At 63.5% G+C, this 54,941-nt stretch carries 60 protein-coding genes and 1 pseudogene (2 of these 61 only partly in view); 29 read left to right on the top strand and 32 right to left on the bottom strand.

Annotation, left to right across the window (positions count from 1 at the left end; translation table 11 throughout):
- The 7 genes from ACFORG_RS17325 to rpiA form a co-directional block, all read right to left on the bottom strand.
- Positions 1–104 carry the beginning of a sulfotransferase-like domain-containing protein gene (locus ACFORG_RS17325; protein ID WP_386736790.1) on the bottom strand. The gene continues 661 nt to the left of window position 1, outside the view, so the window shows 104 of its 765 coding nt (coding positions 1–104); it begins with the start codon at positions 102–104; the stop codon falls past the left edge of the window.
- Between the two features lie 13 nt (positions 105–117).
- Positions 118–312, bottom strand: a complete 195-nt coding sequence (locus ACFORG_RS17320; RefSeq protein ID WP_386736789.1) for a DUF2065 domain-containing protein — start codon at positions 310–312, stop codon at positions 118–120.
- The gene (gene hflC / locus ACFORG_RS17315; protein WP_386736788.1) at positions 312–1,193 is read right to left on the bottom strand and encodes a protease modulator HflC; all 882 of its coding nucleotides are present in this window, start codon (positions 1,191–1,193) and stop codon (positions 312–314) included. Before hflC ends, ACFORG_RS17320 begins: the two co-directional genes overlap by 1 nt.
- On the bottom strand, positions 1,193–2,356 hold the full coding sequence (hflK, locus tag ACFORG_RS17310) for an FtsH protease activity modulator HflK (RefSeq protein ID WP_386737043.1): 1,164 nt from the start codon (positions 2,354–2,356) through the stop codon (positions 1,193–1,195). Before hflK ends, hflC begins: the two co-directional genes overlap by 1 nt.
- A gap of 88 nt (positions 2,357–2,444) precedes the next feature.
- On the bottom strand, positions 2,445–3,806 hold the full coding sequence (gor, locus tag ACFORG_RS17305) for a glutathione-disulfide reductase (protein WP_386736787.1): 1,362 nt from the start codon (positions 3,804–3,806) through the stop codon (positions 2,445–2,447).
- A 36-nt stretch (positions 3,807–3,842) separates the two neighbouring features.
- Positions 3,843–4,370 carry a hypothetical protein gene (locus tag ACFORG_RS17300; RefSeq protein ID WP_386736786.1) on the bottom strand — a complete coding sequence of 176 codons (528 nt, stop codon included), beginning with the start codon at positions 4,368–4,370 and terminating at the stop codon, positions 3,843–3,845.
- Between the two features lie 8 nt (positions 4,371–4,378).
- Positions 4,379–5,167 (bottom strand): ribose-5-phosphate isomerase RpiA, encoded by a 789-nt coding sequence (gene rpiA / locus ACFORG_RS17295; RefSeq protein WP_386736785.1) that lies wholly within the window; start codon positions 5,165–5,167, stop codon positions 4,379–4,381.
- A gap of 131 nt (positions 5,168–5,298) precedes the next feature.
- On the opposite strand from rpiA, the gene ACFORG_RS17290 reads away from it, so the two are divergent.
- The 4 genes from ACFORG_RS17290 to ACFORG_RS17275 all read left to right on the top strand — a co-directional run bounded on the left by ACFORG_RS17290 (position 5,299) and on the right by ACFORG_RS17275 (position 9,228).
- On the top strand, positions 5,299–6,075 hold the full coding sequence (locus ACFORG_RS17290; protein ID WP_386736784.1) for a methyltransferase domain-containing protein: 777 nt from the start codon (positions 5,299–5,301) through the stop codon (positions 6,073–6,075).
- Between the two features lie 98 nt (positions 6,076–6,173).
- Positions 6,174–6,887 carry a glutathione S-transferase family protein gene (locus ACFORG_RS17285; RefSeq protein WP_386736783.1) on the top strand — a complete coding sequence of 238 codons (714 nt, stop codon included), beginning with the start codon at positions 6,174–6,176 and terminating at the stop codon, positions 6,885–6,887.
- A complete protein-coding gene (locus ACFORG_RS17280; RefSeq protein ID WP_386736782.1) occupies positions 6,887–8,260 on the top strand; it encodes an L-serine ammonia-lyase in 1,374 nt (457 codons plus the stop codon). Before ACFORG_RS17285 ends, ACFORG_RS17280 begins: the two co-directional genes overlap by 1 nt.
- A gap of 41 nt (positions 8,261–8,301) precedes the next feature.
- Entirely contained in the window at positions 8,302–9,228 is a 927-nt protein-coding gene (locus tag ACFORG_RS17275) for a DMT family transporter (RefSeq protein ID WP_386736781.1), read from the top strand.
- On the opposite strand, the gene ACFORG_RS17270 is transcribed toward ACFORG_RS17275, so the two are convergent.
- Entirely contained in the window at positions 9,173–9,865 is a 693-nt protein-coding gene (locus tag ACFORG_RS17270) for a thiamine diphosphokinase (RefSeq protein WP_386736780.1), read from the bottom strand. The two genes, ACFORG_RS17275 and ACFORG_RS17270, sit on opposite strands and share 56 nt — an antisense overlap.
- A 139-nt stretch (positions 9,866–10,004) precedes the next feature.
- Between ACFORG_RS17270 and ACFORG_RS17265 the strand changes: the two genes are divergently transcribed.
- Entirely contained in the window at positions 10,005–12,341 is a 2,337-nt protein-coding gene (locus tag ACFORG_RS17265; protein ID WP_386736779.1) for a chemotaxis protein CheA, read from the top strand.
- Positions 12,342–12,452: 111 nt separating this feature from the next.
- On the opposite strand, the gene ACFORG_RS17260 is transcribed toward ACFORG_RS17265, so the two are convergent.
- From ACFORG_RS17260 to ACFORG_RS17250, 3 genes are read right to left on the bottom strand one after another with little or no spacing between them, the layout of a single operon-like run.
- Complete coding sequence (locus ACFORG_RS17260; RefSeq protein WP_386736778.1) at positions 12,453–13,151, bottom strand: SDR family NAD(P)-dependent oxidoreductase; 699 nt, start codon at positions 13,149–13,151, stop codon at positions 12,453–12,455.
- 55 nt (positions 13,152–13,206) lie between these two features.
- Positions 13,207–13,452 (bottom strand): DUF2842 domain-containing protein, encoded by a 246-nt coding sequence (locus ACFORG_RS17255; RefSeq protein WP_386736777.1) that lies wholly within the window; start codon positions 13,450–13,452, stop codon positions 13,207–13,209.
- 1 nt (position 13,453) lies between these two features.
- On the bottom strand, positions 13,454–14,749 hold the full coding sequence (locus ACFORG_RS17250; protein ID WP_386736776.1) for an adenylosuccinate synthase: 1,296 nt from the start codon (positions 14,747–14,749) through the stop codon (positions 13,454–13,456).
- Positions 14,750–14,925: 176 nt separating this feature from the next.
- Between ACFORG_RS17250 and ACFORG_RS17245 the strand changes: the two genes are divergently transcribed.
- Positions 14,926–15,336, top strand: a complete 411-nt coding sequence (locus ACFORG_RS17245) for a DUF6524 family protein (RefSeq protein ID WP_386736775.1) — start codon at positions 14,926–14,928, stop codon at positions 15,334–15,336.
- A gap of 12 nt (positions 15,337–15,348) precedes the next feature.
- Here the strand turns inward: ACFORG_RS17245 and ACFORG_RS17240 are convergent, their stop codons facing one another.
- The 4 genes from ACFORG_RS17240 to ACFORG_RS17225 all read right to left on the bottom strand — a co-directional run bounded on the left by ACFORG_RS17240 (position 15,349) and on the right by ACFORG_RS17225 (position 17,560).
- Positions 15,349–15,672 (bottom strand): nitrile hydratase accessory protein, encoded by a 324-nt coding sequence (locus tag ACFORG_RS17240; RefSeq protein ID WP_386736774.1) that lies wholly within the window; start codon positions 15,670–15,672, stop codon positions 15,349–15,351.
- Positions 15,669–16,346: a nitrile hydratase subunit beta gene (nthB, locus tag ACFORG_RS17235; protein WP_386736773.1), complete on the bottom strand. Its 678-nt coding sequence runs from the start codon at positions 16,344–16,346 to the stop codon at positions 15,669–15,671. Before nthB ends, ACFORG_RS17240 begins: the two co-directional genes overlap by 4 nt.
- Entirely contained in the window at positions 16,343–16,957 is a 615-nt protein-coding gene (gene nthA, locus ACFORG_RS17230) for a nitrile hydratase subunit alpha (RefSeq protein ID WP_386737042.1), read from the bottom strand. Before nthA ends, nthB begins: the two co-directional genes overlap by 4 nt.
- A 168-nt stretch (positions 16,958–17,125) precedes the next feature.
- Positions 17,126–17,560, bottom strand: a complete 435-nt coding sequence (locus ACFORG_RS17225; RefSeq protein WP_386736772.1) for a DsrE family protein — start codon at positions 17,558–17,560, stop codon at positions 17,126–17,128.
- Between the two features lie 208 nt (positions 17,561–17,768).
- On the opposite strand from ACFORG_RS17225, the gene secG reads away from it, so the two are divergent.
- From secG to ACFORG_RS17210, 3 genes and pseudogenes are all read left to right on the top strand, one after another.
- Entirely contained in the window at positions 17,769–18,137 is a 369-nt protein-coding gene (gene secG / locus ACFORG_RS17220; protein WP_386736771.1) for a preprotein translocase subunit SecG, read from the top strand.
- A 171-nt stretch (positions 18,138–18,308) separates the two neighbouring features.
- Entirely contained in the window at positions 18,309–19,952 is a 1,644-nt protein-coding gene (locus ACFORG_RS17215; protein WP_386736770.1) for a CTP synthase, read from the top strand.
- 95 nt (positions 19,953–20,047) lie between these two features.
- Positions 20,048–20,654 (top strand): annotated as a pseudogene (locus ACFORG_RS17210) (transposase).
- 21 nt (positions 20,655–20,675) lie between these two features.
- On the opposite strand, the gene ACFORG_RS17205 reads toward ACFORG_RS17210, so the two are convergent.
- The 7 genes from ACFORG_RS17205 to ACFORG_RS17175 all read right to left on the bottom strand — a co-directional run bounded on the left by ACFORG_RS17205 (position 20,676) and on the right by ACFORG_RS17175 (position 26,219).
- Complete coding sequence (locus ACFORG_RS17205) at positions 20,676–21,785, bottom strand: HlyD family secretion protein (protein WP_386736768.1); 1,110 nt, start codon at positions 21,783–21,785, stop codon at positions 20,676–20,678.
- A 48-nt stretch (positions 21,786–21,833) separates the two neighbouring features.
- Positions 21,834–22,688: a bile acid:sodium symporter family protein gene (locus ACFORG_RS17200; protein WP_386736767.1), complete on the bottom strand. Its 855-nt coding sequence runs from the start codon at positions 22,686–22,688 to the stop codon at positions 21,834–21,836.
- A complete protein-coding gene (locus ACFORG_RS17195) occupies positions 22,688–23,119 on the bottom strand; it encodes a YidH family protein (protein ID WP_386736766.1) in 432 nt (143 codons plus the stop codon). The genes ACFORG_RS17200 and ACFORG_RS17195 overlap by 1 nt, the downstream gene beginning before the upstream one ends.
- Before the next feature lie 30 nt (positions 23,120–23,149).
- A complete protein-coding gene (locus ACFORG_RS17190; RefSeq protein WP_386736765.1) occupies positions 23,150–23,482 on the bottom strand; it encodes a DUF1622 domain-containing protein in 333 nt (110 codons plus the stop codon).
- 4 nt (positions 23,483–23,486) lie between these two features.
- Complete coding sequence (locus ACFORG_RS17185; protein ID WP_386736764.1) at positions 23,487–24,581, bottom strand: CobW family GTP-binding protein; 1,095 nt, start codon at positions 24,579–24,581, stop codon at positions 23,487–23,489.
- A gap of 4 nt (positions 24,582–24,585) precedes the next feature.
- Positions 24,586–25,878 carry a guanitoxin biosynthesis MBL fold metallo-hydrolase GntH gene (gntH, locus tag ACFORG_RS17180; protein ID WP_386736763.1) on the bottom strand — a complete coding sequence of 431 codons (1,293 nt, stop codon included), beginning with the start codon at positions 25,876–25,878 and terminating at the stop codon, positions 24,586–24,588.
- Between the two features lie 74 nt (positions 25,879–25,952).
- Positions 25,953–26,219 carry a hypothetical protein gene (locus tag ACFORG_RS17175; protein ID WP_386736762.1) on the bottom strand — a complete coding sequence of 89 codons (267 nt, stop codon included), beginning with the start codon at positions 26,217–26,219 and terminating at the stop codon, positions 25,953–25,955.
- A 152-nt stretch (positions 26,220–26,371) separates the two neighbouring features.
- Here ACFORG_RS17175 and ACFORG_RS17170 point away from each other — a divergent pair, with 152 nt between their 5' ends.
- Positions 26,372–27,661: a hypothetical protein gene (locus tag ACFORG_RS17170; protein ID WP_386736761.1), complete on the top strand. Its 1,290-nt coding sequence runs from the start codon at positions 26,372–26,374 to the stop codon at positions 27,659–27,661.
- Positions 27,662–28,426: 765 nt separating this feature from the next.
- Here the strand turns inward: ACFORG_RS17170 and ACFORG_RS17165 are convergent.
- Positions 28,427–28,570 carry a hypothetical protein gene (locus tag ACFORG_RS17165; protein ID WP_386736760.1) on the bottom strand — a complete coding sequence of 48 codons (144 nt, stop codon included), beginning with the start codon at positions 28,568–28,570 and terminating at the stop codon, positions 28,427–28,429.
- Positions 28,571–28,749: 179 nt separating this feature from the next.
- Positions 28,750–29,790 (bottom strand): dipeptidase, encoded by a 1,041-nt coding sequence (locus tag ACFORG_RS17160; RefSeq protein ID WP_386736759.1) that lies wholly within the window; start codon positions 29,788–29,790, stop codon positions 28,750–28,752.
- A 97-nt stretch (positions 29,791–29,887) separates the two neighbouring features.
- Here ACFORG_RS17160 and ACFORG_RS17155 point away from each other — a divergent pair, with 97 nt between their 5' ends.
- The 13 genes from ACFORG_RS17155 to ACFORG_RS17095 all read left to right on the top strand — a co-directional run bounded on the left by ACFORG_RS17155 (position 29,888) and on the right by ACFORG_RS17095 (position 41,665).
- Positions 29,888–30,181, top strand: a complete 294-nt coding sequence (locus ACFORG_RS17155) for a DUF1330 domain-containing protein (protein ID WP_386736758.1) — start codon at positions 29,888–29,890, stop codon at positions 30,179–30,181.
- A 42-nt stretch (positions 30,182–30,223) separates the two neighbouring features.
- Complete coding sequence (locus ACFORG_RS17150; protein WP_386736756.1) at positions 30,224–30,664, top strand: tellurite resistance TerB family protein; 441 nt, start codon at positions 30,224–30,226, stop codon at positions 30,662–30,664.
- A 43-nt stretch (positions 30,665–30,707) separates the two neighbouring features.
- Complete coding sequence (locus tag ACFORG_RS17145) at positions 30,708–31,145, top strand: tellurite resistance TerB family protein (RefSeq protein ID WP_386736755.1); 438 nt, start codon at positions 30,708–30,710, stop codon at positions 31,143–31,145.
- Positions 31,142–31,897, top strand: coding sequence for a phosphate/phosphite/phosphonate ABC transporter substrate-binding protein (locus tag ACFORG_RS17140; RefSeq protein WP_386736754.1), 756 nt, complete (start codon positions 31,142–31,144; stop codon positions 31,895–31,897). The genes ACFORG_RS17145 and ACFORG_RS17140 overlap by 4 nt, the downstream gene beginning before the upstream one ends.
- Before the next feature lie 105 nt (positions 31,898–32,002).
- Entirely contained in the window at positions 32,003–32,785 is a 783-nt protein-coding gene (locus tag ACFORG_RS17135) for an ABC transporter ATP-binding protein (protein ID WP_386736753.1), read from the top strand.
- A 32-nt stretch (positions 32,786–32,817) separates the two neighbouring features.
- The gene (locus ACFORG_RS17130) at positions 32,818–33,552 is read left to right on the top strand and encodes a transporter substrate-binding domain-containing protein (protein WP_386736752.1); all 735 of its coding nucleotides are present in this window, start codon (positions 32,818–32,820) and stop codon (positions 33,550–33,552) included.
- A 128-nt stretch (positions 33,553–33,680) separates the two neighbouring features.
- Positions 33,681–34,568, top strand: coding sequence for an ABC transporter permease (locus ACFORG_RS17125; protein ID WP_386736751.1), 888 nt, complete (start codon positions 33,681–33,683; stop codon positions 34,566–34,568).
- Positions 34,565–35,371 carry an ABC transporter permease gene (locus ACFORG_RS17120; RefSeq protein WP_386736750.1) on the top strand — a complete coding sequence of 269 codons (807 nt, stop codon included), beginning with the start codon at positions 34,565–34,567 and terminating at the stop codon, positions 35,369–35,371. The genes ACFORG_RS17125 and ACFORG_RS17120 overlap by 4 nt, the downstream gene beginning before the upstream one ends.
- A gap of 249 nt (positions 35,372–35,620) precedes the next feature.
- Positions 35,621–36,940 (top strand): glutamine synthetase family protein, encoded by a 1,320-nt coding sequence (locus tag ACFORG_RS17115; protein ID WP_386736749.1) that lies wholly within the window; start codon positions 35,621–35,623, stop codon positions 36,938–36,940.
- 61 nt (positions 36,941–37,001) lie between these two features.
- Positions 37,002–37,682 carry a type 1 glutamine amidotransferase gene (locus tag ACFORG_RS17110; RefSeq protein WP_386736748.1) on the top strand — a complete coding sequence of 227 codons (681 nt, stop codon included), beginning with the start codon at positions 37,002–37,004 and terminating at the stop codon, positions 37,680–37,682.
- Positions 37,682–39,040: a glutamine synthetase family protein gene (locus tag ACFORG_RS17105; protein ID WP_386736747.1), complete on the top strand. Its 1,359-nt coding sequence runs from the start codon at positions 37,682–37,684 to the stop codon at positions 39,038–39,040. Before ACFORG_RS17110 ends, ACFORG_RS17105 begins: the two co-directional genes overlap by 1 nt.
- A gap of 8 nt (positions 39,041–39,048) precedes the next feature.
- Positions 39,049–40,353, top strand: a complete 1,305-nt coding sequence (locus ACFORG_RS17100; RefSeq protein WP_386736746.1) for an NAD(P)/FAD-dependent oxidoreductase — start codon at positions 39,049–39,051, stop codon at positions 40,351–40,353.
- Positions 40,354–40,465: 112 nt separating this feature from the next.
- Positions 40,466–41,665: a DegT/DnrJ/EryC1/StrS family aminotransferase gene (locus ACFORG_RS17095; RefSeq protein WP_386736745.1), complete on the top strand. Its 1,200-nt coding sequence runs from the start codon at positions 40,466–40,468 to the stop codon at positions 41,663–41,665.
- A 3-nt stretch (positions 41,666–41,668) separates the two neighbouring features.
- Here the strand turns inward: ACFORG_RS17095 and ACFORG_RS17090 are convergent, their stop codons facing one another.
- Entirely contained in the window at positions 41,669–42,430 is a 762-nt protein-coding gene (locus ACFORG_RS17090; RefSeq protein ID WP_386736744.1) for a trypsin-like serine peptidase, read from the bottom strand.
- Positions 42,430–42,990: a polyhydroxyalkanoate synthesis repressor PhaR gene (phaR, locus tag ACFORG_RS17085; RefSeq protein WP_386736743.1), complete on the bottom strand. Its 561-nt coding sequence runs from the start codon at positions 42,988–42,990 to the stop codon at positions 42,430–42,432. Before phaR ends, ACFORG_RS17090 begins: the two co-directional genes overlap by 1 nt.
- 163 nt (positions 42,991–43,153) lie before the next feature.
- Here phaR and ACFORG_RS17080 point away from each other — a divergent pair, with 163 nt between their 5' ends.
- From ACFORG_RS17080 to ACFORG_RS17070, 3 genes are read left to right on the top strand one after another with little or no spacing between them, the layout of a single operon-like run.
- The gene (locus tag ACFORG_RS17080) at positions 43,154–43,642 is read left to right on the top strand and encodes a hypothetical protein (protein WP_386736742.1); all 489 of its coding nucleotides are present in this window, start codon (positions 43,154–43,156) and stop codon (positions 43,640–43,642) included.
- A 19-nt stretch (positions 43,643–43,661) separates the two neighbouring features.
- The gene (locus ACFORG_RS17075; RefSeq protein WP_386736741.1) at positions 43,662–44,114 is read left to right on the top strand and encodes a hypothetical protein; all 453 of its coding nucleotides are present in this window, start codon (positions 43,662–43,664) and stop codon (positions 44,112–44,114) included.
- Positions 44,102–45,739 carry a GMC oxidoreductase gene (locus ACFORG_RS17070; RefSeq protein ID WP_386736740.1) on the top strand — a complete coding sequence of 546 codons (1,638 nt, stop codon included), beginning with the start codon at positions 44,102–44,104 and terminating at the stop codon, positions 45,737–45,739. Before ACFORG_RS17075 ends, ACFORG_RS17070 begins: the two co-directional genes overlap by 13 nt.
- Before the next feature lie 81 nt (positions 45,740–45,820).
- Here the strand turns inward: ACFORG_RS17070 and ACFORG_RS17065 are convergent, their stop codons facing one another.
- Entirely contained in the window at positions 45,821–46,276 is a 456-nt protein-coding gene (locus ACFORG_RS17065) for a phasin family protein (protein WP_386736739.1), read from the bottom strand.
- Between the two features lie 141 nt (positions 46,277–46,417).
- Complete coding sequence (locus tag ACFORG_RS17060; RefSeq protein WP_386736738.1) at positions 46,418–48,223, bottom strand: PHA/PHB synthase family protein; 1,806 nt, start codon at positions 48,221–48,223, stop codon at positions 46,418–46,420.
- A gap of 109 nt (positions 48,224–48,332) precedes the next feature.
- Here ACFORG_RS17060 and phaZ point away from each other — a divergent pair, with 109 nt between their 5' ends.
- Together phaZ and ACFORG_RS17050 are read left to right on the top strand one after the other, a co-directional pair.
- On the top strand, positions 48,333–49,607 hold the full coding sequence (gene phaZ, locus ACFORG_RS17055; protein WP_386736737.1) for a polyhydroxyalkanoate depolymerase: 1,275 nt from the start codon (positions 48,333–48,335) through the stop codon (positions 49,605–49,607).
- Positions 49,608–49,609: 2 nt separating this feature from the next.
- Positions 49,610–50,188 carry a DUF6151 family protein gene (locus ACFORG_RS17050; protein WP_386736736.1) on the top strand — a complete coding sequence of 193 codons (579 nt, stop codon included), beginning with the start codon at positions 49,610–49,612 and terminating at the stop codon, positions 50,186–50,188.
- Here the strand turns inward: ACFORG_RS17050 and ACFORG_RS17045 are convergent.
- The 4 genes from ACFORG_RS17045 to ACFORG_RS17030 all read right to left on the bottom strand — a co-directional run bounded on the left by ACFORG_RS17045 (position 50,179) and on the right by ACFORG_RS17030 (position 53,218).
- Positions 50,179–50,886: an alpha/beta fold hydrolase gene (locus tag ACFORG_RS17045; protein ID WP_386736735.1), complete on the bottom strand. Its 708-nt coding sequence runs from the start codon at positions 50,884–50,886 to the stop codon at positions 50,179–50,181. The genes ACFORG_RS17050 and ACFORG_RS17045 overlap by 10 nt on opposite strands.
- Before the next feature lie 84 nt (positions 50,887–50,970).
- Complete coding sequence (locus tag ACFORG_RS17040; protein ID WP_386737041.1) at positions 50,971–51,585, bottom strand: hypothetical protein; 615 nt, start codon at positions 51,583–51,585, stop codon at positions 50,971–50,973.
- Between the two features lie 21 nt (positions 51,586–51,606).
- Positions 51,607–52,350, bottom strand: coding sequence for an alpha/beta hydrolase (locus ACFORG_RS17035; protein ID WP_386736734.1), 744 nt, complete (start codon positions 52,348–52,350; stop codon positions 51,607–51,609).
- Positions 52,351–52,477: 127 nt separating this feature from the next.
- Entirely contained in the window at positions 52,478–53,218 is a 741-nt protein-coding gene (locus ACFORG_RS17030) for a YebC/PmpR family DNA-binding transcriptional regulator (RefSeq protein ID WP_386736733.1), read from the bottom strand.
- 156 nt (positions 53,219–53,374) lie between these two features.
- Between ACFORG_RS17030 and ACFORG_RS17025 the strand changes: the two genes are divergently transcribed.
- Positions 53,375–54,941, top strand: the 5' portion of a protein-coding gene (locus tag ACFORG_RS17025; RefSeq protein WP_386736732.1) for an SLC13 family permease. 206 nt of this gene lie beyond the right edge of the window; the window shows 1,567 of its 1,773 coding nt (coding positions 1–1,567); the start codon lies at positions 53,375–53,377; the stop codon falls past the right edge of the window.

Raw genomic sequence — 54,941 nt, 5'->3', positions numbered from 1 at the left:
AACGGTTCGTGCAGACAGTCGAGATCGCCACGCTCACGCATGATCCGCTCGGTCGCGGTCGACATCGACCGGGGATGCGCCCAGAGGGCATAGATCGGGTGCATTGCGGCCTCCGCCTCAGACTCCCAGGTGATACGCAAGCCAGACAAGGATCAGACCGCTCACCGCAGATAGCAGCCCGACCTGCCTCCGGGCCGCTTCCGGCAGGGCGCGCAACATCTCGAGCATCCGCTCGATAAGCGAAGGGGCCAGCGCATAGGCCAGCCCCTCGACGATCAGCACCAGCCCGAAGGCCAGAAGGATGATACCCATTACTGCGACCGGCCAGTCGGCGACTTCAGGTAGTCAAAGAACTCCGAATCCGGCGTCAGAACCATCGAGCTGTTGCCGCCTCTGAGCGCCCGGTCATAGGCCGAGAGCGAGCGGTAGAACTCGAAGAACTCCGAATCACGGCCATAGGCCTCGGCAAAGATCGCGTTGCGCTCGGCATCGGCCTCACCTCGGATGATCTCTGCCTCGCGGTTGGCCTCGGACACCAGTTCGACCACTGTCCTGTCGGCCTGCGCGCGCACGCGCTGCGCGGCCTCGTTGCCTCGGGCGCGTTCGTCCGTCGCCTCGCGTTCCCGCTCGGCGCGCATCCGCTCGAAGGTCGCGGCAAGGTTCTGATCCGGCAGCGCGGTCTGTTTGAGGCGCACGTCGATGATCTCAAGGCCCAGCGGCTCTGCCCGTTGCTGCGTCTCCTGCGTGATACGCTCCATCAGCAGCGAACGGTCCGGCGACAGGATCGTGTTCGATGTCACGCCATCGGCACCCAGCACTGCGCGAACCTGCGAGTTGAGGATGCCCTCAAGGCGGTCTTCGGCCTGCCGCACGCCACCAACGCCCACGGCCTGACGGAACTGGACCACGTCGGCAATTCGATAGCGGGCAAAGGCGTCGACGACAAGGCGCCGGTCATCCGACGGCGTCACCTCGGTCGGCTGTGTGTCCAGAGACAGGATCCGGTCGTCATAGCGCACGACATCCTGAATCAGCGGGATCTTGAAGCCCAGGCCCGGGTCTTCCTTGACCCGCACGATCTGACCGAACTGAAGCACCAGCGCCTTTTCGCGCTCGTCCACGATAAATATCGACGACAGCCCCGCCACGATTGCGACGACCAGAACGGGGAGGAGAAAGGTTGTTTTCCGCATCAGTTCGACTCCTCGTTGGTGCCGCGGCGCAGTTCGTTGAGCGGCAGGTAGGGCACGACACCCGACCCGTTGCCACCACCGGCCACGTTGTTGTCCAGGATCACCTTGTCCAGATCGCCCAGCACCTGCTCCATCGTCTCAAGGTACAGACGCTTGCGTGTCACGTCCGGCGCCTTGGCATACTCTTCCAGAACCGCGCTGAAACGGCTTGCCTCACCGGTTGCCTCGTTGACCACGCGGGCGCGATAGCCCTCGGCCTCTTCTAGAAGCTGCGCCGCCTCACCGCGGGCCTCGGCCAGTACCCGGTTGGCATAAGCATCGGCCTGCCGTTCCAGCCGGTCACGTTCCTGCTCGGCCGCCTGAACGTCACGGAACGCGTCGATCACCTCGCCCGGCGGGTCCGCCTTGTCGAGGTTGACGCGCACGATGTTCACGCCGCTGTCATAGTTGTCGAGTGTCGTCTGGATCAGTTCCTGCACCGTGTCCGCGATCAACGCACGGTCACGGTTCAGGATCGGCGCCAGCTGGCTTTGCGCGATGACTTCGCGCATCGCCGATTCCGACACCGCCCGGATCGTGTCCTGAGGCTCCGCCAGGTTGAACAGGAATTGGGCCGGGTCGCTGATGTTCCAGACGACCTGGAAATCGATATCGACGATGTTCTCGTCAGTGGTCAGCATCAGGCCTGCATCGCTGCCGCGCCCGCCGGTGCCGATATCCTCGGTCCGTTCGCCGGTCACCTGCACCACCTCGGCCGTGACGACCGGCCAGGGCGCAAAGTTCAGACCCGGATTCCCGATCGACGAGAAATCGCCCAGGAACAGTTCGACGGATTGTTCTTCCGGTTTCACGGTGTAAAAGCTCGCCGCGCCCCAAAGGCCCAGCGCCACGAGGATGCCCAACGTAACAGTACCCTTGGTAAAGATCGGGCCGCCGCCGCCACCGCTACCACCGCTGCGCTTGGGGTCGCGCGGATCGCCGCGACCGCCCATCAGCACACGCAGCTGCTCTTGGCCGCGCTTCACCAGATCGTCGATTTCGGGAATTTGCGAGCCGCCATTGTTCTCGGGAGGGCGCTGCGGCCCCTGTCCATTGCCCCGGTTTCCTCCGCCGCCGCCGGAGGAGCCACCGCCCCCCCAGGGGCCACCGCTGTTGCCCGCCATGTTCAGTATCTTCCTCATGATTTCCTGCGTGATCACACGTCCCCTCATAACCTGTATGCGCGGCGGTGCAAATCAAGCCTCTCGCACGTTACAGGCTGCGGACCGGTTGCCGCATGGTGACCAGTTCCTCGGACATCGTCGGATGCACCGCGACGGTCCGGTCGAAATCTTCTTTCGTGGCCCCCATCTTTACCGCGATACCGGCCAGCTGGATCATTTCGCCAGCGCCCGGCGCCACGATGTGACAGCCCAGCACCTTGCGCGTCGCCTTGGACACGATGAGCTTCATCAGCACCCGCTGCGACCGGCCGGCAAAGGCCTGCTGCATCGGCTTGAACGAGGTTGCATAGACCTCGATCTCTTCCTGCTCGGCGGCCTCTTCTTCGCTCAGACCGACGGTACCCATCTCGGGCTGGGTAAAGATCGCCGTCGGGATCAGCGCATGATCGACCGGTGTCGGGTTGCCCCGGAAGACCGTTTCGACAAAGGCCATCCCCTCGCGGATCGCCACTGGCGTCAGGTTCACACGGTCGGTCACATCCCCGATGGCATAGATCGACGGCACTGCTGTCTGGCTGTACTCGTCCACCTTGACCTCGCCGTTGCGGCCCAGTTCGATGCCGAGCGTTTCCAGCCCCAGCCCATCGGTGTTCGGGCGGCGGCCCGTGGCGAACATCACCTTGTCGTAGACGCCCTCGTCGCCATTGGTGGCCTTGACCCAGATGCGTCCGTCATCCTCCTTGCGCATCTCCAGCACGTTGGTGCCCAGGTGCAGATCGACGCCGTTCTGGCACATTTCCTCGCTGACCAGTCCGCGCGCCTCTTCATCGAAGCCGCGCAGGATCTGCGCACCGCGATAGAACTGCGCCACCTCGACGCCAAGCCCGTTCATGATGCAAGCGAACTCGCAGGCGATATAGCCGCCGCCAACGATCAGCATCTTGCGCGGCAGCTCTTCAAGGTGAAACACCTCGTTCGAGCTGATCGCAAGCTCCGAGCCCGGGAACTGCGCCTGCGCCGGACGCCCGCCCGTGGCCACGAGGATATGCTTGGCCGTCTTGCGTGTGCCGTCGGCCAGCTCCACGGTATGCGGATCGACCACCACAGCGCGGCTGTCAAAGGTCTCGACCCCGTTATTCTTGAGAATGCCGCGATAGATGTTCTCGAGCCGGTCCAATTCCGCGTGCAGGCGGTCGCGGAAGGCATGCCAGTCGAACTTGCCCGGCTGAATATCCCAGCCATAGCTTTGCGCGTCCTCGACCATGCTGGAATACTCGCTGGCAAACACCATCAGCTTTTTCGGAACGCAACCGCGGATCACACAGGTCCCGCCATAGCGGTCCTCTTCGGCCAGTGCGACTTTCGCGCCCGCCTCGCCCGCCGCGACCCGCGCCGCGCGCACCCCGCCCGAGCCGCCGCCGATGACAAAAAGGTCGTAATCGAAATCCATGTCCCGCCTCGCTTGCTGTTCTGCCGCGGGTGTACCTTACACGTCGCTGCTGTCCAGACCGTTCCTGCGCGCAAGCTGCACCTGCCACGGTTCGTCCAGATCCGGCCAGTGCCGCCGCAGCGCCTCGATGAGCGCCTGACCTACGCCCGGATCGAAAGAATTCAATGGCAGGCCGTAACTAATGCGCCCGCGCCGCGGGTGATCGACGTTCACGAAAGCGCCATCGGGCGGATGTCCCGGATGCCACGGCAATTCGAAACTACGGACCCGGTCCCAGGAAAAAACCTGCAAGCTTTCATCCGGCAAGCGCAGCCCCAACCCCGCGTCCCCGACAGTGACCAGCAGGCGGCCCGGGTGGCGCAGGCGTCGGAGCTCGAGATACACCGGAGTGCAGACTAGAGCCATGATCACGGTGTTCAAAACCGTAATCACCAAAGACTCCCCGAGTGCCTCTGTCACCTTAGAGTACAGGAAATACAGTGTAACCGGCACGACAAACATCATGACAAGAAGCCTGCGCCGATGCTGCTGCTTCCCCTCGCGAAACTCCTGCCGATCTGCCATTCCCCGCGTCAGTCGGCCAGATCCGTGAACAGGTTGTCGCTTTCGACGAAATCCAGACGGTCCTGCTCGATCGTGCCCTCGTTGATGTCGCGCAGCTCGACCCGGCCGTCGCCGTAACCGATCACTACCGTGTCGCAGATGTCGATGAACAGCCCGTTCTCGACCACGCCCGGCATCTGGTTCAGCACCAGCGCCAGCTGGCGCGGGTTGCCGATCCGTTGCAGATGCAGGTCAAGGATGTGGTTCCCCTCATCCGTCATGAACGGCGCATCCCCGTTCATCCGCAGCGTCGCGTTGCGGCCCAGCACATCCATCGAGATCAGCGTCTCTTCGATCAGCGCCTGAGTGGTCTGCCAGCCAAACGGGATCACCTCCACCGGAAGCGGGAACGCTCCCAGCGTCTCGACCTCCTTGCCCACGTCGGCAATCACGACCATCTGGTCCGAGGCTGTCGCCACGATCTTTTCCTGCAACAGCGCACCGCCGCCGCCCTTGATCAGGTTCAGGTCGCCGTCGAACTCGTCGGCGCCATCGATGGTGATGTCCAGCCATTTCGCCTCGTCGAGCGAAATCACCTCGATCCCCACCTCGCGGGCCAGCTCCGCGGTGCGGGTCGAGGTCGGCACCCCGCGGAACTTCAGCCCCTCCTCGCGCACCATCTCGCCCAGGCACCGCACCAGCCAGGCGGCGGTGGATCCCGTGCCCAGCCCCACGCGCATCCCGTCCTCGACGAAATCGGCCGCGCGTTTGGCGGCGACGAACTTGGCCTTGTCGATCGGCGACAATTCTCCGGTCATGGCAGCACTCCAATGCAGATCCCGCGCCCTTATAGGGGGAATGTCGCCCCCGCGCGAGGGGGCCGGTGCAGATTCCCGGAATCCGCCCCGATATGCTATCGTGGTCGGACCAAACCCCAACGAGAGGCATCATGCTGCAATTCGACGAGGCAACGACCCGCATCCTCGAAGACGCCTATCACGGGGCGGACGTGACCGCGCGGCGGCGCGCCAGTTTCGACGCGCTCGCCCCCAAAAATGGCGATCACATCCTCGACCTTGGCTGCGGCAACGGCCTGATGACACTGGAGTTGTCGCGCGCGGTCGGGCCGGCCGGCCATGTCACCGGGCTCGACCCCAGCGCGGACATGTGCAGCGCGGCGCGGTCGCGGTGCCAGGACCGCGAAAACGTCACCCTGACCGAGGGCCATGCCGACGCCATCCCTGCCAGCGACCAAAGCTTTGACAAGGCGGTGTCGGTGCAGGTCTTCGAGTATATCGCGCCGCGCGAACCCTCGCTGGCCGAGTTGCACCGGACCCTGCGGTCGGGCGGGCGTCTTGTCATCGCCGACATGCATTTCGACACCTTCGCGTGGCATAGCGACAGCCCGACCCGCATGCGCCGCATGATGGACATATGGGAGGGGCACGTCGCCGAACCGCGCATTCCCGCGCTGCTGCCTGCCGAACTGGCCGATGCCGGTTTCGTGGTCGAGGATCTTGTCCCCCATTGCATGACCGCCCACCACCTTGCCCCTGACGGTATGCCGATGATGCTGATCCGCCTGATGCACGCCTATGCCGTGTCGAACGACGAAATGGCGAGGGACGAGGCCGACGGCTGGGCCGATGAACAAACCCGGCTCGACCGCGACGGGCGTTTCTTTTTCAGCCTGACCCACTACGTCTGCGTTGCGCGCAGACCCTGAAGACCCGGCCGGACGCGGGCGACAAACAGGCGGGTTTCCGGTAGGAAAAGTCGTATTCCGCCCAACCCCTTCGCCGGATTCGCACTAAGCCTCTGCGCATGACCGATATGCTTCGCCTCCACTACGCGCCCGACAACGCCTCGCTCATCATCCGCCTCGCGCTGGAGGAGATGGGCGTGCCCTACAAGGCGGTGCTGGTCGACCGTGCCGCCCGCGCACAGGATACACCTGCCTATCGCGCGCTGAACCCCGCCGGGCTGATCCCGGTTCTAGAAACCCCACATGGCCCGGTTTTCGAAACCGGTGCCATCCTGCTGTGGCTGGCCGACCGCCGCGCCGCGGCCCGCATACCGATGGCCCCCGCCCCGGATGCAACTGACCGCGGCGATTTCCTCAAGTGGCTGTTCTTTACCGCCAACACTGTCCATACCGAGATGCGCCTCCTCTTCTATCCCGAGAAATACGCCCCCGGCCTCGATGCCGAGGCATTGCGCGACGGCATCCGCACGCGGCTGCGCGGCCATCTCGGCCTGCTCGACATGGCGGCCAAGGCGAACCCCGCGTGGCTTTCGCCCGACCGCCCCTCGGTGTTGACCTGCTACCTGGCCTGCCTGTTGCGCTGGATGGCACTCTATCCGCGCGGCACCGACCTCAGCTGGTTCTCGCTCTCCGACACGCCATGGCTGCATCGCGTGGCCTCCGCGATGGAAACGCGGCCCTCGGCCCGTGCCGCCATCGCTGCCGAAGGGCTCGGCGCCACGCCATTCACCGCACCGACCTACGCAACCCCGCCCGAAGGCTCCGCCACCTGATGTTCCTCTCCGTTTTCGACATGTTCAAAGTGGGCATCGGCCCCTCCTCCTCCCACACGATGGGGCCGATGGTGGCCGCGGGCCGCTTCCTCGACCTCATGCGCACCTCACCTTTCGATTTTGCCGGGTTGCGCGCCTCGCTGCATGGCTCGCTTGCCTTCACGGGCGTTGGTCACGCAACCGACCGCGCCACCATTCTCGGCCTCGCGGGCTTCGCCCCGCAGGATTACGATGCGGAAAAGGCCGAGACGACCCTCGCGCAGATCGCGAACACGCATACTGTCCACCCTGATGGCCTGCCTCCCCTGCAATTCGACCCCAATGGCGATCTGGTTTTCGACTACGACCGCCCTCTTCCGGGCCATGCCAACGGCATGACCCTGATGGCCACCGATGCGCAGGGCGATGTCATCCTGCGTCAGGTTTACTATTCGGTCGGCGGCGGCTTTGTCCTGACCGAGGAGGAGTTGGCGCAGGGCAAGGACACGGACGAAGGCGATCCCGTCCCCTTCCCGTTCAAGTCCGCCGCCGAGATGCTCGAGATGGCGGCCCGCAGCGGCAAGACCATCGCCGAGATGAAACGCGCCAACGAGATTTCGCGCGGATGCCCCGAAAGCCTGGCCAAGGGAACGGCCCGGCTCTGGCAGGTGATGAACGACTGCATCGAGCGTGGCCTAGCCACTGACGGCATCCTGCCCGGCGGGCTCAAGGTGCGGCGGCGCGCCAAGAAGATCCACGATGCCCTTCAGGCCGAACGCGGGATGAACCTGCAGGCCCCGCACACGATCAACGACTGGATGAGCGTCTACGCCATGGCGGTGAACGAGGAGAACGCCGCCGGCGGCCAGGTCGTCACCGCCCCCACCAACGGTGCCGCCGGCGTGCTTCCCGCCGTGCTGCGCTATTACCTCGACCACGTTCCGGGCGCTTCCGAGAAACGGATCGAGGAGTTCCTGCTGACTGCCGCCGCCATCGGCGGGCTGGTGAAATTCAACGCCTCCATCTCTGGGGCCGAGGCCGGTTGCCAGGCCGAGGTCGGCAGCGCCAGCGCAATGGCGGCCGCCGGCCTCTGCGCTGTGATGGGCGGCACGCCCGAGCAGATCGAGAACGCCGCCGAGATCGCGCTGGAGCATCACCTCGGCATGACCTGCGACCCGGTCAAGGGGCTGGTGCAGGTGCCCTGCATCGAACGCAATGGGCTGGGTGCGATCAAGGCGGTCAGCGCGGCCTCGCTCGCGCTGCGTGGGGACGGCCAGCATTTCGTGCCGCTGGATGCCGCGATCGAGACGATGCGACAAACCGGGGCCGACATGCACGAGAAATACAAAGAGACCTCACTGGGTGGTCTGGCGGTCAACGTGCCAAACTGCTGATCGCGCTTTCCTTTCCACTGCACCGCCCCTAACGTCGCGCCATGCGCGCTAACACCACCCAGGACAAACCCGTTCTCGGCATCCTTCTGATGCTGGGCTTCTGCATGCTTGCCCCCATGGGCGACGCCATCGCCAAGCTGCTGGGAGAGGTCATGCCGACCGGCCAGCTGCTGCTCGTGCGATTTGCCGTGCAGGCCGCTGTGCTGGTGCCCCTGGTGATCGCGACGCGCAGGCCGTGGCAAATCCGCGGCCGCCTGTTGCGCCTGACGGCGATCCGCACGGGGCTGCACATCATCGGTATCGGCGCGATGTTCACCGCGCTTCGCTACCTGCCCTTGGCCGATGCCATCGCGATTGCCTTCGTCATGCCCTTCATCATGCTGCTGCTCGGCAAATACGTCCTCGGCGAAGAGGTCGGCTATCGCCGCCTCGCAGCCTGCGTCGTCGGCTTCATCGGCACCTTGCTGGTGATTCAGCCCAGCTTTGCCGAGGTCGGACTGCCCGCGCTCTGGCCGCTGGTCGTCGCGGTCGTCTTTGCCCTCTTCATGCTGGTCACGCGACAACTGGCCAAGGATACCGACCCGGTTGCGCTTCAGGCCGTGTCGGGCGTGATGGCCACGGTGTTCCTGCTGCCACTCCTGCTGATCGGCGATGCGGTCGGCATCCCCGACCTGGCTTTTGCCCTGCCCGACCCCGCGCTGATCTGGCTGCTTCTGGCCATCGGCCTGCTGGGAACCCTTGCCCACCTGCTGATGACATGGTCGCTGCGCTACGCACCTTCGGCCACGCTTGCCCCCATGCAATACCTCGAGATTCCCTTTGCCACGGTCATCGGCTGGCTCGTGTTCCGCGACCTGCCCAACGGGATGGCGGCCCTCGGCATCTGCATCACCGTGACCTCGGGCCTCTACATCATCCTGCGCGAGCGGGCCACCGCGCGTGCCCTGGCACGAGGAACGCCCGCGTGACCGACGCCAGCGCCCGGCGCGGCACCATTACCAGCAACCCCGGCGCATCCACCTCCAGCCGTAGCGGCCCACGCGCCCGGTTCGAGGTGCCGATCCGGCCATGCGGCTCCATCACGAGCCCCTCGATCGGCCATTCCAGCCCCTCGGACCGCCCCGTGACCCGCGCCAACGGAAACAGCGACACGACATCCTCCGGTCCGAGGTCCAGCGCGATCTCGGGCGGCGCATGGAACACGACCTCATGCGCCCCGATCAGAACGCAGGGCCGTTCGGCCCGGCGCACCAGCGTGTTCATCACCGCCAGCTGGTGATCCAGCCGCGCGCCAAGAAACCCCACCCCCAGGCAAAGCGGTGCCGCCACATGGCGCAACACCTTGTCAAAATCCGTGCTGTCCTGTTCCGAAATCTCGTGCAGCCGTGCTTGCGGGATCTGCGCGCGCGCATCGGCCGACAGGCTGTCAAAATCCCCGATCACCGCATGCGGCACATGCCCCGCCGCCAGCGCGGCCTGTGCGCCGCTGTCTGCGGCAACAAGCGTTGCGGCGTGGCTCAAGGCCAGTGCAAGGTCGTCATGGGCCAGTTCGCCCCCTCCGACCAAGGTGACTGGCGACGAACTGTGAACAATCGGGGGCTTCATGCGCCGATTACACCCTGTCCGGGAAACGGAACACATTGTCGCCATGAAATGATACGCTGTTAATCATAGATTCGGGCCGAAATTGACGCTCGGGGGATGGTATAGCTCAAGGCACAAGTATGTAGAGGACGAGCATCCCATGGTACAGAACAACAAGGTCCTGACGGTCTCCTACGGCACGTTTTCCTGCACGCTCGAAGGGTTCGACGACTCTTTCGACACGATGAAGGCAATCGCCGAGTATTTCCGCGACCTCGCTGCCGATGACCGCTATTTCGGCGCGGAACCCCCGCAGCCGGACGCCGAGATGCTCGCCCGCATCGCCGAACGCGAGATCGCGCGCCAGGTCGAGGCCCGCCGCGACGGCGCAGGCATCGTGCTGCGCGCCGCCGAACCGCTCGCCGCCCCGGTCACCACGGGCGCGAGCACCCCGGCCCCCGAACCGCCCGTGCAAGAGGCCGCCCCGGAAAAACAGCCCGAGGAACAGCAGGCCGAAGCGCAGCCCGCGACGCCCGAGCAGGAAGACCTTGCCGCCCTGGCCGAGGAAACGCCCGAGGAAGAGGTCCCCGCCCAGGATGTGACAGCCGAAGTTGACGAGATCGCCGAAGGTCTTGAAGCAGAGGCCGAGGCCGACGCCCCTGACATGGGACATGTCACCGCCGAGGAGACGACGCTGGAGGCCGCGATCATCGAGGTCGAGACTGCCGAGGCCGAAGAAGACGTCACGGTCGAGGAAGAGACCGTCGCCGAAGCGGCCGAGTTGGACGCGGCGATTGACGAGACCGAGGAAGACACCACCGATCCCGCTGAAACCATCGCAGCCGCCGAAGACCCGCAGGACGAGGAAGAGGCGCTGTTCGAAACCGCGATCGAGGCGCATGACGAGGCCGAGCTGACCGACGCTCTGGCCGAAGTCGAACTCGACGAAGCGCCCGAGATGTCCGAAACCGACGTAACTGCCGCCGAGGATGACGCCGAAGAGCCCGTGGCCGAGCTCTCCGAGGCCGAAGAGTCCAATGCCGAGCTGTCCAAGGAAGAAGAGGCCGAAGCGGAAGAACCCGAAGCCGCACTGGCCACGCTCGACGTAGAAGATGCCGACGACGCCCTGTTCGGTCTGCGTGACGCGGCCGAGGAAGAGGCCGCGCTTGACGCCATCAGCGCGCGCCTTGCCGATGCGGAAACCTCGGAAGACGATGAGCCTCTCGTCGCCGAACTGCATGACGCTACCGAAGAAGACGAAGAGGAAGAGATCGTTCCGGCCGCCGACAGCATCGCGGCAAAGCTGCAGCGCATCCGCGCCGTGGTCTCGCGCCAGGAACGGCTCGCCGAAGACGACTTTGCCGAGGACGAGCACGCGCAGGACATTCTCGCCGGTGCCGCCGCTATCGAAACGCCTGCGGAACCCGAAATCGAAGACGCGATCTTCACCGATCTCGACGACAGCGACGAGACCGAGGACGACAGTGACGACGACCTCAAGAACATCCTCGAGGATACGCTCGACCCCGCCCCGGAGGAAAAGCGCGTCGCACGCGTGATCAAGGTAAAGCAACGCGACATCGCCGCCGCCATCGCCGCCGGCGACATGGAAGAGGTCGAGGAAGAGACCGCTCCCGCCCCGGCCGGCTCGCTCTCGCCAGAGGACGAAGAAGACCTGATGCGCGAACTGGCCGAAGTCGAGGCCGAACTGCGCGGACATGGCGAAGTCGCAGAAGCCGAGGAAAAGGTGCAGGCGGAACAGGCCGAAGAGGATGAGCAGGACGACACAGCCACTCTGCCCCCCCTGCCCGCCGAGGAAAACAACGGCGACGACCTGGCCCGGTTGATGCAGGCCGCCGACCTCAAGCTCGACGATCCTTCGACCTCGTCGAACCGCGAAACCTATTCGCAACTGCGCGGCGCCGTCGCGGCCGCCCAGGCGGAACGCCAGGCCGGGGGAACCGTCGGCATCCACACCGATGATGACCCCTACCGCGAGGACCTTGCCGAGGCCGTGCGCCCGCGCCGTCCCGTTGCCTCGGGCCGCAGCGAACGCGCGCGCCCCGGCGACCGGCCCGCCCCGCTCAAGCTGGTGGCAGAACAGCGCGTCGACACCCCCGCCGCGGCACCGGAGCCCGCCGGCTCGCGCGGTCCGATCCGCCCCCGTCGCGTGGCCGCGGTAGCCGAGCCGCAGCCTGAAACGGGCAAGGAAGGCGGTTTTGCCGCCTATGCCGAGGAACATGGCGCGACGTCGCTGGCCGACCTGCTCGAGGCCGCCGCCGCCTACCTCGCCTTCGTCGAGGGTCAGGAGCAGTTCTCCCGCCCGCAGCTGATGAACAAGGTGCGCGGCGCAAGCGACACCGAGTTCAATCGCGAAGACGGGCTGCGGTCCTTCGGACAGCTTCTGCGCGAGGGAAAGATCGAAAAGACCGGTGGCGGCCGCTTCGCTGCTTCCGGCCGGATCGGCTTCCGCCCAGACGAACGTGCAGCAGGCTGAACCCCTGCACTATTGCAGGCAAAAGCGCCCCTCGAAACGGGGGCGCTTTTCATTTTCTCAGTGGCGGACACGCGTATGTCTCGCGGCGCGCTTTGCGCAGATAGAGCTACGCTACAGGCGATAGCCGCCGGAAACAGTCAGCACCTCGCCCGTTATGAAAGCCGCATCCTCTCCCGCAAGGAAACGCACCGCCCGCGCGATGTCCTGCGGCCTGCCGATCCGGCCCAGCGCAGTCTCCCTGACGAACAACTCGGTCAGATCTTCTGATCGCGGCGCTTCGGGCGTATTGACGGCACCGGGCGCAACGGCATTCACCCGGATGCCCCGTGGACCCAGCTCCTTGGCCATCGCTCGCGTCCACAGGTTCAGCGCCGCCTTGCTCGCCCCGTAAAACGATGCCCCGCGCGGCGGCAGCACGGCATTCACCGACGAGATGTTCACGATCGCGGCACCAGCCTCGAGATGCGGCAAAGCCGCTGCCAGAAGGGCTTGCGGCGCGACGAGATTGACGCTCAGGATGTCATGCAGCCGGTCTGGATCAAACGCCTCGACTGCGGAGGGCGCCACCAAACCTGCGTTGTTGACGATCACATCCAGCCGGCCAAACTGCGCGATCACGCCGCCAATCACCGCCTCGGCCGCACCGGCCTCGGTCAGATCCGCATGCAGGGGGAGCACCTCCGCGTCCAACCCTTCCGGCTCTGTGCTGCGCCAGGTGATCGCAACGCGATGATCGCGGGACAGCTCGCCTGCAATTGCCCGACCGATCCCGCGCGCCCCACCGGTGACAAGCGCGACGCGCGACCTCATGGCCACGCTCGCACGGCATCACGCACGCATTTCTGCAAAACAAACCGTCCCGCGGTCACTCCTGGCGTCCGGTGTCCGGATCGGCCTGGCCCACGCCGCGAAACACGAACTTGAAGGGCAGCGCCCAGACGATGCCAAGCAACACGTAGACAAGGAACTCGACCCAGATCGGTGGCCGATCCAGAACGTTCACAACGGTCACGACGGCAACGATGTAAAGCGGCATACCGACAAGCAGAATGACCAGCGACCACCGCCGCCGTGCCTTGTAACTCAATCCTTGTTTGCTCTGTTCGCTCATCTCAATCCGCAAAAGGGTCGGTGACGAGGATCGTGTCCTCACGCTCGGGTGAGGTGGACAGTAGCGCGACAGGGCAGTCGATCAACTCCTCGACCCGGCGCACGTACTTGATCGCGTTCGCCGGCAGGTCCGCCCAGCTGCGCGCGCCCTCGGTGGACTCGCTCCAGCCCGGCATCTCCTCGTAGATCGGCGTGCAGCGCGCCTGCTGGTCGGCGGCGGTCGGCAAATAGTCGTAGCGCTCTCCGTCCATCTCGTAACCGACGCAGATCTTGAGCGTTTCAAACCCGTCCAGAACGTCCAGCTTGGTCAGCGCGATGCCCTTGACACCCGATGTCGCGCAGGTCTGGCGCACAAGGCAAGCGTCGAACCAGCCACAGCGCCGCTTGCGCCCGGTCGTGGTTCCGAACTCGTGCCCGCGTTCACCCAACCGCTGACCGTCACCATCGTGCAGCTCGGTCGGGAACGGCCCCTCGCCCACGCGGGTGGTATAGGCCTTGACGATCCCCAGCACATAGTCGATCGCACCGGGGCCCACGCCCACGCCGGTCGCGGCCTGCCCCGCGATCACGTTGGACGAGGTGACGAACGGGTAAGTGCCGAAATCGATGTCCAGCAGCGCGCCCTGTGCACCCTCAAACAGGATGCGCTTGCCCGCCTTACGCTTCTCGTTCAGCACCTTCCAGACCGGCGCAGCATAGGGCAGGATCTGCGGCGCGATCTCCTTCAGCTGCGCGACAAGAGCGTCGCGGTCAATCGGCTCGACACCCAAACCTTTGCGCAGCGGGTCGTGGTGCTGTAGCGCGCGATCCACCCGCGCCTCCAGCGTTGCCTCGTCCGCCAGGTCCGCAACCCGGATCGCCCTGCGACCGACCTTGTCCTCGTAGGCCGGGCCGATGCCGCGTCCGGTGGTGCCGATCTTGGTCCCCTTGCTCGCCGCTTCCTCGCGCGCACGGTCCAACTCGCCGTGATACGGCAGGATCAGCGGCGTGTTCTCGGCGATCATCAGCGTCTCGGGCGTGATCTCGACGCCCTGCTCGCGCACCGTCTCGATCTCCTTGACCAGGTGCCAGGGGTCCAGCACGACACCGTTGCCGATGACGCTCAGCTTACCGCCGCGCACCACACCCGAGGGCAACGCGTGCAGCTTGTAGACCTTGCCGTCGATGACCAGCGTGTGGCCGGCATTGTGCCCGCCCTGGAACCGCGCGATCACGTCGGCGCGCTCGCTCAGCCAATCGACGATCTTGCCCTTACCCTCGTCACCCCATTGGGCGCCGACGACGACTACGTTGGCCATATCCGGTCCTTTTCTCGAATGACTCGCAAAACCCGGCCCGGTATAGCGATGCCGCTTGTGCAGGGAAACCGCAATTTCGCCACAGCCGCCGCACCGCTTTACCCCGAGGCTGGACACAAGGCGGGCTTTGCGCGAGTCTCACGCGCAAAAAAGGCATTTCGAGTGGGGTGGGGAAAATGGGCGTCTTCCTGCGATGGCTGTTCGCATTCTTGTTGTTGGGCCTGACCTACAATCCGACCAGTTGGAACTACGTGCGCTGGACCTTCTACAATCACCAGTCGCAACTGTCCCTGGCCGTGTTCCTGGGCCTTCTGCTGCTGATCGGCTACATCATCCTGTTCCGCGCGACACTGCGCTCGATCGGCGGGTTCGGAATGCTCACGATCCTGACACTCGTGGCCTCGCTCCTCTGGGTGCTTCATGATTTCGGGCTTCTGCATCTCGACAACACGACCGCCGATGTCTGGCTGGGCCTGCTCGCGCTTTCGGCGCTTCTGACCATCGGGTTGAGCTGGGGCCACGTACGAGAACGGCTGACCGGACCGGTGGAAGTCGACGATGCCGAAACCAATCAATATGAGGCCTGAGCGACCAGCCTGTTATCTATGGCTTTTCAGGTGCACCGGCTGGCCATGTGGTGTCGACAGGTAGGCCTCTCGCCAATCGGCCTCGACCTCCCTGACCTCCTCGGCATCCGTCGCGCCCGCTTCGGCCAGCCATGTCTCCAGCGTCTCAAGCCACGCGGCAAAGTAATCCTCGCCGCCATTGAGTTCTTTTGACAGACCGTGCCGCTTCAAGGTCGCGCCAAAGCGCGCGGCCCAGTCCGACCAGTCCAGACGTCCGGCCTCGTTCAGATGCACGGTCAAAGCAAAGACCTGCGCATGCCAGGGCTGCTCGAATACGGGGTCTGGTCGGGTTGTCATGCAGGCTCCAGGTAACTTTGCCACAGGTCCAGCACGACCTCGTCGCCCGGATGTTCAGGATGGGTCCACAGCTCGGCCGCCGGGAACACCACCGCGTATAGCGGCTCGGGGGCCTCGCCCATCCCGTGCGCATTGCTGTCGGGCAGCACGTGATTGCCGTGCCGCCGCAGGATGCGGCCCAGCGCCCCCGCGGCATAGCCGGGCAGCCGGGTGTGCCCGCCATCGACCAGCCGGTTGCCCGCCGGGCGCAGCGTGCGTACCGCGTCGCCCACGGCAAAGATCGCCTCCGGCCCCGCCTCCCTGTCCGCCGGACCGCCGCGCGCCAGGACATCCGGCACGACCGCCGCTTTCAGCGCCCGCTCGGCCAGTTCGTGCCGTTCGTCATCGGATACGCCCCGCAGGTCATCCGCGGTCAGCACGCCCCGTTCGACCAGCAGGTCCGCCAGCGCCGAAATCCACTTCTCATAATAGGAAAAGCGCGTGTAATCCTTGGGCGACAACCGCTCGCGCGCGTGGCGCGACATATCGAGGTTCCACTGCCCCAGCCCGCCAGCGGCCAGCGTCACGGCCAGTGCCCGCGCATGCCAGTCTTCGGCAAAAACCGGCGCATCGGCTGCGTCGGGGATCACCGGCCCATGCCCGAACCGTCCCCCCATGTCATGAACCCGGCTCATCCCGGCACCCGCGCCAGCCCGGTGCCGATCATCGAATCGCGCGTCACCAGTTCGACCAGTGCCTCTTCGTCCATCCCCTCGCTGCCTTCGGGCCGCATCGGCAGAACGAGGTATCGCATCTCGGCGGTCGAATCCCAGACGCGCACCGCAGTTTCGGCAGGCAGCGCCACGCCGAAATCGGCCAGCACGCGCCGCGGCTCGCGCACCGCGCGGGAGCGATAGGCATCCGATTTGTACCAGCCCGGCGGAATACCCAGCAAGGGCCACGGATAACAACTGCACAAGGTGCAAACGACCATGTTGTGCTGCACCGGAGAGTTTTCGACCACGGTGATGTGTTCTCCCTGCCGGCCGTAAAACCCCATCTCGGACACGGCCGCCGTCGCGTCGGCCAGCAGCTGCGCCTTGAACTCCGGGTCGGTCCAAGCCCGAGCCACGACGCGCGCACCGTTCTGCGGCCCGATCTTCGTCTCGTAAGTGTCTATGATCTCGTCCAGCGCGGCAGGGTCGATCAGCCCCTTGCGCGTCAGGATCGTCTCCAGCGCCTTGACCCGCAGCGCGGGTTCCGGCGGCAACAGCGAATGCGGGTGGTCGTGATGATCATGCGGCATGACCATACACTGCCGCCCCGCACCCGCCCTGTCCAGCCCCGGCCGCGCGGCCAAACCCCGGACCGAAGGCCGGATTTCCGGGACATAGCCGTTCGTGGCTGAACGGCCCATGCATGACCACTCCGCACTCGCCACCTCAGGTCATACCAGCCGTACCCGGGTAAGGCCTCAGGGTCGCACGTAGGCGTATCCCTGTTCCTGCAATTCGATCAGCCGCACAACGCCCGAAGGGACGATGGCCGCCTCCTCCATCAACGCGATCTCTTCGCCCGCCTTTTCGGACATCTTGCGATGCGTATTCCCGCAAGCGGCAAAGGACAGGTTTTCCAGTTCGAGACTCATCGCCGATATGCGGTCACCAACAGGCGATTTTCCCGGGATCAGCATGTTCAGCCCCGGTCCATAGGCAACGACTTCGATCACGACATCATCACCTTGCGACCCGTAGTATTTGTCGACATTGGCCGCATTGTTGAGCGCCATGTTCATGACCTTGGGATCGTTCTCGTTCACGTGTATGGCGACATAATGCGTCTTGCCCTCCGCCAAAGCTCCGGTTGCAAGCGTCAATCCGACCGCCGCGCAAAAAACGATGTTTCTCATGGTGTTCCTCCCTGAACCGTTCCTTAACCTAACGAAAATCCGGCGAGTGGAATAGCAATTTTTGAATGTGTGAGCGCTTAGGCGCGCGGATCGGCAATCGAAGCCCGGCGATGAGCGAAGCGTAGCGCGCGCCGAACTCGCGGCTTGCCCCTCGGGGCAAACTTGCATAGATAGCGCCCGGTACAGGTCACGCCCCCTAAGGACACCCATGGAAAACGTCGTTCTCATCATCCACCTTCTTCTGGCCCTGGGCCTGATCGCCGTCGTTCTGATGCAGCGGTCCGAGGGCGGCGCACTCGGCATGGGTGGCGGCGGTGGCGGCGTGATGAGCGGTCGTGGCGCGGCAACCGCGCTGTCCAAGGTGACATGGGTGCTGGCTGTGGCCTTCATCATAACGTCGATCACGCTCACGATCATCGCCGCGCAAAAGGCAGCCGGAACCTCGGTTCTCGACCGGCTCGGCGTGCCCGAGGCCAGCGAAACCGAAGGCGAGGCGACCACGCCGACCATTCCGGGCAGCGACCTGCTGCCCCCGGCACAGGGCGACGACGCGCCACTGGTACCGCGCGCCGACTGATCCACAACACCTAGAAACCTGTAGGGAAACCGCAACAGCATCTTGCGGTTCCCTTGCGCTTTTGGCGCGAATCCCTTATACGTGAAGTCCCGTGGTGCTGCGGTTTTCGGACGATGTCCCAAACCGCCGGGCAGCTTAATTTTGAGGTCTCACGGGAGCAGCCGAACAACAATGGCGCGTTTTATATTCATCACCGGCGGTGTCGTATCCTCTCTGGGCAAAGGGCTGGCGTCCGCCGCTCTAGGGGCGCTTCTGCAGGCCCGCGGCTACTCGGTCCGCCTGCGCAAGCTCGACCCCTATCTCAACGTGGATCCCGGCACCATGTCGCCTTTCGAACATGGCGAGGTGTTCGTCACCGATGACGGGGCCGAGACCGATCTCGACCTCGGCCATTACGAACGGTTCACCGGCGTGGCCGCCCGCAAGACCGACTCGATCTCGTCGGGCCGCATCTACTCCAACGTTCTCGAAAAGGAACGCCGCGGCGACTATCTCGGCAAGACGATCCAGGTGATCCCGCATGTCACCGACGAGATCAAGGATTTCATCGCCATCGGCGAGGACGAGGTCGATTTCATGCTCTGCGAGATCGGCGGCACCGTCGGCGATATCGAGGGGCTCCCCTTCTTCGAGGCGATCCGCCAGTTCAGCCAGGACAAGCCCCGCGGCCAGTGCATCTTCATGCACCTGACGCTGTTGCCCTGGATCAAGGCCAGCGGCGAGCTCAAGACCAAACCGACGCAGCACTCGGTCAAGGAACTGCGCTCCATCGGCCTCGCCCCCGACATCCTCGTCTGCCGTTCCGAGGGACCGATCCCCCAGAAAGAACGTGAGAAGCTGGCGCTGTTCTGCAACGTCCGACCCGACGCGGTGATCGCGGCGCAGGATCTCAAGTCGATCTACGAGGCGCCGCTCGCCTACCATGCCGAAGGGCTGGATCAGGCCGTGCTCGACGCCTTCCAGATCACCCCCGCTCCGCGCCCCGCGCTGGACATGTGGGAGGATGTGGCCGACCGCATCTACAACCCCGAGGGCCAGGTCAAGGTCGCCATCGTCGGCAAGTACACGCAGCTCGAAGACGCCTATAAGTCGATCGCCGAGGCGCTGACCCACGGCGGCATCGCCAACCGGGTCAAGGTCAATATCGAATGGGTCGATGCCGAGATCTTCGACCGCGAGGATCCCGCCCCCCATCTCGAAGGCTTCCACGCCATCCTCGTCCCCGGCGGCTTCGGCGAGCGAGGAACCGAAGGAAAGATCAAAGCCGCGCAATATGCCCGCGAACACGAGGTGCCCTATCTTGGTATCTGTCTCGGCATGCAGATGGCGGTGATCGAGGCCGCCCGCAACGTGGCCGGTATCGCGCGCGCGGGCTCCGAGGAATTCGACCACGAGGCCGGCGAGAAACGCTTCGAGCCGGTGGTTTATCACCTCAAGGAATGGGTGCAGGGCAGTCACCGTGTCGAACGCAAACTCGACGACGACAAGGGCGGCACCATGCGGCTGGGCGCCTATGACGCCACCCTCACGGAAGGGTCCCGCGTGGCCGGGATCTACGGCAGCACGCAGATCGAGGAACGCCACCGCCACCGCTACGAGGTCGACGTGAAGTATCGCGAAAAACTCGAAGAGGCGGGCCTGTGCTTCTCGGGCATGTCCCCCGACGGCCGCCTCCCGGAAATCGTGGAATGGTCGGATCACCCCTGGTTCATCGGGGTCCAGTTCCACCCCGAGCTGAAATCGAAACCATTCGAACCGCATCCACTCTTCGCCGATTTCGTGCGCGCGGCCAAGGAAACCTCGCGCCTGGTCTGAGCCGGCCCAGAGGGCTTTGCCCTCTGGGCCAAGGTCGGAACGCATTGATTTTCAATGTGCTACGTGTTTCACGGCTCCAGAAACGGAGCGGTTTCATGAGCACCCTTTCCTGGCTGACCGACGAGCAGATGGCCAAGCTTTCCCCCTTTCTTGCCGCAGTCGCACGGCAAGCAGCGGGTCGATGACGGACAGGTTCTGAGTGGGATGATCTTCATCAATCGCAGTGGGTTGCGCTGGTGAGATGCCCCGGAAGCCTACGGACCGCGCAAGACGCCGTACAGCCGGTAGAGGCGTTGGAGCAATAAAGGTGTTTTCGCCCGGATGATGGTCGGCCTCGCCGCCGAACACGGGGAGGAAAAGACCGCGATGCTCGACGCGACCTACCCGAAGGCATACCGCACCGCGACCAGCATGGCCGCGAAAAAGGGGGGCCCGGCCGCCTGATCGGTCGAACCAAGGGTTAGGCGCCTGTATCCCTGACCGAAAACAGCGCACGACGACGATGAAACACGACAAAGGCCGATACAAACCGCGCAACCGTCCCTCTCGTGGCATTGCTGCGCAATGCACTGCCGGGCTGTAATCGAGATCATGTTTGGGAGGCTCATAGATTGGCGGCGCGTGGCAACACGCTATGACCGCTGTCCCAAAAGCGTCCTCCCAGCCATCGCCCTCGCCGCAACGGTCATCTACTGGTTATGAATCCTGCCGCTGGAGTCCCGACTAGATGTAATTCAGCATCTTGTTGACCCAGAACAGCACTTCTGCAAGCGCAGCGATCGCGCCGGCCTGCTCGGTAATGATCAGCGCTGTGCCTGACGCGCCAAGACGGGCAGCATCGGCGGCGGGGCCATCAGGAATATCTATCGTGACGACATAGGCCGATGCCCCGGTAATATCCCGCAGCGACGGCAATCCCGAACGTGTGTCCAACGCGCCTTCCCGCGTGGCTGAGGGGATCGCACGGATACGGGTTTCGAACGCTTGGCCGGGCATAGTCCCAAGGGCCACACGAATGGGATCGCCAACCGAGACGTTGGAATAGCTGCTCTGCGGCAATCGGGCGACCAGCAGGCGATCATCGGGCACGATGAAATTCACAGCACCTTGCACCGGCGAAACGCGGTTTCCGGGGCGCAGAGACAGCCCCGTCACCATGCCATCGGCGGGCGCGCGTACAACCGTCTGATCGAGCCGCCAACGCGCCTGGGCCAAAGCCTGCTCCACCTCGACCATGGCCACGTCCACACCGTCCACCTGCGCCGCGATCCTGCGTTCCAGCCCAGCCTTGCGCGCCTGCGCCGCGCGCAGTCCGGCCTCCAGCTGCTCGATAGTCGAAACCGCCTCCTGCAACTGGAACTCTGCGGTCGCGCCACGTTCGGCAAGCCGGACGATGTCGTCCCTGCGCTGTTTGCCAAAGGCAAGCTGTGCTTTCAAAGAATCGATATCGGCTTCTGCTGCTTTCAAATCCGTCTTGAGCTGATCGGCAGCGGCGTGCGCCGAGGACAGCGATGCTTCGAGCCGCCTCACCTCGGCCCGATAGGTCGTGTCATCGATCCGGAAAAGAATGTCGCCTTGTTTGACAGGCTGGTTGGCTTCGACCGCAACCTCTGTAACCGGGCCGCCGACATTCGGCGCGATATTGATGACAGCCCCCTGAACCGAAACCGGTCCGGAGGGTGCCGTATGGTTCAACGCGCCGATCACCGCCAGGGCGATCACCAAGGCGCCGCCATAGACCACGCCCTTGGACAATCCGTTCCATGGCAGCAATCTGAGCTTGGAAAAGACCAGCCAGGCCACGCCGAAATACAGGCCGAGAACAATGAGCATCCCTGTCTCCTTCCGTGTTGGACACGGCGCGTGCATGCGCAGCTTTTTTCAACGCCTGCTCAGCTTAGCGCAAATAGCCGTGAAAAGAAGGTTGGCCGGCACCATGAGGGCGATAAACGCAAGAACCACAACGCTGTGTCCACCTCCTTCGCAGCAGCCATCGACAAGCACATAGACCAGGCCGACATTTCGAAGGTTCGTCGCGGCCGCCAAGACTTGGCGCTGCTTCGGGTTCGGCCCACCCAAAACCCATCCGGCGGCCATCAGCGCCAAGATGAACACAGTCATGGCGACAAGTGTCGCCGGTTCGATGGTGGCCAATGCGTCCTGCCGGACACTCAGGCTCAATAGCACGGCCGCCACGAACGACAACGTTGAGACCAGCATCGCTGGCTTGTAGAGCGTTTCGGCAAGGTTCGACGCGCGCAGCCGGATGGCCGCCCCGATCGCGAGGGGAACAGCAACAAGACCGATGGCCCGCAACATGAGTTCGCCCCCCGGAACGCCAGCACGAGCCTCTGACGCGAGAATGACCTGAGCCGCCACCGGGGCGGTGATCAGGCCAAGCAGGGACAGCAGGAACAGCAACTCGCCAGCAAGCGCCATCTGACCCGGCGCCTTTGTCGAGAACTGCAGCGCGTTGATGCCGCCGGGGGCAAAGGCCAGCAAGAACAGAACCGCGGCAGAGGTTTCGTTCATCGGCAGCAAGGATATCAGAAGAAACGCGACTATCGGGGGTATAACGATGTTTGCAACAAGCGTGCGTGCCGTTCTGCCATGATCGAGCAACAAGACACCGAAATCCCGCAGGGACGCGTTCATCCCGATGCACAACATCGCGAGTGACACGAAGGCATAGATCAGCAACTCGGCCGTCGTGTCAAAGGGAACAGAGGTCTCCATCACGCCGGTCCGATCTGCATCAGAACGTTAACCGTCACAAACAGACCAAGCGCCAGAACGGCCATGCAAGCGAAAAGCGCCACGGACATGGGAAAGGACGTTCCTGCCGTCCTGGCCAGCCGTCGCAGGAACACAACCTGTTGCAAGACGGCGGCGCTCAGCATGAAAACAGCCAGAACAAGCATGAACAGCCCGAGAAAGCGCGCCCGCTCGATCGGAGCGTTTTCAAGTCCCGGCACCTCCGTCAGGACTCTGAACAACGCCGGGATCGAAAACCCGAACCCGATGAGCGAGATCGCGGTGCGCATGTAACCCATTGTCGTTCGGTCGGAGGCCAGCCGCGACCGTTCGAACGCAAGACTCGTGCGCCCCTCCGCCAGTTCATTGTTGGATAGCCGTGGCGGATCAATGTCTTCGTCGTCGAGTTCCATGACTTGGTTCCGGGTGTTCAAGGAAAACGGTTAGATTCGGGCCTCTTCCTGGCGCAGTTCCTGGACGAGGAAATAATTCAGAAAAGTTCGAATTACGGCGATGGCTGCCAGCTTACCGATCTCCTGAAGCGTCGGATCGGTTGCCGTTGATATGATGTCGGCGGCCAATTGGAGCTCAAGAGCGATGATCAGGTATCGCCCGAAAACGCGCCGAGCGACGGCTGTTCGTTCGGCTCCAGCTTGCTTGAACAGCATCGCAAGAAACGCCGCGCCGCCGAATGCAACCACCAAAACGCTTGCCGCCTCGAACACAAGCTGAAGGGCATCGGCCAAAGAGACCACCGCTGTTTCGAGCCCGTTCATCGGTCTATTGCTCAACCGCCAGCGGCTTTTTGGACAGGGTCGTCTCATCTCCCCCCGTGGCGAGGCAACCCGCAAAGAGTTGCTCCAGATGGCCTTGGTCAAGGGTGGTCTTGTGCGCAATCGCCACGATCCGGGTTCGGGCGGCTTCGACGCCCCAGCGACGATCCCGGGTCAATTCGATACGCCGTCCCACGACCTGCAAAACATACCGATGTACAGGATCATCGGCGAGGTGCACGAATCCCTTGCAACGATAGATATTGGCGGGCAGTTCCCGCTTGATCATGCGTTCCAGCGCAGGTCGAGAAAACGGCCGGCTTTCGACAAGGCTCCAGGTGCTGAACATGGACCCGTGGGAATGTTCACGCTCGTGGTCTTGTTCGTGGTCGTGACCAACGGTCGGCATTGCCCTTTCAACATCAAAGCGTCCGACCGAAAGCACGATGCTCATCGGCACCTTGCACTTAATGGCCGGCACCAGGCGAACACGGCTGAAATGGCTTTCGATCCAGCGCTTTACCCTGGCCGCGCCGTCAGGCCCGGCAAGATCGACCTTGTTCAGGATGACAAGGTCGGCAAAGCCGATCTGCTGAAGTTTCAGCTTGGCGAGATCGGGATCATCGTATGTAAAGACCTGATCGGCATCCACCACACATGTCACGCTGTCGAGACGGATCTTGTCCCGATAGGCCGAGTCGACGAACGTCATGTAGATACCCGCCGGATCGGCAACGCCACTGGCTTCAAGAATGACATATTCGACCGGGTCGTCGCGGTCGATCAAGTCCGCCACACTATCGACCAGATCGTCCCGGATCTGGCAGCAGACACAACCGTTGGCCAGGCTGATCATCCCGTCCTCGACATCGACCACCAAATCGGCATCCACGTTGATCGAGCCGAAATCGTTAACGAGGATACCTACCTTAAGGCCATGATCCCCGGTCAGAATGTGGTTGAGAAGGGTGGTTTTTCCCGCCCCGAGAAACCCGGTCAGGATCGTAAGGGGAACGGGGCTTGCAGTCGCGTTGTCCACGTGGGTCACCATGTAGTCTGGGGGGATCGCCGCGCCGATCAAGGCGCGGCAGAGACGTTTCAAGGGATCAATCCGTATGATCGCGCGATGCGATCAGCGCCTGAATATCGAAGCGAAAGGTCTCTTCGTCGTAATGCTGCGTGAGCGGCCGAAAAACGTCTTCAGGCATGTAGAGCGCCGGATCGAGTTCGCGTTCGCGCAGAAACGCGTCCTGCTGTTCTTCCCGAGGCAGACGTGGTTTCGGAATCTGGATGTAGTCCGGCATTTCCCCTTCCGGGAACAATGTGCGCGGGTCTGGAGGCTGCATTGCCGCGGCCTCGGGGCGCAAGGCCATGCGCTCCCAAACACGGTCCTTGGTGACGTTGATGACCTTGGTGTCCGGGCCGCCAAACAGGAACAACCCGTCCCAATGGGCACGAATCTCCGCAATGGCCTCTCCCGCGGATTCCTCGGTGTAGTGGCAGATCACCCCGACGCGCGGCTGAATTTCGTTCATGAGGTAACCCGCCGCATAGTAAGGGGTGTGATAGGTATCCAGAGTGAACTCCAGAACCTCTTTGGGCGTGCCGTATTTGTAGTTCAGAAGTTGCGGCAGGTCCGCCTGACCTTCAGTGACAAAGACATCACAGCCTTTGGCGAACTTGATCGTGCTTTCGTCGGGTCGACCGTCTCCGGTCCACACGAAGGATAGCCCGGCCTCTTCCCAATCGACCCGGAACGCAGACGCACCGTTCTTGACGTGGCTGCGCGCCCAATGTGTGACTTTCAGGCCTGGTTCTTCAAGGCAGACACCACCCTCGTCCCTGTAATCGAACTCGACCACTTCGGTGTCATAGCCTGCGCCGATCGGGCAATGGTCGAAGTTTTCCAGATGCCAGGTCATCATCTCGTGCATCTTGTCGACCATGAATTGTGTGCCGGTTTCGGGACGGTCGCCGCTGGGGCCGAAGATGCGCAAACCATTCCGCCAGCCGCCGGACCAGGCGCGGAAGGGCATGAAATAGGGCAGGTCCGCATAGTGATCGACATGCAGGTGGCTGATGAAGATGTCACGCACCATCGGAGGCAAAATGCCCATCTGCAGAATGTTCTTCACACAGCCGTTGCCGAAGTCGAAGAAAAGACGCCGCGGGAAGGGCGTGCCGTTGCCAAGCTCCAACACGATGGACGTGCCGGATTGCACCAGAGTTGGCGGCCAAGGGGTGCTCCCGGGAAAACAGATCCGCATTTCGCCTTTGGCCAGTGGCTCGTTGGGCGGAAAAAAGTTGTTGCTGGTACACGAAGGTGTCGGCCGGAAATAGTCCGGCAGGGTGATCCCACCACCGGGACGGCGGCCATAGGGGTTGCGGGGTTGGGTCATCTGTTTACCTCCAGATTTGTGTCGGTTCGTGGTGCGGGCACCGGCAACATTGCGGCTCCGATGTACTGTCGCCGTCAGCCACGGTCGTCTTGCGGTTCGAGATCCGCCTTTCGCGATGGAAGTGTCGTTCGCTTTACCAGACGCCTGATCTCCGCCAGCAGTTCATCCCGCGTCGTTTCCCAGTCGGCTCTGGCTCTTGTCTCTTCCTCGCAACGCGCGATCCGCCAAAGCACCTCGTCCAGATCCCGGATCGCGGCGCGAACTCCGGGGTGATCGTACGCGGCGGTCAGAACACGCGCGCACATGTCAGGAAAAAGCGTATGCAGATCCTCGGGTCTCATCCGGCGCCTTTGCCAAAAATTCAGCCCAGCCTAAGTCTCCCTGCGCGAACTTGGCCGCCGCGAAGAGGTGAGTTACGGTAAGCCAAAGGTGAGACCGCCACGAAATGGGAAGCAATCAGCGCTCTGCAACGCCACCTCTCGACGACATCAGAATGGCCTTGGCGGACGTTCTGAAATCCGAGGCGTTTGCCAACTCACCACGATTGCAGGATTTTCTGACCTATATCGTCGAAGAGCAGATTGCGGGGCGCGGTCATGCGATCAAAGGCAAGACGATTGCCACCGATGTCTATCAAAGGGATCTGGACGAGGCCGGCAATGCGCAAAACCTGGTGCGCGTCGAGGCCCGGCGTCTGCGGCGTCTGCTTGACGAGTATTACGCGGACGAGGGCCGTGCGGTTCCGCTTCGCATTCAGATAGAAACCGGTGGCTATCGCCCGCGGTTCAAGACGGTTGAACCTGCATACACGATGCGTTCCGCTGCTGTGCTTCCTCCGGAACCCCGCCGCAAAGTGGGATCGCTGACCACCTTTGCCATATTCGTATCCTTGGGCTTGACCTGTTTGGCGGTGGGATTTGGCATCGCTACCTTTCGAAACGACGCAAGGAAGCCTGAACCCGTAACCCGAACTGAAACGGCCAGACTTGCCGCTCTGAGAGAGAGATCGATGTCCAGCGTTCAGGCCGCCAATCTTGCACAGCAGGCGCGGGGACTGTTCTTTCCCTTGTTCGACCTTCAAAGGCAGACGATCACGTTGGAGTCGTTTCGACATGTCGTTGCTCTCGATCCGGGTCTTCCCGCGGGCTATGCGGGGTCCGCGCAGGTCTTGGCACTGCAGTCCTTTCTGAGTGATGACGCCACCGAGGCATCCGAATTGCTCTCCGAGGCACTGGCGATGGCCGAGCGCGCGACCGATCTCGGCCCGTCCGATGCCTGGTCACAGGCGGCGCATGGCTGGACGCTCGCCGTGGCCGGCGACATGGCAGGCGCGTTGCGACGCGCCCGCATCGCCGTCGAACTGGCGCCCGAAGATGGCCATACGCTCGATCTTGTCGGCATAACAGCGCTCTTGGCGAATGATCCTTCACTCATGGCGGACGTGTCAGACCCCGACCGTCCGCGCACCGGGAGCGGTCGGTTCGCCGCCAACAACATTTGGGGAACATCGCATCTGATGATGGGCAATTACCCCGAAGTGGTCAAAGCCTTCTCGAACGCGGCCGAGCGCGGCCTGCCGGTCAGCGCGCCAAGCCTGATGTTGCTCGCGACCGCTCAAAGGATGTCCGGAGACGATATGGCCGCTGAGCAAGCCATTCTCGAAATGACGACAACTTGGCCCGGCTTCCCGGCAGACGAGGTGAGCAACAGGTTCTTCGCGAAAGATCCGGTAACCCTGAAGCGGGTTATGGACACATTGAGCGCATATTCCTGGAACGAATGACCCAACCGAAACACCCGGCTCAAACTGCGCCAGTTGATTGATACGCTGCAAGAACGGTTCACCCGTCCAATTCTTGAGTGCCGCGTCGAGTAGCAGGCCATTGACCAGGTAAATTCGATGAGCGACTGACAACCCGTCTACCGTGGTGCCACTTTGACCGCACAGCGGTCACCGTTGCAGGGCGCAGCGATCGTCTTGTGGCGAAGCCCATTAGCCGGGCCACGAAGGACGTTAAGCGGCCGTCTCCTTTGGCGCACCACAAGATCACGTGCCCGCTTCCGCGACGGCAAGGTTTGTCAGGCGAGGGTTTTGACCGCCACCAAGCGCATCGTGGCGCGGCTCATTGCTTCGCGGATCGCGTCGGCATCAGTGACACCAGGTTTCCGGAGCTTCACATAATTCGGTCGACACAAAGGAACCGGTTCCGCAGTCACCACACTGCCGATTTTTGACGATCCAGGCTTGCAGAGCTGAAGAGGCCGCAATCCACGTTGACGCCGATCCGTCACGTCAGTGGCGCACGTGGTCAAGGCAAAAACCAATACGCGGAAAATGGCGGTCTCATCGCGAACACCGGGCACCCCTGAGCGATGAAACCGCCCTGAAGCTTTCCGTAACGGTCTGCGCTTGTTTTGAACCGCGTTGCGCGAGGGGATCGCACGAGGGTCTTCGACATATCTGGCGGGGGCAATCATCCTGCGGGTACCCACCACTTGACCGCGGGAAACAACAAAAAAAGGATGAGGGGCGCATTGCGCGCCCAACTCATACGTCGTGGAACCGGTTGACCCTGCGCTGCATCTCCGAGCAGCTCTCGAAGACACGGATCACCTTGCGGAACAGTGGCACCTGGATGTCGGTACTGAAAAGCTGGGTTCGGGCGGGGTGTTTGTCGTGGGTCGGTTGCATGGCTCTGGTCCTTACCGGGTTGGTTGTTGGACATTTCGTAGGTTCATACTGACCCGATTCGCCCGCCCAGGTCTGTGACAAAGATTACGTAACGTCACATCCCGCCTTCCTCTTGCCCGAAATATCCCGGGGGTGAATTGACCCGGCACGGGTCAAGAGGGGGCAGCGCCCCCTTCCCCTCACGCGCCCCAGGTCTCACGCAGCACGCGCATCCAGTTGCCCCAGCAGATCCGTTCGATCCGCGCCGCAGGATACCCCGCACGCTCCATCATCTGCACAAGCGCCGGCAGCTTCTCGACCCGGTCCAGCCAATAGGGCGGGTCGCAGCCGTCGTAATCGGACCCGATCGCGACCCCCTCTTCGCCCAACCGGTCCAGCATGTGGCCCAGCATGCTCAGCACCGCGTCCTCGGGGATATCGGTATCGGGCTGGCCATCCCCGCGCAGAAAGCTGCACTCGAAATTCAGGCCGGCAACACCGCCCGTCGCCGCGATCATCGCCAGCTGTTCATCGGTCAGGTTGCGGGCATGGGGGGCCACCGCATGGGCGTTGGAATGGGTCGCGACCAGCGGCTTCGACGATATCTCTGCCACGTCGCGCATACCGGCCACGTTCAGGTGGCTCAGGTCCACCAGCACGCCCAGCGCATCGCAACGCGCCACCAATTCGCGGCCCCGTTCCGTCAGGCCCGCGCCGATATCCCCGTCCGAGGGGTAGCGGAACGGCACGCCATGTCCGAACGGGTTGGGCCGCGACCAGACAGGCCCGAGCGAGCGCAACCCCATCGTATGAAGCTCCTCCAGCCGCGTCAGCCCGGCATCCAGCCCCTCGGCCCCCTCCAGGTGCATCACACCCGCCAGAACGCCCTCGGCCCGGGCAGCGTCGATCTCGGCCACGCTGCGGCACAGGCGCACGGCGCCCAGCCGGTCCAGCTCCAGCATCGTTTCGGCCTCGACCCGGATCATCTCCCAAGCTTCCGCCTCGGGGATCTCGGGCGGCATCGCCAGGTCATATTCCGCGGGCCGGGGGCCGGACGGGTCCAGCACTCCGGGCGATTGCGCCCAGATCGCAAAGAACCCTCCTCCGAATCCGCCTTCGCGGGCGCGTGGCAGGTCCAGCTGTCCCGGCAATCCTTCGGCAAAGCCCGCCGCGGCGGACGCGCCGCCGGCCCGGGCCAGTTTGGTCAGCACATCGTTGTGCCCATCGAAAATCAGTGTCATGGCGGGACCTTGCGCCGGAACGCGGCCGCTCCGCAAGCGGGATTGCACACCGCGCCCATCCGCGCCACTCTGCCCCCGTCAGACAGGGAGGAAAGTGATGGCCAAGGGCTATTGGGTCGCGCATGTCGATGTTCACGACATGGAGATCTACAAGCAGTACATCGCCGCCAACGCGGCCCCGTTCAAGGAATATGGCGCGCGCTTTCTCGTCCGCGCCGGCGAACGGGTCGAGAAAGAGGGCAAGGCCCGCAAACGCACCGTGGTGATCGAGTTTCCCAGCTACGAGGCCGCGCTCGAATGCTACGACAGCCCCGGCTACCAGCAGGCCAAGGCGATCCGAGACCCGGTCTCGACCGGCGACATGGTCATCATTCGCGGCTACGAAGGCTGATCCCCCCTTGGCGGAACGCGTATTCGGCGCTAAGGGGACTCCATGCTGAAAAAATTCTTCGCGGCGTTCCGCCCGCCACAGGAAACCCACCTGCCCGATCCCGATGCCGAGCTTGCGCTCGGCGCGCTGCTGGTGCGCGTGGCGCAGGCCGACCGCGACTACCAGCTCGAAGAGATCAGCCTGATCGACCGCATCCTCGCACGGCTCTACAGCCACAACGCGATCGAGGCGGCCAAGGTGCGCGCGACCTGCGAGAAACTGCATGCCGCCGCGCCCGAAACCGACACGTTCGGCAAGCTGATCCGCGAAACCACCGGTCTCGAGGAACGGCTCGCCGCGATGGACGCCCTGTGGGAGGTCGTGCTCGCCGATGGCGAAACCAAGGAGGGCGAGCTCAAGATCGTCGAGGAGGCCCGCATCGCCATGGGTCTCAGCTTCAACGACAGCGAGGCCTCGCGCGCCCGGGTCATGTCCCGGCTGTGATCCGCGCTTGGCCCCGCGCCCTGCGCGCCCTAAGGTCACTGCCATGTTCCGCGATTTTCTCAACCGCCTCACCCATCCCGATCCCGAACCGCTGCCCGATGACGATGCGCGGCTGGCCCTGACCGCGCTGCTCGTACGCATCGCGCGCTCGGACGAACGCTACGACCCCGAGGAAAAGTCCCGGATCGACCGGATCGTGACCGAACGCTATGGCCTCACCCCGTTCGAGGCGACAAGCCTGAGGTCCGAGGCCGAAACGCTCGAGGCCGAGGCGCCCGACACCGTCCGCTTCACCCGTGCCATCAAGGATGCCGTCGCCTACGAAGATCGCCGCGCGGTGGTCGAGGCACTCTGGGCCGTTGTCCTCGCCGACGGCGAACGCACGCAGGAAGAGGACGCGCTGCTGCGCCTCGTCTCGAACCTGCTGGGCGTCAATGACCGCGACTCGGCGCTGGCCCGGCAAAAAGCCGCCCGGGGATGATCGCCTGGCTGGGCATGTACGACCTGCCCGAACTGCGCGACGCGCATGATCGCTACTGGGCACTGATCCGCGAAAACCTCGGCTACGGGCCCTATGCCCTCTCGCGCGACCTGCCGGCATGGGACACATGGCGCGCACCCGACCTGTTGCTGGCCCAGACCTGCGGCATGCCCTACCGGACCCGGCTGCATGGAGATGTCACGCTGGTTGGCACGCCCGATTACGGCCTGCCGGATTGCCCGCCCGGCCATTACAACTCGGTCCTTGTTGCCCGCTCCGACGATGCCCGCGCCTTGCCCCAGCTTCTGGCCGAGGGGGTCTTTGCCTATAACGAGGGCGGCTCGCAATCGGGCTGGTCCGCCCCGGTGACATGGTTCGCGCAGCAGGGGCGCGCACCCGAACGCGGGCTAAAGACCGGCGCACATGCCGCTTCGGCCCGCGCCGTGGCCGAGGGTCGCGCCGATCTCGCCGCCCTCGACGCGGTCACCTGGACGCTGCTGCGCGCGCATGACCGAACCACGGATGCGCTGCGAGAGATCGCGCGCACCGATCCGACCCCCGGCCTGCCCTACATAACTTCCGTATCGCACGACCCCGCGCCCATTGCCGCCGCAATCCGCAACGCCATCGCGGCGCTGGACCCCGCCGACCGGGCCGACCTGCATCTGAACGGGCTGGTCTCCATCCCCGCCAAAGATTACCTCGCCGTACCGACACCCCCCGAACCGGCGGAGATTCTGCATTCCGTTTAGTCAATTCGGAGGTTCACGCGCCCATTCCGCCGAATTGCACGTTGCATTGCGCCTTGTTTTGCGAACAGATACCTGCCTAACACTCGCAGCAACCCCGGACGACCCGTGCCCGAACCAGCCACAGCGCCCGTCATCGAAATCACAGACCTGCACAAGAGCTTCGGCCAGCTCGAAGTGCTCAAGGGCGTGAACATAACCGCCCATCGCGGCGACGTGGTGTCGCTGATCGGCTCTTCCGGTTCCGGCAAATCGACGCTGCTGCGCTGCTGCAACCTGCTCGAAGACAGCCAGCAGGGCGACATCTGCTTCAAGGGCGAACCCGTGCGCTGGCGCGGCGCCGGGCACGACCGCCGCCCCGCCGATCCCAAGCAGGTGCTGCGCATCCGCACGAACCTGTCGATGGTGTTCCAGCAGTTCAACCTCTGGGCCCACATGACCATCCTGCAAAACGTGATGGAGGCGCCCGTCACCGTGCTCGGCCGTGATCGCGCCGAGGTCGAAAAGGCCGCACGCCACTATCTCGACAAGGTCGGCATCGGCGACAAGTGCGACGCCTATCCCGCCCAGCTCTCCGGTGGCCAGCAACAGCGCGCCGCCATCGCACGCGGCCTGTGCATGGAGCCCGAGGCGCTCTTGTTCGACGAACCCACCTCCGCGCTCGATCCCGAGTTGGAGCAGGAGGTGATCAAGGTCATCAAGGACCTCGCCGCCGAGGGCCGCACGATGATCATCGTCACCCACGACATGAAGATGGCCGCCGACATCTCCAGCCACGTGGTGTTCCTGCACCAGGGGCTGATCGAAGAGGAAGGCCCGCCGGACGCGCTGTTCGGCGCGCCGAAATCCGAACGCTTGCGGGGCTTTCTCTCGGCCACGCAGGCGGCATAAAACAAAACCACGTCTCAACAGGGGAATCACTCATGAAGACACTCATCCTGACCACCGCTGCACTGGCGCTCGGCGCCGGTATGGCATTGGCCGGCAGCCATTCGCAGACCGTGCGCATGGGCACCGAGGGCGCCTACCCTCCGTATAACTTCATCAACGACGCCGGCGAGATCGACGGCTTCGAGCGCGAGCTGGGCGACGAGCTGTGCACCCGCGCCGAACTGACCTGCGAATGGGTCAAGAACGACTGGGATTCGATCATCCCCAACCTCGTGTCGGGCAACTACGACACCATCGTCGCGGGCATGTCGATCACCGACGAGCGCGATGAGGTCATCGACTTCACCCAGGACTACTACCCGCCCACCGCCTCGGCCTATGTCGCGGCAGCCGAGGGCGCCGATCTCGAAGGCGGCGTGATCGCCGCGCAGACCGGCACCATCCAGGCGGGCTACGTCGCCGAATCCGGCGCGACCCTGGTCGAATTCGCCACCCCCGAGGAAACCGTCGCAGCCGTCCGCAACGGCGAGGCCGACGCCGTCTTCGCGGATCGCGACTACCTCGTGCCGTTGGTCGAGGAATCGAGCGGTGAGCTGATGTTCGTCGGCGACCCGGTTCCGCTGGGCGGTGGCGTCGGCATGGGCCTGCGCGAAAGCGACGGCGAACTGCGCGAGAAGTTCGACGCGGCCATCACCTCGATGAAAGAGGACGGCACGCTGAATGAACTGCTCAAGAAGTGGTTCGGCGACGACACCCAGACCTACTGATACGTTCATCCGCAGGGCGGGTTCCCGACCCGCCCTGCCCCACCCGACACGCTCGCGCACGGCCTCTCCGGGCAGGACCGTCGCGGTGACAGCCCGCGCAGGGCTGAAAGAGCGGCCGAGGCGACCCGATGTTTCCTTACTGCACCGACCCCGATACCCTGGGCACGATCCGCTGGTTCTCGTGTTACCTCACGAACGGCGTGCACATGTCCTTCTACTGGTCCTTCGTGAAGGTGCTGGCCCTGCTCGCCATCACCGCACCGGTGGCACTGGGCTTCGGCTTTCTCGGCGCCATGGCGGCCCGGACGCAGTTCGCCCCGGTCAGCTGGCTCGGCAAGGGTTACATCGCCATCGTCCGCGGCGTGCCCGACATCGCCTTTTTCCTCTTCTTCGTGATCGCGCTCGACCAGGCCTTCGAATGGACGCGCCACCAGATCCTCTGCCCCGACTGGACCGACCCGATCCGGCAGGGATCCGACTTCCTCGTCTGTCCGCAGGCCAAGCTGCCGCTCGGCACGTCGCCGGAATGGGTGCACGAGACCTACGGCTTTTTCCTGGCCGTCATCACCTTTGCCATCGTCTTCGGCGCCTTCGCGGCCAACGTGCTCTTCGGGGCCATGCGCGCCGTGCCCCATGCCCAGCTTGAAACGGCCGAGGCTTACGGCATGACCCGGCGACAGACCTTCTGGCGCATCCTCGTGCCGCAGATGTGGGTCTACGCGCTGCCGGGCCTGTCGAACCTGTGGATGGTGCTCATCAAGGCAACGCCGCTCCTCTTCCTGCTGGGGATCGAGGATATCGTTTACTGGGCGCGCGAGCTGGGCGGCACCAAGACATCGCGCTTCACCGATTACCCGCATGGCGACTGGCGGATGTGGTACTTCCTGTTCCTGCTGATCTTCTACCTCGCCATGACCCGCGTGTCCGAAATCGGGCTCGAACGGCTGATGCGCCGCCTGTCGCACGGTCAGGCCACCTCGGGCGGTGAGCTCCTGCGCAAGGAGACGACGGCATGAGCTGCTGGCAAACGATTCAGGATTACGGCCTGCGCTCCATCGGCATCGGCGAACGGCTCCTCCCGCGTGAGGGCTATACGCTCTGCGAGCATTTCACCCTGATCGGCTCGGGGATGATCTGGAACGTCTATTTCGGCGTGCTCGCGCTCGCCACCGGCTTCTTCCTCGCCACCGCGCTGGCCCTTGGCAAGGCGTCGACAAACCGTCTGTTCCGCAAACCGGCCGAATGGTTCATCTTCATCTTCCGCGGCTCGCCGCTCTTCATCCAGTTCTTCTTCGCCTACTTCCTGTTCCTCAGCCTCAAAGGCGTACATCCCATCTTCGACCCGTTCACCGCCGCGTGGCTCGGCGCGCTGATCGTGCTCTTCTTCAACACCGCCGCCTACTCGGGCGAGATCTTCTACGGCGCGCTGCGCTCGATCCCCAAGGGCGATATCGAGGCTGCCGATGCTTACGGCTTCTCGGGATGGTCCAAGTTCCGCAAGATCACATGGCCCACCATGCTGCGGCTGGCATGGCCCGCCTATACGAACGAGGCGATCTTTCTTTTCCACGCCACCACGCTGGTCTTCTTCTCGGGCTTCCCGGCATGGCAGCAGCGGGGCGATGCGCTCTATTACGCGAACTACTTTGCCGACAAGACCTTCAACCCCTTCATCCCCTATCCGATCCTGGCCTTCTACTTCATCCTGCTGACCCTGCTGATCGTCGGCCTGTTCGGCCTCGTGAACCAGCGCCTGAACCGGCACCTGCCATCGGCACAGCGTGGCCGGATGAAGATGCGGCTGAACCTGATCCGTTAACCTTTGCGCGTGCCACGCGCGGCTCTCGCACGTCTCCGACACGGTACCTTCACCGCCCCGCAGCCACGGCGCGGCAGGGGGTACCACGTTGTACAAAACGGTCATTCCGTTGCCCGGACCACGTACAAAACGGTCAATTTCCGAGCCCGGCAAGGTACCGCCGGTGATCCGTCCAAACTTTTGATCAAATCCCGTGACAGGGCATTCGGGCCGCGCTAGACATCGGGTATGCCGCCGATGGAGACCCCGATGGACCTCAAATCACTGCACACGATGCGCGTTGCCGCCTGTGACCTGAACGGCCAGATGCGCGGCAAGCGGGTCCCCGCCAACTATGCCGACAAGCTCGACAAGGGTGCGGTGCGCATGCCCTATTCGGCGCTTAACGTCGATCTCTGGGGCGCCGATATCGATGGCAGCCCACTGGTCTTCGACAGCGGCGACGCCGACGGTATCCTGCTCCCCACCGGGCGGGGGCCGGTGCCGGTTCCCTGGCTCGCGGCCACCACCGCGCTGGTTCCCATGAGCCTGTTTCACGAGGATGGACGCCCCTTTGCCGGCGACCCGCGCCATGCGCTCAAATCGGTTCTCGACCGCTACGCCGCGCGCGGCTGGACCGTGATCGCGGCGACCGAGCTGGAGTTCACGCTGCTCGACGCCAGCGGCGATGCTCCCCAGCCGCCGCTCAACCCCATCACGGGGCGCCGCCTGCATGACGAGGCCGTGCTCTCGCTTGCCGAGATGGATGCGTTCGACGCCTTTTTCGACGCGCTCTACGACGCGTGCGAGGATATGGGCATTCCCGCCCAGACCGCCATTTCCGAAAGCGGGATCGGCCAGTTCGAGATCAATCTCAACCATCAGGACGCGTTGCGCTGCGCCGACGATACATGGCTTTTCAAGGCGCTTGTGCGGGGGCTGGCCCGCCAGCACGGCTTTGCCGCGACCTTCATGGCCAAGCTTTACGGTGACGATGCGGGCAACGGGATGCATGTGCATTTCTCGGTCTGCGACGCCGAGGGGCGCAATATCTTCGACGATGGCGGGGCAAAGGGTACCGACCTGCTGCGCCACGCCATCGCCGGCTGCCTTGCCGCGATGCCCGCAAGCTCGCTGGTCTTTGCGCCGCACGGCAATTCCTATGACCGGCTGGTGCCCGGCGCCCATGCGCCGACCATGGCCTGCTGGGCCTATGAGAACCGTACCACCGCGCTACGCGTCCCCGGCGGCGCGCCTGCCGCACGGCGTATCGAGCACCGCGTCGCGGGCGGCGACACCAATCCCTACCTCGTGCTGGCCGCCATCCTCGGCGCGGCGCTGACCGGGATCGAGAACGCCGCCCAGCCGCCCGCCCCCGTCCGTGGCAACGCCTATGATCTGACCGGCCTGCCGCGCCTCACCGCCGACCTGACCGCGGCGGTGGACAGCTTCGAAAGCGATCCGCGCATTGCACGCATCTTTCCCGCCGACCTGATCCGGTATATGTCGATGACCAAGCGGCAAGAGATCGCCCGCTTCGCCGACCGCCCGCCGGACCGACACTGGCTGAGCTATCTCGAAGCGGTCTGATCCCCTCCCTTGCCCATCGCGGATCGCTGCGATAGGCTGAATTTGATCAAATTGGTGATTTATGAAGATCGGCATCCTGCAAACCGGCCACGCCCCGGATTCGCTTATCGAGCGCACCGGAGACTACGATTTCATGTTTGAATCCCTCCTCGGCGGGCATGGGTTTACCTTCGAAACCTATGCCGTTGTCGACGGCGTCTTTCCCGACGGGGCCCTTGCCGCGGACGGCTGGCTGATCACCGGTTCGCGCCATGGCGCCTACGAGGACCACGCCTGGATCCCTCCGTTGGAGCAGCTGATCCGCGAGATTCATGCTGCCGCACTGCCACTTATCGGTGTCTGTTTCGGCCACCAGATCATCGCCCAGGCGCTTGGCGGCAAGGTCGAAAAATTCTCGGGTGGGTGGGCCATCGGGCGCACGACCTACGAGACCGAAACCGGCTCGCTTACGCTGAATGCCTGGCATCAGGACCAGGTGACCGAACGGCCCGAGGGCGCCCGCGTTCTTGCCGGCAACGCATTCTGCCAGAATGCGATCCTCGCCTATGGCGACACGATCTGGACGGTTCAGCCGCATCCCGAATATGATACTGATTTCATCGCCGGGCTGATCCGGACCCGAGGCAAGGGTGTCATCCCGGACGATCAACTCGCCAAAGCCTCGGAACACCTTGCCGGTCCGGTCGATGCCTCGTCCGTCGGCAGGCAGATGGCCGAGTTCTTCCTCAAGGAGCGCATGTGATGGCCGACTGGACAAAGCAACTTCCCGGCCCTGCGCAGGCCTACCTGGAAAACCGCCGGCTGGACGAGGTCGAATGCGTGATCGCCGACCTGCCCGGCATCGCCCGTGGCAAGGCCGTGCCTGCGTCGAAATTCGCGCGGCAAAGCTATTTCCACCTGCCCGACAGCATTTTTTACCAGACCATCACCGGCGACTGGGGCGAGGCCGCGGGCGAAGACGGGTTCATCGAACGCGACATGATCCTCAAGCCCGACATGGGCACGGCCACCGCTGCCCCCTGGACCGGCGACTGGACCCTGCAGGTAATCCATGACGCCTATGACCGCGATGGCGACCCGATCCCCTTCAGCCCGCGCAACGTGCTCAAGCGGGTGGTCGGCCTTTACAAGGAACAGGGCTGGAAACCCATCGTCGCGCCGGAAATGGAATTCTTCCTGATCGCGCGTAACCTCGACCCCGCGCGCGACATCGAACCGATGACGGGCCGTTCGGGCCGCCCTGCCGCCGCGCGGCAAGCCTATTCGATGACGGCCGTGGACGAGTTCGGACCGGTGATTGATGACATCTACGATTTCGCCGAGGCACAGGGGTTCGAGATCGACGGCATCACGCAGGAAGGCGGGGCCGGTCAGCTGGAAATCAACCTGCGCCACGGCGATCCGGTCAAATTGGCCGACGAGGTGTTCTATTTCAAACGCCTGATCCGCGAGGCAGCGTTGCGACATGACTGTTTCGCAACCTTCATGGCCAAGCCCATCGCGGATGAGCCTGGCAGCGCGATGCATATTCATCACTCCATCGTCGACATGGAAACCGGGCGAAACGTGTTCGTCGGACCGCAAGGCGGCGAGACGGATGCGTTCTATCACTTCATCGCGGGGCTGCAGAACCACATGCCCGCCGCGCTTGCCGTGATGGCGCCCTACGTGAACTCCTACCGGCGCTACGTGCGCGACCACGCGGCCCCCATCAACCTCGAATGGGCGCGCGACAACCGGACGACGGGCATTCGCGTTCCGCTTTCGGGCCCCGACAGCCGACGGATCGAGAACCGGATCGCGGGTATGGATTGCAACCCATACCTGGGCATCGCCGCCTCGCTCGCCTGCGGGTATCTCGGCCTGATGGAAGAGAAACGCCCGCGCCGCCAATTCTACGGCGACGCCTATGAGGGCGAAGGCGATATCCCCCAAGTCATGGGCCAGGCGCTGGAACTTTTTGACGAGGCCACCGCCCTGCACAAGGTGCTTGGCGAAGAATTCGCCCGGGTCTACGGCATCGTGAAGCGCGCGGAATACGAGGAATTCCTGCAAGTCATCTCCCCGTGGGAGCGCGAGCACCTGTTGCTCAACGTCTGAGGCGCGCGATGAACCTGCTCTATTCGAATGACCGCGCGGGCGAGTATCCGCGCAGTTGGTACGCAGCTACGGCCAACCCTCCACCGCAGCGCTCCGCGCTGGATGGCGAGGTGCGCGCCGATGTCTGCATCGTCGGCGCGGGCTATACCGGGCTGTCCGCCGCGCTGCACCTGGCCGAGGCCGGACGGCGTGTTGTCGTGCTCGAGGCGCACAGGGCGGGCTTCGGTGCATCGGGTCGAAACGGCGGCCAGCTGATCATGGGTCAGCGCAAGGAGCAGGACGAGATCGAGGCCCTGATGGGCCGCGCCGATGCCGACCGCCTTTGGGAGTTGGCCGAGGACGCGCTGAACCTGACCAAGAACCTGATCGCAAGGCACGAAATCGACTGCGATCTGAAGCCCGGCGTCGGCGTTGCGGGCTTCACCGCGAAAGAAACAAAGGAAATGCACGGCTATGCCGATTTCCTGCAGGAACGCTATGGCCGCGGTGGGATCGAAAAGCTGGACCGTGACACGATGGGCGCGCTCTGCCCGTCGCCGCTTTACCACGGCGGCATCCTTGATGAGCATTCCGCCCATCTGCATCCTCTGAACTATGTGCTGGGTCTTGCCCGCGCGGCCGAAGCCGCCGGCGCCATCATTTACGAAGGTACCGAGGTGCTCGACCTGCGGGAGGGCGGCCCCGTCGTGCTGCGCAGCGCGGGCGGCACCGTCACGGCGGATCACGTGATCCTCGCCTGCAACGGCTATCTCGGCAGGCTGGCACCGAAGGTTGCCGCGCGTGTCATGCCGATCAACAACTTCATCGTCGCCACCGAACCGCTGGGCGATGACGCGGCGCAGGTACTGTCGCGCGACGTGGCGATGGCGGATACCAAGTTCGTGGTGAATTATTTCCGACTGAGCCGCGACAAGCGACTGCTCTGGGGCGGTGGCGAAACCTATGGCTATCGCTTTCCGTCCGACATCGCGGCGCTGGTGCGCAAACCGATGACCGAGATCTTTCCGCATTTGCGCGACATCCGCATCGACTATGCCTGGGGCGGGACGCTGGCGATCACCATGCGGCGGATGCCCTACCTTGCCCGGGTCGGGCCGAACATCCTGTCTGCCTCGGGCTATTCCGGCCATGGCGTTGGTACGGCCACGCATGCCGGCCAACTGATGGCACAGGCCATCGCGGGCGAGACTGACGGGTTCGATGCAATGGCCAGCATCCCCAGCCTGCCCTTTCCCGGCGGTCCGGCGTTGCGTTCGCCACTCCTTGTACTGGCGATGAGTTGGTACGCCCTGCGCGACCGGCTGGGCGTCTGACACCGGACACGTGACGATTTCATGAAATCTGCCCGCGCCGGGCAGATTCCATTTGGCCTGCGCCATCGAATGGATTTATGTTTCCCAAAATGGGAATTCAGGAATCTGAAATATGACGCAACCTCCAAATGTTCACGCTGCCGAACCCATCCCCGACGCGGCACGTGAGGCCATCGACGCCCTGATGCAATCGGGCGACCTGTTTCGCTACACGGCACCACAGGATGCGCCGGTTTCTCTGCTAGAGGCGGAATTCGCGGATCTCATGGGCACACGCTACGCCTTGGCCGTTTCGTCCTGCTCGGCAGCTCTCTTCCTGTCGCTCAAGGCGCTGGATCTGCCGCGAGACTCTCGGGTGCTGATCCCCGGCTTCACCTTCGCTGCCGTGCCCTCGTCGGTCGTGCATGCCGAATGCATTCCCGTCCTGTGCGAAGTTGGCGAGAACTACCGGGTGAACCTCGCCGATTTCGAGGCGAAGCTCGACAATGTGCAGGCCGTCATCATCAGCCATATGCGCGGCCATACCTCCGACATGGACGCGATCATGGCACTGTGCGACGCGCGTGGGCTGCCTGTGATCGAGGATGCCGCTCATTCATTGGGTACCACATGGGCAGGCCGAAACATCGGCACGATCGGGCGCGTCGGCTGTTTCTCGTTCCAGTCCTACAAGATGATTAACGCTGGCGAAGGCGGCATTCTCGTCACCGACGATGCCGACCTCGTCGCGCGCGCCGTCATCATGTCGGGCGCATACGAGCATGCATGGAAAAAACACAAGCCCGACGCCGAGCTGTCGAAGGCCTTTACCAAGTGGCAGAACCAGTTGCCGCTCTACAATCTTCGCATGAACAACCTGTCTGCCGCAGTGATTAGACCGCAGTTGCCGGAACTGGCGCGGCGCGTGAAAGACGGGTTGCGCAACCATGACTATGTTGCTGCGAAACTCGGCATGAGTGCCTTCATCGACGTCCCTGCACCGCTCGCACCGGAACGGCGCGCACCCGATTCCATACAGTTCAATCTGCTGGGCCTTGACGAGGCCGAGACCCGCGCCTTTGCCGCAGCGGCCGAGGCCCGTGGCGTCAAGGTTCAGGTCTTCGGGTTGAGCCAGGACAATGCCCGCGCCTTCTGGAACTGGCAGTTCCTGCCAGAGCAGGTAGAGCTGCCACAGACCCGCGCGATGCTGATGCGGGCCTGCGACGTGCGGCTGCCCGTGCGCCTTACTCAAGGCGAGCTCGACGTGATCGCCGATATCCTGCTGGATGCACTGGCCGAGGTGACCGGCCCTGCACGCGCCTACGGCACCTGAGGGTCAGGTCTCGTCAACGCCGAACAACGCGTAAGGCAGAAAGACCGCCTCGATGCCTTTGGGCGTCGGGGCGACTCGGGAAAGAATGCCCAGCACGCGCAACCCCTCCGGCCCCTCGGTCAGCAATGGTGCGCCTGAATCCCCCTTCATCAGCGGACAATGCGCGCGCAAAAGCCCCTCTGCCGTGCGGCGTGTCGCGCAGTTATCCGTCCGGCTGAGCAGGTGTGGGCGCAGCGCCGGATAACCGGCAGCAAAAGGTGCCTCTCCGCTCGTGGCAAGCGGCAAGGTTCCCACATCGCGTCCGATGGGTTCGGCAAGCTCCAGCAAGGCCCAGTCGACCGCCACCCTCGTATCGAAAACCCCGGCCCGCCCCTGCGAGGGATCCATGCGATACCCCCTGACGTTCGAGACAGCCGCAGCGCGCCCTTGTTGGTATCCCGCCACGAACCGCAGGCTTTCCGGGGGAATCCATCGCTTGCGCGGCGCGTTCCACAGACAATGCGCGGCGGTCAGTACCAACCGCTCGCCGATCAACACGCCAGTGCAATGCGACCGGATATCCGTGCTGGCGAAATTAACTCGTCCGATCGCGCTCCACGGTCGTTCGCTGGCAGTCACCGTCTGCCGGTCGCGGATGGCCGCACAGCCCGTCTCGCGCTCGGATCCCAGCGCGCAGATATCATCCCATGCCGGGGTCAACAGAGCCTGCGCTGCAGCCGCTCCTGCCATCGAGATCCAAAGGACAGTGGCGGCGGCCCGCCACATCAGCTCAGCTTGGACAGTTTCTTTTGCAGGTCGGCTAGTTGCTTCTTGATGGTGTCCAGATCCTCGGCCGTGTCACCGTCGCCATCCCCGTCACGGTCCCGGTCCGGCCCCGACCACTGGCCCGACAATCCACCGGTCATCGCCTTGAGAAAGGCGCGCTGCTGCGCCTGCATCGCCTCGAACCCCGGCATCTGTGACATCGGGTTCATGGCGTTCATGTTCTCCATCATCTTCGACTGGCTTTCGCGCAGCATCTCGAAGGAGCTTTGCAGGAATTGCGGCATCATGCCCCCGCCCGGCACCATGTAGCTGCGCACCAGGTCGTTGAGCACGTTGACCGGTAGCACGTTCTCACCCCGGCTTTCATGTTCGGCAATGATCTGAAGGAGATACTGTCGCGTCAGGTCGTCGCCGGTCTTGAGATCGACGATCTGCACCTCGCGCCCTTCGCGAATGAAACCCGCGATGTCTTCGAGCGTGACATAGTCGCTGGTTTCGGTGTTGTAGAGACGACGGCTGGCATACCGTTTGATGAGCAGCGGTTTATCCTGTTCGGCCACCCGAATTCCTCCCCGGCGATGATGCATCGCAGCAACCGTATGCGAGCGCAGCACAAAAGAAAAGAGCGCGGAACACGGCCCCCGCGCATCAAAATTTGTATCCGAAAGCAGTTTCCTGCTACGATTCATCAGGGGTCGGGCAACCTTCCGAAGGAAACGAATGATGACATCACGGATGTCAGTCTTGCTTTCGGCGGCATTGCTTTCGACAACCGCACTCGGATACGGACCTGCCCTGGCTGGCGTCGGTCCTCCTCCACCACCGCCGCCCCCCGCCGGGGTTGCCACGAACAGTTCCGACACGACACTTTATGTCGGCCTGAATCTTCTGTTCGGCAGCGGCGCCCCCACGCTCGAGGGGATACTCGGCGTGGCCTCAGGCGAAACAGATACGTCGGGAGACGTGACAGGCGGCAAGGCTGCTTTGCATTTCCGGTTGAATGACGGGTTCGGCCTCCGCAAATTCAAGATTACGGGGCTTGTCGGAGACGAAGACGTTCAGGGCGAACTGGGCTTTGGCTACAACTTCGAAAGTCAGAGTTTTCTTGGCGTTCTGGGAGCGAACGGCAAGTACTGGGCGGCCGGTGCCGACTATGACTTCACCACGGGGCTTGAAGGGTATATCGGCGCGCATTCCATTGAAGGGTTCTGATCGACGACACGTACTTCGCATGGCCGTTCTGGCGGCCATGGGTCCGTTGATGGCGCCGGTCGCCGCTGTCGCGCAAGCGCCTGATGCAGTACTGCGGCGCGAAACGCTGGGGGCAATGGTCTCGCGCATCCTGCCGGGCGACGGCGTGACCCCGTCCGGCGAGGTTGTCGCTATCGTTTCCGAAATCGACACAATTCTAGTCAAAAGCACCGACTGGTCAGAAATCACGAACAATGTGACAAGGTGGCTCAACGATGGTGGCCCCGAATTCGCCACGCGACCGATCGAGCAACAGGATGCTGTCCTCGCGTGGATGCAGGACGCGGGCACACAGACGCCACAGGGCTATTATCTTGCCCTCGTTCGCCGTTTGGCCATCGAATTGCACTACTCCCAGCCCGAAGCGCGCATGGGAATGGCGCTCGCGTCAGCGCCACAACCGGATGGATATCAGCCCCCGTGGACGCGCTGACCGGACATGATGCCGTCGTTATCGGCTCTGGTGCAGGTGGCGCAGCGGCGGCATGGCGAATGGCAGAAAAGGGCTTGAATGTCCTCCTGCTCGAGGCGGGTCCAAGGTTCGATCCTGCAATCGACTACCCTCTGACCAATCCGGATTGGGAACGTCACGATTTTCCGACGAAGCCTGGCAGCCGGGCCGAAATCCTCTTCGGCGATCTCGGACCCATTCCGCACGACACCGAAGTGCCGCGATCATTCAACGCGGTTTGGGGCGCTTTGTCGTATGGCGATCGTCGGCAGGTGGGCGGCCGGGGAATTCATCATGTTCAAGGCATTGGCGGCACAACGCTGCGCTATGTCGGCGAGGCGCATCGTTTTCACCCGGACACGTTCGCCCTGCGCCGCTTGACGGGACACGGGGTGGACTGGCCTTTCGGGTTGGAGGAACTCGCGCCCTACTACGCTCTATGTGAACATCTCATCGGGGTTGCGGGCGCGGACCCGCACCTCCCCTTGCCGCCGCACCCGCTGAGCCCCGGTGCCGCAAGATTGGGCCGTGCTGCGACCATGCTTGGCCTCGGGTGGCAGGCCAACACCCGTGCCGCGCTGGGTGCTCCTTATGACGATCGACCGGCCTGCAATTACTGCGCAAATTGCAGCCGTGGATGTCCCTTGGGCGACAAGGGCTCCGCCGACGTGACGTTCCTGCGCCACGCCGCGGGCACCGGCCGCCTGACGGTTAGGGCCGACACCCCTGTCGTGCGCCTGATCCCGGCTGCCGGCCGACGGATTGCCGCGGTCGAGGCGCTGGTACAAGGGCGCCTGCGGAGAATAGAAACACCGATCCTGATGCTCTGTGCGGGGGCGGTGCAAACCCCGCGCCTGCTGTTGGCAAGCGCATCGACGGATTATCCCGAGGGTGTCGCCAACGGATCCGGCCAGGTGGGGCGCAACTTCATGGAGACGCTGAGCTGGAGCGCTGCCGGGCTCGCCCCCGGACTGCGCAACTCGCATATGGGCCTGCCCGCCGATGCTGTTTGCAACGATTTTCTCGCGCCGCTTTCACGCGCTGATGGAACGGGCGGGTTCAAACTGTCACACGCCACGCAGGAAATAGGGCTGGTCGGGCCGATCTCGTACGGAACAAGGCTGATTACCGGATTTGGCAGCGTGTTCCAATCCGATCTGCGGGATGCTTTCGGTTCCGCGCTCGCCGTAGGTGCGGTTGGAGAAGTGGTACCGGACGACCGCAGCCGCATTACCTTGTCACAAGACCAAAATGATGCAATGGGCGTTGCTCTTCCGGTCGTATCTTCTGTCCTGACCGGCGACAGCCTGAAGCGTCTCTCCGCGATGGCGCAGGAGGGGCGAACCTTGCTCCGCGCGGCAGGGGTGACCACAATTCTCGAAGAGACAAGCGTCGCAGACCGTTTCAGCTCGACGCATCTGGCGGGAACGTGCCGGATGTCGTCCGATGCGCAGACCGGTGTTGTCGACCCGCATTGCCGTAGCCACGAGATCGACAACCTCTTCATCGCCGATGCAAGCGTCTTTCCGTCTTCCGGGGGCGGAGCGGCACCCAGCCTGACCATTCACGCGCTTGCCGTTCGGGCCGCTGACGCCGCGATGGCATAAAAAAAAGGGGCAGGTCTTAGGACCTGCCCCAACGTGATTGCACCTAAGGTTGGGAGGAGATGGTGCAACTCAGCGTAATGCTTACTTCGCAGCAGCAGCCGTCGCGGTCTTCTTGGCAGCGGCCGTCACTTCGTTGGTGGCCTTCTTGACGGCCGCGGTTGCGTCCTCGGAGAGGTCCTTGCCTGCTGCCATCATCAGTTCGACCGTGTCCATCTGGACTTTTTTCGCGATCTCGGCGAAGGCGGCCATGTTTTCGGCTGCGACTTCTGCCTGGGCCGATGCGAAATCGGTCACGGCCTTGGCGTAATCGGCAGGCTCTGCCTTTGCCTTGGACATTTCGGCCATCTTGGCGATGGTTTCTTTGGTCCACTTGTTCGAGATCTCGGCCGATTTTTCAGCGGCTTCGAGAGCAACGCCCGACAGTTTCTCGTTCAGGGTCGCGGTGGTCTTGAACGCGTCTTCCATCGCGGTGGTGTCGACGGGGAATGCACCCATCATGTCTTTCATGATGGCGGTAAAGTCTTGGGTCTTTGCCATGGTCCTGGTCCTCATTTCTAAACTCTGTGCCGTGTCCGGGCCCACCCCGGTGCGTCGGCTTGAGAAGAATATGCATGCTGCGACGCAGCATTTCAAGATATTTTTTCTGCGCCGCAGAAATTCTTCAGAGACTCAACCGGATCAACCACTTGCCTTGGCCACGACATAGGTGCCGGGCGCCGGAGCGATCGGCTCATGCTCCGAATCGCCGGGTTCACGGGCCGGAACCTGCTTGCCCGCGCGCTTCTTCAGCCAGTTGTCCCACATAGGCCACCACGATCCCTCGTGGTAATCGGCACTCTTCATCCACTCGTCGGCCGCAAGCTTCAGGTCGGGATTGGTGTAATGGCCGTATTTCTTCTTGGTGGGCGGATTGACGATCCCCGCGATGTGGCCGGACTCGGAGACAACAAAGGTCTTGGAGCGCGATCCCATCTTCTGAACGCCGCGATAGCAGTCTTTCCACGCGGCAATGTGATCGGTCTCGCAGGTGATCGCCATCAGCGGCACATCCACATCGCGCACATGCAGCTTGTGGCCCATCAGCTCGAACCCGTCTTCGGCGAATTCGTTTCGCTGACACAATCCGCGCAGATACTGCACCGTCATCTTGGCCGGCAGGTTTGCGCCATCACCATTCCAGTAGAGCAGATCGAAGGCCGGTGGCGTTTCCCCCAACATGTAGCTGCGGATCGCGGGGCCATAGACCAGGTCGACCGACCGCAGGTACGAGAAGGTCCGCGCCATGATATAGGAACGCAGGACGCCCTGCTTTTTGACTTCTTCCTCTATCCCGTCAATGAAATCGTTCTGAAGGAAGGGTGTGAATTCGCCCTGATCGCTGAAATCGGTGAGCGCGGTAAAGAAGGTGGCCGATTTCACCGACTTGTCGCCCTGCTGTTTCATCAGCGACAGTGTCATGCTCAGCGTCGTTCCCGCGATGCAATAGCCAACCGCGTTCACCTGGCGGGTTCCGCAGATCTTCTTGACCTCGTCGATGGCCGTCAGGAACCCGTCCTTGACGTAATCCTCTAGGCCAGTGTCGGCATAGCTGGCGTCGGGATTTACCCAACTCACCACAAAGACGGTGTATCCCTGATCCACCGCCCAGCGAATCAAGCTGTTCTGCGGCTTGAGGTCGAGAATGTAGAACTTGTTGATCCAGGGCGGGAAGATGACCAGCGGGATCTCGTGCACCGTCTCGGTCGTCGGCGTGTACTGGATCAGCTCCATCATCCGGTTGCGATAGACGACCTCACCAGGGGCCGTGCCGATATTGCCGCCGACCTCGAACGCTGTTTCATCGGCAAGGCGAACCACCAGTTCGCCGCTATTCGCCTCAAGATCCGCAACTAGGTTTTCCAGCCCCTTTATCAGCGACTGTCCTTCGGTTTCGATCGCCTTTTCCAAAGCGTCGGGATTGGTGGCCAGAAAATTCGTCGGCGCCATCATGTCGACGATCTGTTGCGCGAAATAGGTCAGGCGGCGTTTCTCGCGGGCGTCGATATCCTCGACCGAGTCGACGGCTTGCGCAATTGCCTGTGCATTCGTCAGGTACTGGTTCTTGATATAATTAAAGTAAGGATTGTTTTCCCACATCGGGTTCGCAAAGCGCCGGTCGGCCAATTTGTCGCGCTTGTCCTCGGCGGCATCCCCCTTAAGGACCGCCTGCTGCGCCTCGGCGAAATTGAGGACCGTCTTTCCCCAATACTCGATCTGGTGCTCCAGAAGCCGGGCCGGATTCTGAACCGCATCCGTCCAGTAAGCCGTTGCAGCCTTGGCAAAAAGCTGCTGATCCGGCGCATTGAGAGAGGGATTATGGGACGTCTTGCTCGTCATCACCTCGATCAACCGCTTGGAGAGGGTTTCGACCTTCTCCATGTTCTCCTTCAGCCGTTCGAGATGTTCGCCGGTCGGTTCAGGTGTCTGATCATCGCTAGTTGTCATTTTAAGGAATCCCCCCTAACCTTTCTGCTATGCAGCAATACTGCTGCGGGAGTTTCGGCGCAAAGCGACGAATGCACCGCACCCGCCAGCATGGCACAGGAGACCGCCGATGCGCTACATGTTGACCTACGATCTCATGGAAAGCATGAGAAATACGAATCAATGGCTTGGCGCTTCGGCCAATTCGCTTGCGTCCTATCCCTGGTTCAGCATGTTGCCGAATCCGGTATTCAACTGGATGTCGGCCTGGGGCCAGGTGACCGAGCGCACGTTCGAGCGCATGGTCGCCAAACCCGACTGGGGCATTCGCACCTTCACCTGCGAGGACGGCAAGGATCACCTGGTCGATATTCGCACGGTCGTCGAAAAGCCCTTTGGCGATCTGATCCACTTTCACGTAAACGGACGTGAGGAACAGCCCCGCAAGGTGCTGCTGGTGGCGCCGATGTCGGGACACTACGCGACACTGCTGCGTTCGACCGTGAAATCGCTGATCGTCAATTGCGAAGTCTACATCACCGACTGGCACAATGCGCGCGACATCCCCGTTTCGGCTGGCAAGTTCGACATCGAGGATTATACGCTCTACCTCGTTGATTTCATGCGTGAGCTCGGCCCCGACACCCATGTCGTTGCGGTCTGCCAGCCGGCACCCCTCACGCTTGCCGCAACTGCTTACCTGGCCGAGCAGGACCCCGATGCCCAGCCGCTGTCGCTGACGCTGATCGGAGGGCCGATCGACCCCGACGCGACCCCGACCGAGGTGACCGATTTCGGCCGCCGCGTGACCATGGGCCAGCTCGAAGAAACGATGATCCAGCGCGTCGGGTTCAAGTACAAGGGCGTCGGCCGCATGGTCTATCCCGGCCTGTTGCAGCTCGCCTCCTTCATGTCGATGAACGCCGACCGCCATTCCAAGGCGTTTTCCGACCAGATCCACCGCGTCATCCGCGGCGAGGCGTCGGATCATGACGCGCATAACCGGTTCTACGACGAATATCTCGCCGTGATGGACATGACCGCGGAATTCTACCTTTCGACGGTCGAGCGGATCTTCAAGAACCGCGAAATCGCCAAGAACGAGTTCATCGTCGACGGTCACAAGGTCGATATCGGCAAGATCACCAATGTCGCGGTCAAGACCGTCGAAGGCGCGAATGACGACATCTCGGCGCCGGGCCAGTGTATTGCCGCGCTCGATCTCTGCACCGGGCTCCCGCCCGAGAAGAAGGCCAGCCATGTCGAACCGGGCGCAGGCCATTACGGTATCTTTGCCGGCCGCAGTTGGCGCGACAACATCCGCCCACTTGTGATCGACTTCATGAACGCCAACTCTACCCGGCCCAAGGGACCGCAACCGGCGAACAAGAACGCCGCGGCCTGACGATGTCCGGGGGCGGCCCCCTCCGGTTCTCCTGCACATGCGGGAAGGTGAGCGGCCATATGGATGAACCCGCCCTCAGGGGCGGGTTTCGCATTTCGTGTCATTGTCCGGATTGCCGCGCCGCAGACCGTCACCTGCGCGGGACCTCGGGCAGAATTGACCCGATCGACATCTACCAGACCAGCCCCGACCACGTTCATATCGACAGCGGCGCAGACCATCTCGGCCTGTTCCGCCTTGGTCCAAAGGGTTTGTTCCGCTGGTATGCGACCTGTTGCGGTACACCGCTCTTCAACACGCTCGCCTCTGCCCGGCTGCCCTTTGTCGGAGTTCTGACAGAGAATTTCGAAACACCCGACAGGCTTGGCCCCGTGCGGGGGCAAAGCTTCGTTCCCGGCCCGGGCGGCAAGCCTCGCAACTCGGGCAGCGGCGCGATGGCCTGGGGCATCATCAGCCGGATGCTCACCGCGCGCCTGTCAGGGCGCTGGCGGCAGACGCCGTTCTTCGACACCGAAAGTGGAAAACCCCGCGCCGAGGCTCAGATCCTCAGCCGCGAGCAGCGTGCCGAACTCTATGATTGACGCGCCATGGCAAGCCAGTCGCGCAGGGCCGCTGTAACCGCTTCGGGCGTTTCCAGCGTGGGGATATGTCCGGCCTCATCGATCACCCGCAGCTCGGCCCCGTCGATCAGTTCCGCCATGAAGCTGTGGCGCTTGACCGGCGTCAGCCCGTCATGCGCCCCGCACAGAACCATGGCCGGCACCCGGATCTTGCGAAGCGTCCCCTGCTGATCCGGGCGGCGCTGCAAGGCCCGCGACTGGCGCACGAACACCTCGGGGCCAAGGTCGCGCGCCATTTCCATAACCTGCTCCAGAACGGCTACCCGCCCGGCGCCCGGTGCCAGGAATTCGGGTCGGATCGCCTGTTTCATGACCTCGTCCAGCCGTCCTGCCCGCGCGCCCACGATCATCGGCTCACGCGCGGCGGCGATCTGCGGCGTGTCGGCCAGAGCGTCGGTATCCATCAGGCAGATCCGCGTCACTCGGTCCGGTGCGCGCCGCAGAATCTCCATCGCGACGATGCCACCCATGCTCAGACCAGCAAGCGCAAACCGTTTGGGCAACTGGTCGAGCAGCCCGCTGGCGATTTCCTCGACCCGCTCGCCCTGCGTGATCGGCGCAATCGTCACCGCCCGCTCGCGCGAAAGGTGCAGCATCTGGTGGTGATAGAGCCGCGCGTCGCACATCATGCCGGGCAGCAGAACCACGGGTTCGGTCATGTCAAATGTCCCTCGGGGGCAAGGTCTCGGGGCCGGGTCTCGCGCGCAGCATGAGGGTTTTGCATGCCCCCTGCAAGGGGCCGCTCAGGGATAGGCGATCCCGCGGAACGGCGGGAAATCCGCGTATCGCGCGCGGCGCGCCTCCTGGGTTTCCGCGGGTACCGCGCCAGGATTCAGCAGGCATCCGCGCGGCGCGATGTAACTGTCGATCCGCCGCTGCGGCACCGGACGCCAAGAGATGTTGAAGGCGCAAAGCTTGGGAAAGAACCAGATCTCGGAATAGTCGAGGTGATCATGCATCCACCACGCAAGGTCACGCCAGTCGCGCCCTTCTGCATAACGATCCGCAAACCACGGGATGACGATCGAGGCACCCGCGATCCGTGCATCGCCGCGCCCCATGTCCCATATGTGACATTCCAGCGGATGATCATTCCGGGCGCAGTTCAGGCCATTTTCGTTGCCGAACCGGTTCAACTCCGGCGAGCGATAGCCAGAGCGCACCGCCACGCGGCCAAACGTCTCCTGCAACGGGTCGAGCAGTGTTTCGCAAAAGGCGCGCCCCGTCTCGATGGCAAGTTCGGGATCGTCCGGAATGTTCTGTATACGGTGGAAATTGCCGATCTCGGAATACAGGAACTCGCGCATGTAGAAATGCCGCGACAGCCGCACCCGGCCCAGCGTCTCGAGACTCCACATGCTGCGCGGCCGGCGCATGGCTCAGCCCAGAACGTCCAGAACCGCCTGCTCGATCAGGCCAAGGCACGGCCCGTCAGAAAAGCGGTGATCGGCATCCTTGACCAGCAACAGCCGCATGTCGCCGCATTCCGCGTGCTCCAGCAGCCGCAGCGCGGTCTGCGTGCTGACAGCCGTGTCCGCCGTGCCCTGCAGGCACCGTACCGGAAAGGGCAGCCGCAGCGGTTCGCGCAACACCAGCCGCTTTCGGCCATCCTCGATCATGCGCCGGGTGACGATGTAGGGCTCCATGTAATCGGATGGCAGCTCGACCTGTCCTTCGCGTTCCAGCGTCTCTCTCTGCACGGCGTCGAACCCGGCCCACCAGCCGTCCTCGGTGAAATCCGGCGCCGCCGCGATGGTCACCATCCCGGCGATCCGCTCCGGCCGCGCCCTTGCAAGCAACAGCGCCTGCCAGCCGCCCATGGACGAGCCCACGACCACCAGCGGCCCGTCGGTCAGCGCATCGAGCGCCGCGAGCACATCCTCGTGCCAATCGCCGATGCATCCCTCCTCGAACCGGCCCAAGCTTTCGCCATGCCCGGAATAGTCGAATCGCAGAAAGGCACGGCCCTGCGCCTGTGCCCAGGCTTCGAGGTGCACCGCCTTGGTACCTTCCATGTCGGATTTCAGTCCGCCGAGAAAGACGATGCAGGGGCCATCCCCTTCGGTCTTGTGATAGGCCAGCCGCCGCCCTTGGGCCGTGTCCAGAAACTGCGTCGCCGCCATGAAACCCCCTCCGTCGCCTCGCGCGCATCATGGCGCGGCAGGCGACGCTCCGCAATCACCCGGCACCCAAAGGGCCGGGGCTTTCATCAATGCACGAAATGCCCGGGACGCTTGGCCCCCGCGCACCTCAAAGCTGGGCCATGACCTCGTCCGAGGCATCGAAATTGGTGGTGACGCGCTGCACGTCGTCATCATCCTCCAACGCTTCGATCAGCTTCATCAGCTTCTGCATCGCGTCGAGGTCCAACTCGGTCGTGGTGGTCGGTTTCCAGACCAGCTTGGTCGATTCCGACTCGCCCAGCTGCTCCTCCAGCACGCTCGACACCTCGTTCAAGTCGGTATCCGCGCAATAGATGATGTGCCCGTCGTCGGAGCTTTCGACATCCTCGGCGCCCGCTTCGATGGCTGCTTCGAAAACGGTATCGGCATCGCCCACCGATGCGGGATAGACGACCTCGCCCTTGCGTTCGAACATGAATCCGACCGAGCCGGTCTCACCCAGGTTGCCGCCGTTCTTGGAAAAGGTCGAACGCACGTTCGACGCGGTCCGGTTGCGGTTGTCGGTCATCGCCTCGACGATCACCGCAACGCCGTTCGGGCCATAGCCCTCGTACCGGATTTCCTCGTAATCCTCGCTGTCGCCGCCCTGCGACTTCTTGATCGCGCGCTCGATCACGTCCTTGGGTACGGATTGCGACTTGGCTTCCTTCACCGCCAGGCGCAGACGCGGGTTCTTCTCGGGGTCGGGGTCGCCCATCTTGGCGGCGACGGTGATCTCTTTCGACAGCTTGGAAAACAGCTTGGACCGCGCGGCGTCCTGACGGCCCTTGCGGTGCTGGATGTTTGCCCATTTGGAATGGCCGGCCATGCCTTGTTCGTCCTTCTTCGGGAAGTCGTGGAAAATCTGGCGTCTTCTTTAGGAAATGAAGGCGTCCGGCGCAAGACGGGCCGCTGTGTCCGCTGTCCCAGCGCGTCAACGATTTTGCCCGGTGACACCGTCACGACCCCGCTATAGCGTGCCGCAATGACCAGTGACCAGATCATCCTCTTCACCCTGTTTGCCCTCGTCTTCGCATTGCTCCTCTGGGGGCGCTGGCGATACGATATCGTAGCCTTCGGTGCACTTCTGGCGGGGGTGGTGCTGGGTGTTGTGGAAACCGACGCCGCATTTGCCGGGTTCGGCCACCCCGCGACACTTGTGGTGGCGCTGGTGCTGGTCGTGTCGGCAGGCCTGGTGCGCTCCGGCGCGGTGATGCTGATCACGCGAACGCTGGTTGATTCCTCGCGCGCGTTGGGTGCGCATATCGCGCTTCTGGGGGGTGTGGGTGCCGTGCTCTCGGCCTTCATGAACAACGTCGCCGCCCTGGCGCTGCTGATGCCCGTGGACATCCAGACCGCGCGCAAGGCCGGCCGGGTGCCGGGGCTCAGCCTCATGCCGCTGAGCTTCGCCACGATCCTCGGCGGGATGGTCACTCTGATCGGCACGCCGCCCAACATCATCATCGCCACGATCCGCGAGGATACGCTTGGCGCGCCTTTCTCGATGTTTGACTTCGCGCCAGTGGGCGGCGCCGCCGCGATTGCCGGGCTGATCTTCGTCGCCCTGATCGGTTACCGCCTGATTCCCGTCCGCGACGAGGCGTCGAACCACCACGAGACCTATGCCCATTACATCGCCGAGCTGACGGTGCCCGAAGAGTCCGAGCATATAGGCAAGCGCCTTGCCGAGTTCGACGCCGCCGCCGAACAGTCCGACACCGCAATCCTCGGCCTTGCCCGCAATGGCAAGCGTCTCTACGGCCGCGCGCGCAACACCCTCTTACGTGCCGGAGACGTGCTGGTACTCGAGGCCACGCCCGAGGCGTTGGACGAGTTTCGCGCGGCGCTCTCGCTCGATTTCTCGGATGCCGATCGCGAGGACAGGCTGTCCGCCGCAGGCGAGGGGCTGGAAGTGATCGAGGTGGTCGTCCCGCAGGAAGCCGCCATCGTCGGCCGCACGGCGCAGGGCATTGGCCTGCTATGGCGACAGAACACGATCCTGATGGGGATCGCCCGCCAGGGCCGCCGCATCACCCAGCAGGTCCGCAGGACCGAGGTGGAACCGGGCGACCTGCTCCTCCTGCTGTGTCCGCGTGACCGGGCCGCCGACGTAGCCGACTGGCTTGGATGCCTGCCGCTGGCCGAACGCGGTCTTGCCGTTACCGCGAACGAGAAGGTCTGGCTGGCTATCGGCCTTTTCGCCGCGGCCGTGCTGGCGGCCAGTGTCGGCCTTCTCTACCTGCCCATCGCGCTCGGCATCGTCGTGGTGGGCTATGTGCTGACCGGCATCCTGCCGCTTCAGGGGCTGTACGATCACATCGAGTGGCCCGTCGTGGTCCTGCTCGGCTCTATGATCCCGCTCGGCGCCGCGCTCGAGGCATCGGGCGGCACCGAACTGATCGCCGGCTCCCTCATCACCCTGACCGACGGTCTGCCCGCATGGGCCATCCTGACCGTGCTGATGGTGGTGACGATGACGCTGTCGGACGTGCTGAACAACACCGCCACCGCCATCGTGGCCGCGCCGGTCGGGATCCAGATGGCCCGCACGC

It is taken from the genome of Lutimaribacter marinistellae, from assembly GCF_042648365.1.
Lineage (GTDB): Bacteria > Pseudomonadota > Alphaproteobacteria > Rhodobacterales > Rhodobacteraceae > Lutimaribacter_A > Lutimaribacter_A marinistellae.
Note: the sequence above shows the minus strand (reverse complement) of the source record. Positions and strands in the feature narration are given on the sequence as shown.

Coding starts and splice junctions, on each gene's coding strand:
- ACFORG_RS17200 (WP_386736767.1), bottom strand. CDS start 22,688: ATGGAGACCTCTGTTCCCTTTGACACGACGGCCGAGTTGCTGATCTAT.
- ACFORG_RS17195 (WP_386736766.1), bottom strand. CDS start 23,119: ATGGAACTCGACGACGAAGACATTGATCCGCCACGGCTATCCAACAAT.
- ACFORG_RS17035 (WP_386736734.1), bottom strand. CDS start 52,350: ATGGCGGCGACGCAGTTTCTGGACACGGCCCAAGGGCGGCGGCTGGCC.
- ACFORG_RS17100 (WP_386736746.1), top strand. CDS start 39,049: ATGAACCTGCTCTATTCGAATGACCGCGCGGGCGAGTATCCGCGCAGT.
- ACFORG_RS17080 (WP_386736742.1), top strand. CDS start 43,154: ATGACATCACGGATGTCAGTCTTGCTTTCGGCGGCATTGCTTTCGACA.
- ACFORG_RS17250 (WP_386736776.1), bottom strand. CDS start 14,749: ATGGCCAACGTAGTCGTCGTCGGCGCCCAATGGGGTGACGAGGGTAAG.
- ACFORG_RS17265 (WP_386736779.1), top strand. CDS start 10,005: ATGGTACAGAACAACAAGGTCCTGACGGTCTCCTACGGCACGTTTTCC.
- phaZ (WP_386736737.1), top strand. CDS start 48,333: ATGCGCTACATGTTGACCTACGATCTCATGGAAAGCATGAGAAATACG.
- nthA (WP_386737042.1), bottom strand. CDS start 16,957: ATGCCGCATGATCATCACGACCACCCGCATTCGCTGTTGCCGCCGGAA.
- ACFORG_RS17275 (WP_386736781.1), top strand. CDS start 8,302: ATGCGCGCTAACACCACCCAGGACAAACCCGTTCTCGGCATCCTTCTG.
- ACFORG_RS17245 (WP_386736775.1), top strand. CDS start 14,926: ATGGGCGTCTTCCTGCGATGGCTGTTCGCATTCTTGTTGTTGGGCCTG.
- ACFORG_RS17290 (WP_386736784.1), top strand. CDS start 5,299: ATGCTGCAATTCGACGAGGCAACGACCCGCATCCTCGAAGACGCCTAT.
- ACFORG_RS17090 (WP_386736744.1), bottom strand. CDS start 42,430: ATGTGGCGGGCCGCCGCCACTGTCCTTTGGATCTCGATGGCAGGAGCG.
- ACFORG_RS17240 (WP_386736774.1), bottom strand. CDS start 15,672: ATGACAACCCGACCAGACCCCGTATTCGAGCAGCCCTGGCATGCGCAG.
- hflC (WP_386736788.1), bottom strand. CDS start 1,193: ATGCGGAAAACAACCTTTCTCCTCCCCGTTCTGGTCGTCGCAATCGTG.
- ACFORG_RS17105 (WP_386736747.1), top strand. CDS start 37,682: ATGGCCGACTGGACAAAGCAACTTCCCGGCCCTGCGCAGGCCTACCTG.
- ACFORG_RS17300 (WP_386736786.1), bottom strand. CDS start 4,370: ATGGCAGATCGGCAGGAGTTTCGCGAGGGGAAGCAGCAGCATCGGCGC.
- ACFORG_RS17225 (WP_386736772.1), bottom strand. CDS start 17,560: ATGAGAAACATCGTTTTTTGCGCGGCGGTCGGATTGACGCTTGCAACC.
- ACFORG_RS17040 (WP_386737041.1), bottom strand. CDS start 51,585: ATGTGGAGTCTCGAGACGCTGGGCCGGGTGCGGCTGTCGCGGCATTTC.
- nthB (WP_386736773.1), bottom strand. CDS start 16,346: ATGAGCCGGGTTCATGACATGGGGGGACGGTTCGGGCATGGGCCGGTG.
- ACFORG_RS17260 (WP_386736778.1), bottom strand. CDS start 13,151: ATGAGGTCGCGCGTCGCGCTTGTCACCGGTGGGGCGCGCGGGATCGGT.
- ACFORG_RS17110 (WP_386736748.1), top strand. CDS start 37,002: ATGAAGATCGGCATCCTGCAAACCGGCCACGCCCCGGATTCGCTTATC.
- ACFORG_RS17045 (WP_386736735.1), bottom strand. CDS start 50,886: ATGACCGAACCCGTGGTTCTGCTGCCCGGCATGATGTGCGACGCGCGG.
- ACFORG_RS17095 (WP_386736745.1), top strand. CDS start 40,466: ATGACGCAACCTCCAAATGTTCACGCTGCCGAACCCATCCCCGACGCG.
- hflK (WP_386737043.1), bottom strand. CDS start 2,356: ATGGCGGGCAACAGCGGTGGCCCCTGGGGGGGCGGTGGCTCCTCCGGC.
- ACFORG_RS17030 (WP_386736733.1), bottom strand. CDS start 53,218: ATGGCCGGCCATTCCAAATGGGCAAACATCCAGCACCGCAAGGGCCGT.
- ACFORG_RS17140 (WP_386736754.1), top strand. CDS start 31,142: ATGATCGCCTGGCTGGGCATGTACGACCTGCCCGAACTGCGCGACGCG.
- ACFORG_RS17160 (WP_386736759.1), bottom strand. CDS start 29,790: ATGACACTGATTTTCGATGGGCACAACGATGTGCTGACCAAACTGGCC.
- ACFORG_RS17060 (WP_386736738.1), bottom strand. CDS start 48,223: ATGACAACTAGCGATGATCAGACACCTGAACCGACCGGCGAACATCTC.
- secG (WP_386736771.1), top strand. CDS start 17,769: ATGGAAAACGTCGTTCTCATCATCCACCTTCTTCTGGCCCTGGGCCTG.
- ACFORG_RS17285 (WP_386736783.1), top strand. CDS start 6,174: ATGACCGATATGCTTCGCCTCCACTACGCGCCCGACAACGCCTCGCTC.
- ACFORG_RS17150 (WP_386736756.1), top strand. CDS start 30,224: ATGCTGAAAAAATTCTTCGCGGCGTTCCGCCCGCCACAGGAAACCCAC.
- ACFORG_RS17155 (WP_386736758.1), top strand. CDS start 29,888: ATGGCCAAGGGCTATTGGGTCGCGCATGTCGATGTTCACGACATGGAG.
- ACFORG_RS17190 (WP_386736765.1), bottom strand. CDS start 23,482: ATGAACGGGCTCGAAACAGCGGTGGTCTCTTTGGCCGATGCCCTTCAG.
- ACFORG_RS17125 (WP_386736751.1), top strand. CDS start 33,681: ATGTTTCCTTACTGCACCGACCCCGATACCCTGGGCACGATCCGCTGG.
- ACFORG_RS17120 (WP_386736750.1), top strand. CDS start 34,565: ATGAGCTGCTGGCAAACGATTCAGGATTACGGCCTGCGCTCCATCGGC.
- ACFORG_RS17205 (WP_386736768.1), bottom strand. CDS start 21,785: ATGCTCATTGTTCTCGGCCTGTATTTCGGCGTGGCCTGGCTGGTCTTT.
- ACFORG_RS17145 (WP_386736755.1), top strand. CDS start 30,708: ATGTTCCGCGATTTTCTCAACCGCCTCACCCATCCCGATCCCGAACCG.
- ACFORG_RS17215 (WP_386736770.1), top strand. CDS start 18,309: ATGGCGCGTTTTATATTCATCACCGGCGGTGTCGTATCCTCTCTGGGC.
- ACFORG_RS17280 (WP_386736782.1), top strand. CDS start 6,887: ATGTTCCTCTCCGTTTTCGACATGTTCAAAGTGGGCATCGGCCCCTCC.
- ACFORG_RS17320 (WP_386736789.1), bottom strand. CDS start 312: ATGGGTATCATCCTTCTGGCCTTCGGGCTGGTGCTGATCGTCGAGGGG.
- ACFORG_RS17115 (WP_386736749.1), top strand. CDS start 35,621: ATGGACCTCAAATCACTGCACACGATGCGCGTTGCCGCCTGTGACCTG.
- rpiA (WP_386736785.1), bottom strand. CDS start 5,167: ATGACCGGAGAATTGTCGCCGATCGACAAGGCCAAGTTCGTCGCCGCC.
- ACFORG_RS17050 (WP_386736736.1), top strand. CDS start 49,610: ATGTCCGGGGGCGGCCCCCTCCGGTTCTCCTGCACATGCGGGAAGGTG.
- ACFORG_RS17255 (WP_386736777.1), bottom strand. CDS start 13,452: ATGAGCGAACAGAGCAAACAAGGATTGAGTTACAAGGCACGGCGGCGG.
- ACFORG_RS17130 (WP_386736752.1), top strand. CDS start 32,818: ATGAAGACACTCATCCTGACCACCGCTGCACTGGCGCTCGGCGCCGGT.
- ACFORG_RS17075 (WP_386736741.1), top strand. CDS start 43,662: ATGGCCGTTCTGGCGGCCATGGGTCCGTTGATGGCGCCGGTCGCCGCT.
- gor (WP_386736787.1), bottom strand. CDS start 3,806: ATGGATTTCGATTACGACCTTTTTGTCATCGGCGGCGGCTCGGGCGGG.
- ACFORG_RS17175 (WP_386736762.1), bottom strand. CDS start 26,219: ATGAGACCCGAGGATCTGCATACGCTTTTTCCTGACATGTGCGCGCGT.
- ACFORG_RS17165 (WP_386736760.1), bottom strand. CDS start 28,570: ATGCAACCGACCCACGACAAACACCCCGCCCGAACCCAGCTTTTCAGT.
- gntH (WP_386736763.1), bottom strand. CDS start 25,878: ATGACCCAACCCCGCAACCCCTATGGCCGCCGTCCCGGTGGTGGGATC.
- ACFORG_RS17270 (WP_386736780.1), bottom strand. CDS start 9,865: ATGAAGCCCCCGATTGTTCACAGTTCGTCGCCAGTCACCTTGGTCGGA.
- ACFORG_RS17065 (WP_386736739.1), bottom strand. CDS start 46,276: ATGGCAAAGACCCAAGACTTTACCGCCATCATGAAAGACATGATGGGT.
- ACFORG_RS17170 (WP_386736761.1), top strand. CDS start 26,372: ATGGCCTTGGCGGACGTTCTGAAATCCGAGGCGTTTGCCAACTCACCA.